The sequence below is a fragment of the Brevibacillus formosus genome (genome assembly GCF_003013405.1).
In the GTDB taxonomy this organism is placed as follows: Bacteria; Bacillota; Bacilli; order Brevibacillales; family Brevibacillaceae; genus Brevibacillus; species Brevibacillus formosus.
In genome coordinates, this window is sequence record NZ_PXZL01000003.1 from 115344 (window position 1) to 173014 (window position 57671).

Annotated in this window: 18 protein-coding genes (2 of these 18 cut by a window edge); all 18 read left to right on the forward strand. The window is 45.7% G+C overall.

What is annotated here, in order from left to right; translation table 11 throughout:
- Positions 1-1257, forward strand: partial view of a beta-sandwich domain-containing protein gene (locus C7R91_RS04315; RefSeq protein ID WP_047067161.1) — the 3' portion only. Its footprint begins 345 nt before the window's first position; 1257 of the gene's 1602 nt are visible here — the last part of the coding sequence; its start codon lies beyond the left edge, outside the window; it ends in the stop codon at positions 1255-1257.
- Positions 1258-1313: 56 nt separating this feature from the next.
- Positions 1314-7916 carry a type I polyketide synthase gene (locus C7R91_RS04320; protein ID WP_047067162.1) on the forward strand — a complete coding sequence of 2201 codons (6603 nt, stop codon included), beginning with the start codon at positions 1314-1316 and terminating at the stop codon, positions 7914-7916.
- A 28-nt stretch (positions 7917-7944) separates the two neighbouring features.
- Positions 7945-10587: a non-ribosomal peptide synthetase gene (locus tag C7R91_RS04325; RefSeq protein ID WP_052773355.1), complete on the forward strand. Its 2643-nt coding sequence runs from the start codon at positions 7945-7947 to the stop codon at positions 10585-10587.
- 7 nt (positions 10588-10594) lie between these two features.
- Positions 10595-21112 carry a non-ribosomal peptide synthetase gene (locus C7R91_RS04330; protein ID WP_047067163.1) on the forward strand — a complete coding sequence of 3506 codons (10518 nt, stop codon included), beginning with the start codon at positions 10595-10597 and terminating at the stop codon, positions 21110-21112.
- On the forward strand, positions 21105-21917 hold the full coding sequence (locus C7R91_RS04335) for a transglutaminase-like domain-containing protein (protein WP_047067164.1): 813 nt from the start codon (positions 21105-21107) through the stop codon (positions 21915-21917). The genes C7R91_RS04330 and C7R91_RS04335 overlap by 8 nt, the downstream gene beginning before the upstream one ends.
- Positions 21918-21951: 34 nt before the next feature.
- A complete protein-coding gene (locus C7R91_RS04340; protein ID WP_236697782.1) occupies positions 21952-29631 on the forward strand; it encodes an SDR family NAD(P)-dependent oxidoreductase in 7680 nt (2559 codons plus the stop codon).
- Entirely contained in the window at positions 29624-36607 is a 6984-nt protein-coding gene (locus tag C7R91_RS04345) for a non-ribosomal peptide synthetase (RefSeq protein WP_047067167.1), read from the forward strand. Before C7R91_RS04340 ends, C7R91_RS04345 begins: the two co-directional genes overlap by 8 nt.
- 29 nt (positions 36608-36636) lie before the next feature.
- Positions 36637-40920 (forward strand): type I polyketide synthase, encoded by a 4284-nt coding sequence (locus C7R91_RS04350; RefSeq protein WP_047067168.1) that lies wholly within the window; start codon positions 36637-36639, stop codon positions 40918-40920.
- 32 nt (positions 40921-40952) lie between these two features.
- Positions 40953-41396, forward strand: coding sequence for a type II 3-dehydroquinate dehydratase (locus C7R91_RS04355; RefSeq protein WP_047067169.1), 444 nt, complete (start codon positions 40953-40955; stop codon positions 41394-41396).
- Between the two features lie 25 nt (positions 41397-41421).
- Entirely contained in the window at positions 41422-43842 is a 2421-nt protein-coding gene (locus tag C7R91_RS04360) for an excinuclease ABC subunit UvrA (RefSeq protein WP_047067171.1), read from the forward strand.
- A gap of 56 nt (positions 43843-43898) precedes the next feature.
- Positions 43899-44933: a hypothetical protein gene (locus tag C7R91_RS04365; protein ID WP_236697783.1), complete on the forward strand. Its 1035-nt coding sequence runs from the start codon at positions 43899-43901 to the stop codon at positions 44931-44933.
- Between the two features lie 43 nt (positions 44934-44976).
- Positions 44977-45270: an acyl carrier protein gene (locus C7R91_RS04370; RefSeq protein ID WP_047067173.1), complete on the forward strand. Its 294-nt coding sequence runs from the start codon at positions 44977-44979 to the stop codon at positions 45268-45270.
- 20 nt (positions 45271-45290) lie between these two features.
- Positions 45291-46256, forward strand: coding sequence for an LLM class flavin-dependent oxidoreductase (locus tag C7R91_RS04375; RefSeq protein ID WP_047067174.1), 966 nt, complete (start codon positions 45291-45293; stop codon positions 46254-46256).
- A gap of 479 nt (positions 46257-46735) precedes the next feature.
- The gene (locus C7R91_RS04380; protein ID WP_052773356.1) at positions 46736-47038 is read left to right on the forward strand and encodes a hypothetical protein; all 303 of its coding nucleotides are present in this window, start codon (positions 46736-46738) and stop codon (positions 47036-47038) included.
- Between the two features lie 401 nt (positions 47039-47439).
- Positions 47440-48159, forward strand: a complete 720-nt coding sequence (locus C7R91_RS04385) for a thioesterase II family protein (RefSeq protein ID WP_236697784.1) — start codon at positions 47440-47442, stop codon at positions 48157-48159.
- Positions 48160-48256: 97 nt separating this feature from the next.
- Entirely contained in the window at positions 48257-56659 is an 8403-nt protein-coding gene (locus C7R91_RS04390; protein ID WP_047067175.1) for a type I polyketide synthase, read from the forward strand.
- 89 nt (positions 56660-56748) lie between these two features.
- The gene (locus C7R91_RS04395; RefSeq protein ID WP_047067176.1) at positions 56749-57405 is read left to right on the forward strand and encodes an HAD family hydrolase; all 657 of its coding nucleotides are present in this window, start codon (positions 56749-56751) and stop codon (positions 57403-57405) included.
- A gap of 21 nt (positions 57406-57426) precedes the next feature.
- On the forward strand, positions 57427-57671 hold the start of the coding sequence (locus C7R91_RS04400) for a type I polyketide synthase (protein ID WP_052773358.1). 4099 nt of this gene lie beyond the right edge of the window; only the first 245 of its 4344 coding nucleotides appear in the window; it begins with the start codon at positions 57427-57429; the stop codon falls past the right edge of the window.

Sequence of the window (57671 nt, forward strand, 5' to 3'; positions counted from 1 at the left end):
CAGTGGAGTCATGGTTACCAGAAATACCATTCCATTCATACGGGTTTAATCGTAGGGGTGGATCCGGAGAATCATTGCTATACGCTAGTAGATTGCTTTTATGAAAAGAAAAATGTAACGATTCCGATTGAACATTGTTTTAAGCATGAATACAGAGGGATTGCGTTATTCCGAAAACTTCCAAATGCTATCGAAGGCGTTGAATGGAAACAACTCATCATACAAGCATTGAGCCGGACACTCTTTCAGAATCAGGAAACGAATTCATTTGATATGATGAGAAGTTTTGCCGAAGTTTTGGAGTACTTGCCTACTGTCGAGGACGAGTTTAACGGATCAAAAGAGGTATGGATGTCTCCCTTGTTAACCGTATTGTACTCGATCAGTAACGGCAGAAAACATTTTTCAACCGCATTGCAGTATGTGAAAACAAAGTACCAGGTAGATGACTTAGCTCCATTGATCAATGATCTAGCATATGCTGCTGCACAGTGGAGCACTATCTTATCGATGATTACCAAAGCATATTATCAATCGAGTGACAGCCAATTAATACAGCGAGCTGCTAGTAAAATACGAATGGTAGCAGAACTGGAAGAAACGATTGCCGTAAAGCTACGATCCATTTGTGAAGAAAGACCACAGAATAATCAGGTAGATGAAAAAGCAGAGCATGGGAGAACGGCTACTGAGCACAGAAAGATGAAATACATGGATATCTCGGATTATTGCAATAATAAAGGGTTCAGTCAGTTGGTTTCCCCTGCTTGTAGAGCAGATTTGACTCTGATGGGCGAGTATTTTTTGATCGATCAACCGCCGGATCAGACGATATGGGACGTAGAAGGGATGAAATTTTCTCTTTCTGCGTTTGGCGAGAATATAAACGATAATATCTCTTGTGCTGGGCAAGACATGAAGGTTCCTGAAGGCTATTATTCGAGCATTATGCTCTTAGGATGTTCAGAGTGCGGAAGTTACGCGGAGAGAATTGAGATCTTGTATGAAGACAACGAAGTTAGCTACATTCCAATCCAATTTACCGATTGGTATTTGGAGCCGATATTCGGTGAAACAACAGCATGGGTAGGAAAAGGCGCGCAACGTAAAGGGGGAGAGGTCAAAATTCTGGAGTTCCCCGTGAGGCTGTTGGTACAAAAATACGAACTGAATCAGCGAAAAAAAATATTGCGTATAAAGTTGCCCGATTGTCCAAATATACATATCTTTGCCATGACCATGATGGCAGAGGAATAAGCATGCCCGGAAAAGCTGCTGCTTAGATATGAAACCAAGAGAAAAGGAGGGTAACCATGAATGAGGACACACGAACAGGGTTAGAGGTCGCCATCATTGGAATGTCGGGTGCTTTTCCGGGGGCCAAAGACCTTGAGCAGTTTTTTCAAAACGTCAAGAATGGCGTAGAGAGTATCTCTTTTTTTTCAAATAAAGAATTAGAAGAGGCCGGAGTTCTAGCAGAAGTGTACAAAAGGAAGGACTTCGTGAAAGCAAAAGGATATCTTGACGAGAGTGATTATTTCGATCATAACTTTTTCGGATATACGCCAAATGAAGCGCAATATATGGACCCACAGACCCGATTGTTGCATGAGCATACATGGAAAGCACTCGAAGATGCGGGCTATCCTCCAGGAGTGACAAATGACTCCATTGGTGTATATGTGGGGGGGCGTCCCCACTTTCGTTGGGAGGCGCTATCGATATCGGCAGGCTCTCACAACGGAGCCGAGGAGTTTGAAATCGCCCACTTGAATGACAAAGATTTAATGAGCACAAGAGTATCCTATAAACTGCATTTGACCGGACCCAGCTATACCTTGTTTACTGCGTGTTCCACGTCATTGGTTGCTGTTCACGTAGCTTGTCAAGGGGTGGTCAGTGGTGAATGCGACCTCGCAGTAGCAGGCGGAGTATCCATCACTACCCCCAGCAAATATGGATATATCTATCAGGATGGGATGATTTTGTCATCAGACGGTCATTGTCGAGCTTTTGATGCCAACTCCACGGGAACAGTAGTGGGCAATGGAATCGGATTGGTGATTTTAAAGCGCTTGGAAGATGCCTTGCGCGATAAGGACCATATTTATGCGGTCATTAAAGGGACTGCAATCAATAACGATGGCAATCGCAAAGTCGGATACACCGCTCCAAGCGTAGACGGACAAGTAGAAGTCATTCGGGCTGCTCATCGTGTGGCCGCCGTGGACCCGACCACGATCAGTTACATCGAGGCACACGGAACCGGGACAGCGTTAGGTGATCCGATTGAAGTCAAAGCACTGACCAAAGCTTTTCAAACGGGCAGAAAAAATTACTGTGGGCTTGGCTCAGTCAAAACGAATATCGGTCACCTCGACAGCGCAGCCGGGATTGCCGGGTTGATCAAGACAGTATTGGCGATCGACAAAAAGTGTTTGCTGCCTACCTTGCACTTTTCCAAGCCGAATCAAAATCTTGAGCTGGAAAATACCCCTTTTTATCTGGTAGACCAAGCAACAGAATGGGTTAATTCAACGGGACCTCTACGAGCGGGTGTCAGTTCTTTTGGAGTGGGTGGAACGAATGCGCACGTTGTGTTGGAAGAAGCACCATCCCCGCGGAGCGTTCAGCCAGAAGCGGACCAGAGCAAGCTTTTGGTATTCTCCGCAAAGACAGTAGAAGAGCTGGATCACGCGATTGATGACTTTGTCAAATATGCTAAAGGAAATCCAGGTGCAGACCTTTCCGCCATCGCGTATACCTTGCAAATGGGACGGGCGCATTTTTCCTATCGCCGGCATGTGGCTTGCGCAACTATTCAAGATGCATGCGTTGCACTGCGCTCGAAAAGTATGCAAGCCATTGGCACGGAAACGAAGAAGGCAGTCCCGCAAACATATTTTGTATTTTCCGAAATAGATCCCAAAAGAGCAGCTACTCTTTATCAAGCGGGTTTACGTAACACGTATTGCCATGAAGATTTTGAAGCACTCTTGCTTCAAACATGCGAGATACTGGGAATCACAAAAACGACTTTGTTCGATGTGAAAAGTCAGGCTCAACACGAGCAGATTCTGCCCTTTCTCTTCCAACTGGCATTATCCAAATGGTTGAGCCGAATCGGAGTACAACCTACAGTTGTTATGGGAGTGGGAATCGGAGAGTATGTCGCAAGTTGTCTCGCCGATGTTTTCTCGCTAGAAGATGCATTGATGTTGGTAGAAAAAAGAGGGCAGCTCCTGGATGAACTGAGGGGGAACGAAGACGATCTGTTTTTGCTGGAGGCACTCCAGGCGGAGCTGTTTGAAGCATTTCACTTTACACACCTCTCTCAGCCTTCCATACCTGTGATGTCTTACGATACGGGGAAAACGATTTCCCACGAAGTGATCCTGCCAGACTACTGGGTGAACCGTTTAGGAGAGAGCGTTAACCGACAAGGCTCACTTGTAGCATGGCAGGAAACGGGCGCCAAAGCCCAAAAGCTTCTTTTTGGGACAGATGGCGCAGCAATCGAAAACGAAAGCCAGTCTACTTCTCTTTCTCTTTTGCAAGGAAATTCCGGGTTCGAGCATCAGCTTCTTGAATCGATTGGTCACTTATGGTCAAATGGCTGCGCAATAAAATGGGAAGAGATGAACAAGCATCAAAGAAAATCTCGCATTTCTCTGCCGACCTATCCTTTTACGCGGAAAAAATATGGGGTAGAAGCCCAGCAACTCAGAAAACTGACAAATCTGTTGAAGGACCAAGACGATAGCGAGATTGTCAAGAAGAAACCCGAAGATTGGCTGTACATTCCATCGTGGACACGTTCAGATGACAAGGAGACAGCAAAGGAGCTCCCTCCTTGTTTATTTGTTGTTTTCGCTACACAAGATCCCGAAGTAATCGATTGGATCGAACAAATTAAAAATTCAGGCCATACAGTCGTCTGTATCGAAATGGGAGAAGTATTTACACACCATGGGGGAGAGACCTATACAGTAAACCCTGATAGTCAAGACGATCTGGTCAAACTCATAAAGAAGCTGCCTATTCCAGACGACAGGCCTCTGAAGATAGTTCATTTCTGGTGCTTCCAGCATGAGGCTGAGGCTCCCAATCGACAATGGGAAGCGCAAGAATGGAATCGGTTAGGCTACCACACGTTATTGAACCTAGCCCGAGCAATTGGACAGCTTCAGCTACAGCAAACAATTGCCATCGACATCGTGGCTAGCGAAGTTTTTGAAGTCATCGGAGATGAGACTGTCGTACCAGCTAAGGCTACACTGTTAGGTCCAGTTCGCGTCATCCCCAAAGAATATGATCATATCGTTTGCAGGTTGATCGATGCCGACCGCCGCAAAAATCAGCATGTAATCCGAATGTTACTGCAGCAGGTGGACAATCAAGAGGGCGTAAATGATCTGATTGCTATTCGACATGCGTACATCTGGGAGCCTGCGTACAAGCAAATTCATCTGTCGACATCTGTTACTACGACGACTTCTCAACGGCTCAAGCAGGGTGGAGTCTATGTTATTACCGGGGGCCTGGGAGCAATTGGACTACATGTAGCAAAATTTTTGGCCCAAAAATATCAAGCGACGCTGATTTTGATCAACCGTTCGCATTTTTTGCCTGAAACAGAGTGGGATAACTGGCATGAACTTCATGGAGAAGAGGACCCTGTAAGCAAAAAAATTTCAATCCTGCGGGAGCTGAAGGCTTCGGCCAAGAAAGTCCACCTGTATCAAGCAGACATAACGGATGAAAGTCAAATCTCGCAGATTCTTAACGACATTCTGGAGAAAAACAAGGCGATCAACGGTATTATCCATATAGCTGGTGTTCCCGATGGAGCTGTCATTCAGAGAAGAACCAGAGAGATGTGTGAATCCGTGTTTGCGACAAAGGTTTATGGAACCGCGGTCTTGCAAAAAGTGATTGAACAGTTGACACTGCCTATCGACTTCCTTTTGCTCTTTTCCTCATTGAGCTCGGTACTTGCTCCGACAGCACAGGTCGCGTACAGTGCAGCTAATGCCTTTCTGGATGCTTTTTCCAGGGCGAATACTAAAAAGGGTTTCTTCACACAAACAATTAATTGGGATACGTGGGAAGATACCGGAATGGCGAGCCTTTCATCATCATTTCGTCCAGACAGCTCTGTGCTTCCTGGAATTTCGTATAAGGAGATGGAGCACCCATTCTTCCAGTATTTCGTGAAAGAAAATACGGGGCGTACGACTTTCGTTTCTCATTTTCAGACGAACAAAGACTGGGTTTTGGATGAACATCGGGTAGGAGACAAAGCCGTGCTCCCAGGGACTTGTTATGTGGAAATGGCATGCGCCGCCTATGAAGCTTTGAACCCCAACTTAGAAACTGCCATGCACATCCAAGATGTGTTTTTTTTGACGCCACTTGTATTGCAAGACGGCGCCGATATTTATGTCCGAACCGTATTGGTACGAGAAAATAACGGTTATCAGTTTACGATCGAAAGTGATTCGGGCACACAAAACGCTAGCTGGATCACACATGCACGCGGTCATATTGGCGTAGGGCGCATCCATCCACGTGATTATCAACTCACGGCCATCAGCGATGCCTGCGATCAAAACAATTATGGCAAAAACGATTACAATAACCTGCGGGAAAGTAAATTGACGTACGGGCCACGCTGGAACAGCTATTGCTGGGGGAAATTCACTTCACAGCAAGGACTGTCTCTTATCGAGCTGCCACAAGAGTTTGTGGGGGATGTAGTTTCGTATCATTTCCATCCGGCTATCATCGACGTTGCTTTGGTTCATATGGATCATGCCAAAACGAGCGACGGCGAATACGTACCGTTTTCGTTCAAAAGCATCATAATCCACGGAAAAGTTCCGGAAAAAGTGTACAGTCATATTCGTAGCCAGTCAGGGACTCAGCCGACCAACAAAATCGTGGAGTTTGATCTGACGATTATGGATGAACAGGGGAGGGGCATCATTGAAATAGAGGGCTACCAGGTGGCAGCAGTCAGCTCGGATCATCAGACAGACAGCCTGGGCCTGCCGATGGTTAAGACAGTCCCTGACCGCTCGGAAGAAGAAGCGCTATCTAATTCGGTCACGTCGTTGACTCCAGAAGAAGGACTCATGCTTTTTCATACTGCACTCGCTACTGAGTATCACCAACTCATCGTATCAACAGTAGATTTGCCGAAACGCCTCGAAGCATACAAACAGGAGAAAGTCACCCCATTTGATCAAAGCAGCAGCTTGTCTTCTGCGTTCGACAAGACTGTTGCCAACAAACTGAGCCTATCGCTAGAAGAAGTGGAAGGGATCATCACAAGTATTTGGCAGGCTGTGTTGGGCCATGAACATATTTCCGGTGACGCTGACTTTTTTGAGCTTGGGGGAGACTCGCTAAAAGTATTGACGGTTGCCGAGCGACTGTACCAAGCAAGCAACATAAAAATCCCGATCACGGTATTTTTTCATTCAACCACAGTGGAAAAGCTGGCGCGATACATTATGGATACGTATCATATCGCACAGGAATATACGGGGATCAAGAAAACTGCTCCGCAAGCATACTATCCTTTGTCTTCTGCGCAAAAACGGCTGTTTTTCCAGCAGCAGGTTCAACCAGATAACATCGCTTACAACATTCCGGAAATTACCTACATGGAAGGAGATTTTGATCTTGGCAAATTGCAATACGCCTTTGAGCAGGTCATTCAGAGGCACGCCATCTTACGGACAGGCTTTGACGTCATAGATGGCGAAATTGTACAGATCATTGCAGACAAGGTTGAATTACAAGTGGAGTACGTAGTTATGGCGGAAGGGGAATTACAACAGGCGGTTGAACAATTTATGCAGCCTTTTGACTTGCGGAACCCTCCTTTAATGCGTGTAAAAGTGATCCGGTACGAAACACAAAAATATGTATGGCTATTTGATATCCACCATATTGTCGCGGATAATATCTCCGTTTCGATTTTGCAGAACGAGTTGATCCAGTTCTATAATGGTCAGTCCGAGGAGCTGCAAGCCGTCACGTTGAATTATGTCGATTTTGTTGCGTGGCAAAATGAAATGATTAGACGAGGGGAATATGACAAACAAACAGAGTACTGGCTCCAGCAATTATCTGGTAAAGTGCAGGAGGCATTGCTTCCAACCGATTTTCCACGACCGTCTGTACTAAGCTATCGCGGCGATATTTATTCGTTCTATATGGAAGAAGAGTTAACTGCGAAGCTGAAAGAGGGCATGAAGCGAAACACGACAACTTTGTTTATGAACATGCTGGCTATCTTCAACGTATTACTGCAGAAATATACAGGACAAGAAGAGATGATTATGGGAGCGAGCCTCGCCGGAAGAAATCACGTTGATCTGGCACAAATGGTTGGCATGTTTGCCAATGTGCTGCCTTTCTATTCTCGGCTTGAGACAAGCGCCAGCTTTCAGGATTATCTGGTGGAAGTAAAAGAGAAAAGCCTGCAACTCTTTGAGAATCAGGATGTACAGTTTGAAATTTTGGTGGAAAAATTGGGGCTGACTCATCAGTTAAGTACCCATCCATTGTTCACCGTCATGCTCGTGCTGCCAGATTTCAAGCCAGCCGAAATTACGATGAATCAAGTCCGACTCAAGCGTTATCCTTTCCGTAATCCTTCTTCGAAATTCGATTTGACCCTTTGGGTGTACGATTATGAGCATAGAATAGAATTGCGTATGGAATATTCAACAGATTTGTTTACCCGAAAAACGATAAAAACAATGACCGGCCATTTTCTGGACATTGCCAAGCAAGTGGTCGAGAATCCGGACATGTTGGTAAAAGACATCATACTGGATGCAGGTCTTGTGAAAGCAAGGGCAGAGGTACTGCTGCAAGATGGAAACGATTTCGTTTTCTAAGCAATCGAAAGCATAGGGGTGGTAGCGTATGGGAGGTAATTTCTATACGAACGTGTCATATTTAAATGACGTATATAAAAAAGAGTATGAGTATTGGCAGGAAAAGATGGCAGGCACGGTAGAGAAGAGCTGCTTTTTTGACGGCAACAAAGACGCTCAAGGGCCAGAGTCTCGTATGGAATCGATAGACTATTCCCTCCCAGGTGATTATGCCAATCGACTGGTAAAAATAAGCAACCATTCCGATGCTAGATTGCATGTATTGCTGCTGGCGTATACAGCCATATTGCTGATGAAGCATACGGGACAAACAGATATTGTGTTGGGCACAAGCATCTACCGACAACAAGCGGAGGAGGAATTTATCAATACTATACTTCCGATTCGGATAACGGTCACCAATGAAATGAGTCTGGTTGAAGTGATCAGCCAAGTCAAACAAATCGTTTCAGAAGCGATCGAACATCAAAACTATCCAATCGAGTTAATCCTGAAAAACGGCAATCAAGATTTGGACTTTCTGGACGTCTCCGTTATTTTAGAAAACATTCAAGATCCGCAATATCTCGCCAGGGCGTCTTCCAATCTTGTCCTGGTGTTTGACAGGAAGCTGGAAGAACTCAGCGCTCGCATTCATTACAATGCCTCGCTCTACCATAAAGAGATGGTCGAGGTTTTGATGGAGCACTTATTAGTTTTGTTAGAAAATTCTATTAATAACCCGAAAGCACCTCTGAAAGAGCTCACCATCCTCACAAAGAGAGATTGGGAGATACTCACGCAGATCAATGAGACGGCTGCCGATTTTCCGGAAAAGGCGACCATCCCGTCTCTTTTTGAGGAATGTGTCAGAACCTATCCGAACCATACAGCAGTTGTTTTTGAAAAAGAGCAGTTGTCTTATGAACAATTGAATCAAAAAGCGAATCAATTGGCCCATTATTTACGGGAGCGAGGAGTAACCACGGAATCGATCGTTGCTCTTCTCATGCCGCCTTCTTTAGAAATGCTCATAGGTATCTTAGCCATAGGAAAAGCGGGGGGCGCTTACTTGCCGATCGACCCGGACCTTCCAGCACACAGAATGGAATATATGTTAAAAGACAGCCAGGCTGCACATATCCTTACACAAACATCACAGGAGCTCGTCAGCCATTTTAGCGGTGAAGTGATGTTTGTTGACGATAACAAGCTGCTTCTTTATCCCGATACCAATCTTGAGCCCGTTCATGATCCGAATCATCTGGCCTACATTATTTATACTTCCGGAACAACAGGTAACCCCAAAGGAGTCATGGTTGAGCACAGAAATGTGGTTCGTTTGTTTTTCCATGAAAATAACAGGTTTGATTTTACCTGTCACGATACTTGGGTGCTGTTTCACTCGTTCGGTTTCGATTTTTCTGTTTGGGAGATTTTCGGGGCATTGCTTCATGGAGGCAAGTTGGTGGTGCTCCCCCATTTGCAAAAAAGAGATTACCGGCAATTGGTACAGCGATTAAGAGAAGAAAAGGTAACGATTTGGAACCAGACTCCCTCTTCCTTTTACCAGTTTATCGAGGAAGAGCTGAAAACGCCTGACAAAGGACTCTGCTTGCGGTATGTCATTTTTGGCGGGGAGGCTCTGCTGCCTGCGAAGCTTGCTGCCTGGTATGACAAATATCCCGAAACCAAACTGATCAATATGTACGGCATTACGGAAACGACCGTCCATACGACCTATAAAGAAGTGACCTCACAACAGATTCAAGAGAATAAAAAGCTGATCGGCGTCCCTTTTTCTACTGTCCAATTGTATGTATGTAACCGACAAGGCGAAACGGTGCCAATCGGAGTCGTCGGGGAAATGTGGATTGGCGGCGAAGGGGTCGCTCGTGGCTATTTAAACAAACCTGAATTGACGAAGGAACGGTTTCAGCTTCGCCAGATTGGAGACCGGATGGAACGCCTCTATTGCTCCGGCGATTTGGGCAGGTATTTGCCCAATGGGGAAGTAGAATACATCGGGCGCCGTGACAAACAGGTAAAAATCCGAGGATTTCGGATCGAACTGGATGAAGTGCGTTCTCATCTTTTAACCATGGAGGCTATTCAAGAGGCAGTGGTGATGGCGCGGGAAATCGAAGAAGATACCAAAATTCTTTGTGCCTATGTGGTAATGAAAGAGAAGAAGGAAGACCGCTTCGATCCGGTGGAAATCAGGCAATATCTGCAAACGCGGGTCGCCGATTATATGATTCCGTCCTTCATCCTTCAGCTCGAAAGCATACCATTAACGATTAATGGAAAAGTGGATAATACCCAACTCCGCCAAATGGAATTCAAGCAGAGCGGAAAGCATGAATTCGTTCAACCGAACACAGATATGGAAAAAAAGATAGCCGAGGTGTGGAGCAAGGTTCTCAGAACGGATCCAATCGGCATTCATTCTACGATCTTTGATTTAGGTGGAACTTCTTTTGATGTGATTAAAATCAGCAAGGAATTGACTGAGCAGTTAGGACAAGAGATATCAGTCGTTACGCTGTTCACTTACCCCACTGTCAGCATGCTAGCAAAGGTATTGGAAGCTGAGGTCACGGTCCAGAAGTTGCAAGTCGACGCCCGACTCGATTCTATCGAAGAAGGGAAAAGAACGAGATTGCAAAAATTACGTCTGTTAAAAAAGTAGGGATGATATGGGACACCAATACAATGGTTTGGAAATTGCAGTAATCGGCCTGTCGGGGAGATTTCCAGGAGCGAACACGATTGCGGCGTACTGGGAAAACTTGAAAAATGGGGTTCATTCCATCCAAACATTTTCGGAAGCCGAGCTAATCGAGGCTGGCGTAGATCCGAAAGCAATCAATAGTGAAGAATACGTCAAGGCAAAGGGGTATCTGGAGAGCGGGAATCGCTTCGATGCCCATTTTTTTGATTATACGCCACTGGAAGCGGAGCTCATGGACCCCCAAATGAAAGTCTTTCATGAGTGCATCTGGGAAGCACTGGAGGATGCCGGCTATGCTGCCGAGGTTGACCAAAAGCTGATTGGTCTATTCGCAGGAGCTTCCCCGAACCATATGTGGGAAGGGCTTATGAGCCTGTCAGGAAAAAGTGAAGCTATCGGCCACTGGGCAGCCACCCAGCTCGTGGATAAAGACTATTTGAGCTTGCGGATCGCTCACAAATTAAATCTCAAAGGGCCTGCCTTGACGATTTATACCGCTTGCTCGACTTCGCTAGTTGCTGTTCATATGGCGGCTCAATCACTCCTGAACGGCGAATGCGATATGGCTTTGGCTGGCGGGGTTACTGTCACTCTGCCTGGAAAAAGCGGGTATGTTTATCAGGAAGGGATGATCTTATCTCCAGACGGCAAATGCAAGGCGTTTGATGCGAACGGAAAGGGCATCGTTGGCGGAGATGGAGCAGGGGTTGTCGTATTAAAGAGATTGCAAGATGCCATAGACGATCGTGATCAGATATATGCAGTGATCAAAGGCTCCGCTATCAACAATGATGGTTTGCAAAAAAGCGGGTTTACAGCGCCGAGCACCCTCGGACAAGCGGAAGTAATCCGAACCGCTCTCAAAGTCGCGGAAGTGACGCCAGAGAGCGTTGATTACATTGAATGCCATGGTACAGGGACACCGCTTGGCGATCCCATTGAGCTCGAAGCCCTGGAGCTCGCCTATCAACCTTCTCAGAAGCATTCGTGCGCACTTGGCTCGGTAAAGGCAAACGTTGGACATTTGGATAGCGCAGCCGGAATCGCTTCCTTCATCAAAACAGTGCTGTCTATCAAGCATCGCATGCTTCCGCCTTCCCTTCATTTTCAAACCCCGAATCCTCATTTAAACGTGATTGAAAAGGGGTTTTACATCAACGATAAGCTGACAGAATGGAAGAAAACGCACGAGCCTATCCGGGCGGGGATCAGCGCTTTTGGAATCGGGGGGACAAATGCTCATGTGATTATCGAGGAAGCCCCAGCCTCGCCAGAATCATCTTCTGGACGGAAATGGCAGCTGATTCTGCTCTCTGCAAAAACAGAGCAAGCCCTGGAGCGATATAAGCAAAATGTTGAGGACTATATGCATGCAAATCCGGATGTGCGTCTTGAAGATATTGCCTATTCGCTACAGGTGGGCCGGAAGCATTTTCCGTTTCGAGATGTAGCACTTTGCAACCCGACAGTAGCGGAACCGGTCCGCTTCTCAGCGGGCAAGTGTAAGGCGGGTCTAACAAAGCTGAATCTTCCTGTCATTTTCGTGTACCCTGATTTTTCCGATGACAACTGGGGAGATAGTGAATTTGAAGAAATCGTTCAATTATGTCAAGAAGAGCCTACGGTCAAACGAATCATAGAGCAAGCGCTGCTCCTCCTGAATCGGCAAGCATCAGACCGAGCGGATACGCTAACAACGGAGCACCTGCGTGAGGAAAAGTATGGCGACGTTGTGCGCTTTATTCTCTACTATGCCATTACGATGTTGTTCAGAGAATGGGGCATCAAGTCGGAGGGCACGCTTGGATACGGAAAGGGCAAACTGCTGGTCGATTGCTTGACTGGCGGTCTTTCCTTCGAAGAGGCTATCTTCACACTGGTAGATAAACCGGCGCTTGACACCTTTGTCCACTCGGAGAACAATCGTGACATTTCCAATCCAGAAGCCATTTATATGTTCTTTGGTTCAACCAAAGATGAGCACACGAGCAGTAAGAAAATGGAAACCGATACGATACATATTTGGCTGGAGAAGATGAATTCGTATACCATCCTGAATGCCTTAGGGACCATGTGGCTGTATGGCAACGAAATAGATTGGAATGAATTTTATAAACACGAGCAGCGAAATCGCGTCTCCTTGCCCACCTATTCATTTGAACCCCAGGAATTCCCGGTAGAGAGAGACCTGTTCCAATTTGAGCAGTTCACCAGTCGTCATCTGAACAGCGAGAGCAATACGGCCAAAAGAAGGGAAGACATCCGCAAGTGGTTTTATGTACCTGCTTGGGAGAGCTCCCATCTGCCAAGCTATGCGGAGGGAACCTATTCTCATGGCGCGACCTGGCTTATTTTCAATGACAAGACAGGTTTGGGAGAAACGTTGTCCAACGAGTTAAGGGAACATGACGTTAAGTATATCCTTGTCGATCAAGCGGAGCACTTCCAAAAAGTAGCGACGGACCATTACATGGTAAATCCGCAAAATCCGAAAGAATTAGACCGCTTGTTGGAAAATCTAGAGGTAGTACCGGAGTACATCTGCTATCTTTGGGCGGTGACTCCTCCGATCGAGCCAGAGTTGGCAGTCGTTGACTCCAGTCAGCAGTTGTTTCTCTACAACCTCTTACAGATTGCCCAATACATAGGAAGCAAGGCAGGCAACAAAGATACTCGGTTACAAATCGTGACAAACGGGTTGTATTCCGTTACCCAAGAAGAACAGATATGCCCGATGAAGGCGGTATTGCTGGGGGCAAGTAAAATCATTCCTTACGAGTACCCTGGTAGCAAGGTTTGCACTGTCGATATCGAGCTTTCAGAAGGAAACAACTTGAAAAATAGTTACATGGCTTCAAATTTGATTCGGGAATTTCATTTTGATTTTCCGCACAAGCAAGTGGCTTATCGTGGCAAAAGCAGGTGGATTGAATCGGTTCGAGAGCCTATCCTAGTGAAACACCCCGGAAAGCTGGCACTCCTTAAGGAGAACCTTGTCTGCTTGATCACAGGCGGATTAGGAGGAATGGGCTTTGCCATGGCAGAGTATTTGGCCAGACAATATAAGGCCCGGCTGGTTTTAGTGGGACGTTCCCCTTTTCCTCCTAGACAGGAATGGGAGCAATGGCTGAAGGAAAAACCTGATCATAGGCTATCAAACACCATTCGTACGATCCTGTCATTGGAACAGGCAGGGGCAATGATCAACGTATACAGCGTGGACATCTCTGATTACTCGTCCATGCAAAAAGTCATTCACGAAGCAGAAGCGCAGTTTGGGCCAATTACTGGTATCTTGCACACAGCGGGAGTCCCGGATTATGCAGGTGTCATTCAAAGAAGAACAAAAGAAATGACGGACCCAATCCTACTCCCCAAAGTACAGGGAACTATCGTGTTGGATACGCTTTTTATGGGGCGAACGCTCGATTTCTTTCTATTGTTTTCGTCGATCGGCAACTACATTTACGGACGCAAATTCGGCCAAGTGGGATATAACGCAGCAAATGAATTTTTAGATGCGTTCGTCGCTTATCGCTTGCAGAATCGACCTGGCTTTACGGCGTCCATCAACTGGAACGATTGGGCGCAAGTAGGGATGTCTGTCACGGCCATGGAAAAAAATCGCGGCATGAACAGACAAGTCAACGAGCAGCAGTTTGAGGAAGAAGCGATTACACCGCAAAACGGTGTAGAAGTGCTGCAATATATTCTGGAAAACCAATTCACCCGGGCCATCGTCTCTGTCCTTGATCTTCCTGCCTTGATGGAGGAAAGCAATCAGCTTCGCGAAGAATCCATCCTGGAAAAAGAAGCGGCAGTAGCTGCCCAAACAGAACTGATTCCTGCCAAAATCAGCAGTGCAATGCTGTCCGAAGCAGAGCTGGAGCAGACCATAGCGGACATATGGCGTAGTGTATTGGGAACTACATCGATTGGCAGTGATGAAGACTTCTTTAGCCTGGGAGGGGATTCGCTTAAAGCCATTACGATTATTGCCCTTCTCTATAAAAAACTGGATGTAAAACTCCCACTGCCGACTTTTTTCAACAAGCCTACAATTGGAGACATCGCTCGTTTTATTCGCGAGGCAGATCGAACGGATTTTTCACAGATTAAAAAGGCAGTGATAAAACCGGGATATCCTTTGACTTCCGGGCAAAAAAGGCTTTATTTTCTCAGTCAAATGGAAGTTGAGAACAAGCAGTACAACAATATTATTGCATTGCGTGTTAAGGGGCCGCTGTCCTACGAAAAATTGGAAAAAAGCTTGAATGAGCTCATTCGCAGGCATGAAAGCTTGCGCACTTCGTTCCGACGAATCGATGGGGAACTGTTACAGGTTATCCATGAACCTTTCTTATTTACCCCTGATTACAGGGAAATCAATGAACCAATAAACGACGCACACATCGAAGCGTGGATACAATCCTTTGATTTAGAGGTTGCTCCTGCATGGAAGGTGGGGATTTTTAAAGAGAGCGAGCAAAGTCATCTTCTTGTCTTTAATATCCACCATATCATCACAGATGGCACATCCAATGCGATCCTGATCGAAGAATTTACTGCTCTTTACCAAAATGATGTACAGTCGGCAGGATTGGCTGCCTTATCAATTCAGTACAAGGATTATGCTGAATGGCAAAAGGAAAAAACAACACTAGAAAGCCATCAAGCTGACCAGAAGTATTGGACAGACATGTTTACTGGAGAAATTCCGTTGCTCGATTTACCGACAGATTTTTCTCGTCCAGCATTCAAAACCTACCGCGGAAGCATGGAGATGTTTTCTATACCGCAAAATCAGGCAGAAGAAATAAAGAAAATCGCTGCCGCTCATGAAGTGACGCTTTATATGGTGTTGCTTGCTGCTTGGAAAGTTCTTTTGGCAAAGCTGAGCGATCAGGAAGATATAATCGTAGGAATTCCTACTTCGGGCAGAAATCACAGCGATATCCAAAATGTCGTGGGCATGTTTGTTCAGACGCTGCCAGTCAGAAGTTCTGTAAACAAAGAAATGAGCTTTGCAGAACTGCTAAGTGAGCTCAAAATGAATATGTCCCATGCGCTGGAGCATCAAGATTATCCATTCGAAGAGCTCGTCAGCCAGGTGGAGCTTTCTCGGGATTTTGGCCGAAATCCTCTGTTTGATGTGATGTTTACCTTTCAAAACGCCCGTCATCAGGCGAGTAGCGCGCACGTCCCGTTTGAGGGAGTGCAAATAGAGCCGTATTCATTTAAAGCAAACTCATCTCGGTTTGATTTGACATTGGATGGCGAGGAACGGGAGGGCGAGCTGTTTTTTACTGTAGAGTATTCTACTAATTTGTTTACAAAAGAAACTGTCTCCCGGTTTATTCGCTATTTCCAAAAGATCATGCAAGAGGTGCTCGCCCAGCCAAAGCAAAAAATTAGCCAAATTCATTTGGTAGATGCCCAAGAGCTGGAGCTATTGTTGGCTGGGTTTAATCAGACATCGGGTGAATATCCAGAGCATCTTGTGGTGCACCAGCTTTTTGAGACGATGGCTGAAAAGTATCCCGACAAGCCAGCAGTAACGTTCCAAAATCAAACGATGACGTACCGTGAGCTAAACGGAAGGGCCAATCAAGTGGCCTATACGCTAAAATCGCATGGTGTCGGTCCAAATAAGTTGGTTGCTCTCATTACCACCCGTTCGTTCGATATGATGGTTGGAATCTTGGCTATTAGCAAAGCGGGTGGGGCGTATTTGCCTGTCGATCCGAGCCTGCCACATAACAGAATTGCTTACATGCTTCAAGACGGCCACGTGCAAGTTATTTTGACCAATACAACTGTGGAGACAACAGACGATCGCAAGGTTATAGACATGCGCGATCCAAAAATTCATATGAACCCTCTTGATTCGCTGCCGATTGAGAATAACAGCAGGGATGTAGCGTATTGCATGTATACCTCGGGAACAACCGGCTTTCCCAAAGGGATTTTAATCGAGCATCGGGCGTTAATGAATTTCCTGCACGGAATCACGGATGTACTGACCTTGCGGGAAACTGAGCGGTTTTTATCGTTAACAACAGTTTCTTTCGATATTTTCTGGTTAGAGAGTATCCTGCCGCTTTTAACCGGTCATCATGTAGTCATTGCCGATGAAGAAAGTCAGCGAGATATTCGTTCGTTAGCCAGCCTAGTCAGAAGCGAGGAAATTACGGTGATGCAAACCACACCGTCACGGTTAAAACTGTTGCTGGCTGAGCCGGATTTAGCGGAGCAGTTGAGTCGCTTACGTTACTTGCTGATCGGGGGAGAAGCTTTGCCGCTTTCAGTGGCAAATCAAGCGCTGAGATTGTTGAGAAATGGACGCGTCTACAACCTTTATGGCCCTACAGAAACGACGATTTGGTCCACGATTGAGGAAGTGACGGAAGATCGTCCGATCACGATCGGCAGACCGCTCAAGAATACCCAAGTCTATATCCTCAACCAGGAGATGGTCCCGCAGCCAATCGGGGTTCCTGGCATGCTGTTTATCGGTGGACACGGTTTAGCACGGGGTTATCAGAACAAACCGGAGCTGTCCCATGAGAAATTTACGGAAAACCCGTTTCGGCCAGGCGAAAAAATTTATGGTACTGGTGACATGGCAAGATGGACGGCGAACGGCTTGATCGAATATTTGGGAAGAAAAGATTTTCAGGTAAAAATACGGGGCTATCGAATTGAAATGAGTGAAATAGAAAAGCTGCTTGATGCCCATCCTTCTATTGAAAAAGCAGTCGTCCATGTACAACAAGATGCTCATCACGAGCAAATGCTTATCGCCTATTTCACATCTGCCCATGCTGAATCTAGCTATGAACTCCGCGAGTATTTGCGTAAACTTGTCCCAGAATATATGATTCCTCAATCCTTCACGAGGATAGAGAAGATTCCCCTTACGATCAACGGCAAGATTGACTGGAAGTCGCTTCCGTCGGTAACTGGGGTAGTGGAGGAGCAAAAGGACCTTGTCGGACCGAGAGACGAGGTGGAAGCGAAGCTATATGAGATTTGGCAGAAAGTGTTGCGAATCGAAAACTTTGGAGTTCGGGAAAGATTTTTTGAATTGGGCGGAAATTCCATCCAAATCATGCAGCTTGTATATGAAATTAATAATTGTTTCTCTGGTTCCTTACAGTTTAAACACTTTATCGAACTACAAACCATCGAGGCGATTGCCCGTTTTATCCGAGAATCGATTCAGGAAGAGCGGGAATCAGAATTGCCCGTACTGATACCTGACCCTAGTCAAATGCATGAACCGTTTCCTTTAACGAATGTCCAAATGGCCTATTATTTGGGCAGGAGCAGCAGGTTTGAGTTAGGCGGAATTTCTACACATGCGTATCAAGAGGTCGTAACGACGCTCGATATTCATCGACTAAACCATTGCTTGAATATTTTGATCCGCAGGCATCCCGCGCTTCGGACGATCTTTTTGGAAGACGCCCGTCAGCAGATTATGGCAGAAGTACCCGAATACTGCATAGACATACGCGATCTGCAGGCTTGCGGAAATGTTGAAAAAACCGAGATGATCAAGAAAGAAAGAGAACGGATGTCCCACGCTATTTTCCGTCCGGATCAATGGCCTCTATTTGAAATCAAAGCGTTTCGCTTGTCTGAGCAAGAGAGTCTTTTATGCCTCAGTTTTGATTTGCTCATCATGGATGCCTATAGTCTGGAGATCTTAGGAAAAGAATTACAAGAGCTTTATCAGGACGATGCAGCGAAGCTCGATGATTTGTCTATTTCCTTCCGGGATTATATGATCGGTTATCAACAATTAAAAAACAGCAAGTGGTACTCGCAAGACAAGGAGTACTGGATGGCCAAGCTGCCCGATTTCCCACTAGCTCCAGAAATTCCGTTACGGGTCCAACCCATGCACGTTAAAAATCCGTATTTTCAAAGAAAATCAAAACGATATACGGAGAAGAGCTGGCAGCAGTTAAAGAAAGTGGCCCAGAAGCACAATTTGACCCCTTCGACTGTTTTGTGCACGGCGTATACAGAGGTCCTGGCGAATTGGAGCAATCAAGTGGCATTCAGCCTCAATTTGACGTTGTTTAATCGACTCCCGATGCACCCGGATGTGGACAAACTCATCGGAGATTTTACTTCCGTGATTGTAGTTGACGTGCATTTGAATCCGAACGATTCGTTCTGGGAGAAAGCAGGCAAAGTTCAAAAAACGCTGATGGAGGCGCTCGCTCATCGCCATTTTGATGGAATTGATCTGATGCGGGAAATCAGTAAGCAAAGAGAAATGAGCAACAAAGCCCTTATGCCGGTCGTTTTTACTAGTGCTTTGTTTGAAAATGGAGACAGCGACCAGCAAGCTGATGGTCTTGTGGAGAATTCATCCGAAAGGGAGAACCAAACAAACGGAATTACACAAACATCTCAAGTCTATCTGGATAATCAGGTGGCGCTCATCAATGGAAACATGGTAATCAACTGGGACTATATCAGTGAATTGTTTGATCCTTTGGTGATCGATACCATGTTTGAACAGTATCTGGCCAGAATCGATGCCATTTTGAACGATGAAGCCGAAAAACAGCTGGCCTGGGTATCCGAGACCGACAAAGAAGCAATTTTCACATACAACGATACTGCCACTCCTATTCCGAGAAAAACGTTGCACGGGCTGTTTGAAGAAACGGTTGCACAAACTCCCTATGCGGTGGCGATAGAAGATGCACAGGAGAGCATCACTTACCTAGACCTTGACGAGCAAGCAAACAAAGTGGCTAATTACTTGCAGCAAATCGGCGTAGGCGCGGGAGACCTCATTGGCGTTATTGCCAAACGGGAAATAGTCACCTTTGCACATCTGTTAGGCGTCCTAAAAAGCGGTGCCGCCTATGTGCCTATTGACCCTGACTACCCGTTAGAGCGCGTAGATTACATTCAGAGACACAGTCAATGCAAACTCGTGTTGGAACCTGATTTTTACGTGAAGAACGAGCTCGATCGCTATCCAAAGAACCATCAATCATTCGCCGAACAGCCGGAGCACCTGGCATACGTTATTTACACATCGGGAAGCACGGGGAATCCCAAAGGGGTCATGATCAGACACGAAGCTGCAGCCAATACCGTTCTGGATATCAATCAAAAGTTTGAGGTTGCGACCCACGATCGTATTCTAGGTGTGTCTTCCCTCTGCTTTGATTTGTCCGTCTATGATATTTTTGGAGCATTCGCAGCAGGAGCTACGCTCGTGCTGGTGAAAGATCAGAAGAACATGACACAGCTTGCCGACACCCTAACAGACAAAAAAATAACGATATGGAATTCTGTCCCTGCCATTATGGATCGGGTGGTAGCGGAGAAAAAGGACCGTGGCAGCGAAGATAGTGATGGACAGCTTCGTCTTGTGATGCTGAGCGGCGACTGGATTCCTCTTACATTGCCGACAACGATCAATAAAACGTTCCCTTCTGCGAAAGTAGTCAGTCTAGGTGGAGCTACAGAGGCTTCCATTTGGTCGATTTATTATCCAATCGACGAGGTAGATCCCCAATGGAAGAGCATCTATTATGGAAAACCGTTAGCCAACCAGCAGTTCTATGTACTCAATTCGCAGATGCAGCTTTGCCCGATTGCAGTGCCGGGTGAACTTTACATTGGGGGGAAAGGGGTTGCGGACGGTTATCTTCATGATGCGGAAAAGACAATTCAATCCTTTATTCATCACCCAGAATTCGGATATGTCTATAAAACGGGAGATTATGGAGTATTGCACCGCAATGGGCTGATCGAATTTTTGGGAAGAAAGGATCAGCAGGTAAAAATTGGCGGTTATAGAATAGAATTAGGAGAAATCGAATCACGGTTGCTAAGTATAGAATCGGTGAGAAATGCGGTTGTTTTGGTGGCGGGGGAGGCAGACAAACGGTTGTATGCGTATCTCGTGCCAGAAACAGCGCCGCAGGACCAAGAAACATTTATGAATGAGATCAGGACAAGCTTGGCTAAAGCCTTGCCGGATTACATGATACCGTATCACTTTATTATCGTGGAACAATTGCCGCTGACCGCTAATGGGAAAGTAGATATGCAAACTCTCCTGAAGCTGAAGCCAACCAGCACAAGCAACGGGACAGCATACGTAGCTCCTCGGAACGTAGCGGAAGAGAAGATTGTCAACGTGATTCAAGAGGTTTTGGAAACTGATCATGTAGGCGTGCTCGACAACTTTTTTGAGATGGGTATGAATTCCATCCAGATCGGAATGATCAACAGCAAGCTGAAACAGGTATTTGAAAGGGAAATCCCAATCCTTACCATGTTTGAGTACGCAAATATTAACGCGCTTGCCTCTTATTTGACAGAAGAAAGTCACGACCAACAGGATGAAGAGCAGGACGAAACCATGATTGCCCGGAACCAAGGAAGAGAACGGATCAAACAAAGAAACGCCAAAAGAAGGAGGAGCCCTGAAAGTGATTAAAGCCGAACTGCTGCAATATTATACGAAGTTTACTCCTAACACGGATCCCGGCGAATATGGCTATCTCTTTCATGAGTTGCCCCGGGGCTTACCAGAACTATGCCGCCTCATCAAATGCCAATTGATTCACCCCACAATGATAAAAAAGGTCAGACATTCGCTTACCCATTTTACAAAAAATGAAGATGAGAAGTTTTACCAGGTAACAGAAATGCTTGAGGCTCTGGTAGAACGCAACGCAGATGGCATTACGTTTGACCGATTGCCTAGTGAGAGATTACTTATTTCTTGCCGATTCCATTCTTTGCTCCTGATTTCTATGCTTCGCTCCCAAGGGATCCCGGTGCGCTGCCGCGTCGGATTTGCATGCTATCTTTCCGAGAATCACCGAAAATATATTGATCACTGGATTTGCGAAGTGTGGGATGATACCGAGAAACGATGGATCAGGGTAGACCCCGATTTGGAACTCATCGATATTCAAGGCGATGAGTTCCTCATGGCGGGTGATGCCTGGTTGATGGCTCGTGACAAAGAAATCAATCCACAGCTATTTGGGGTCAAGAAATCTTGGGGGATGCACTATATCAGAAACAATCTCTGCTATGACCTGAATGCCATTCTCGGCAACGAATTAAGATACTGGGATTATCCTCCGCTATGCCAAAAAGAGATGGACGAGCTGGACTGGGAAGAGTTGCAATTACTCGATGAGATCGCTCTTTATTTGCAAGACCCCGATGAAAATCACGATCAACTGCAAGCATTGTTTTTGGAGCATGATTTCCTTCATTTCAAGGGATAAGGCAATGGTTCGAAAAAACTCTAAGCGGTGATAGATGATGGATAAATTGAAGAAGTATATTTACGAGCTGGTTGCAGCCAAGAAACTATCGGCCAAAGAAGCAACGGAATACATCGTGAGCCTGCAAAAAGCGAACGAAACATTGAGCGATGAGGTCGCGATTATCGGCATTTCTGGACGATTTCCTAAGGCGAATACAGTGCAGGAATTTTGGGAAAATATTCGCGCGGGAAGAGAATGCCTGGATGACTTTCCTGTCCATCGCTTGGAAGATGGACGGGCCCTATTTTCCGATCAGCGATTTGATCACAAACGCTTTAAAAAAGGCGGCTATTTGGATGAAATCAGTTTCTTCGATGCAGACATGTTTCGCATATCACCGAAGGAAGCTATGTCCATGGAGCCTTATCAACGAATCATGCTGGAACTTGCCTATGAGACCTTACTCAATGCCGGTTATGAGACACGGGATATCATAGGATCAAAGACAGGCGTATTTATCGGGAAAGATCATGTCACTGGGATTGAATACCGCAATTATGTGAGCCCGGATATTTTTAGCTTGACTGGCTCGTGGCCGGGGATATTAGCAAGCAGAATCTCGTATGCTTACAACCTGAAAGGACCGAGCATTGTCTTTGATACGTCGTGTTCATCCGGGTTGGTAGGCGTTCATTTTGCTTGCGAATCTCTGCGTAGAAATGAATGTGAGATGGCATTTGTGGGCGGCATCAGCGGCCTTTTCTATTTTCCTCCAATCAAGGAGGACGGATCACTGGATCAAGTTGAATCCGCCGAAGAAATGATTCGTGCGTTTGACAAAGATGCAAAGGGCACTGTGTGGGGCGAGGGTGGCGGAGGGCTGCTTCTGAAGCCGTTGTCCAAGGCGCTCGCAGACAACGACATGATTTTCGCGATCATAAAAGGCAGCGGAATCAACAACAACGGGCTTTCCAAAGGTATTACGGCTCCAAATGGGGAGGCGCAGGAAGAGCTTCTGAAAAGCGTGTGGAAGCAAGCGCAGATCGATCCTGAGACCATTCGGTACATTGAAGCCCACGGGACAGGTACCGTGTTAGGGGATTCCATCGAATTGCAATCCATTATGAATGCCTTTCAATCCTTTACGTCCAAAAAACAGTTTTGTGGTGTGGGCTCAGTCAAAACGAACGTTGGGCATTTGGTTGGGGCTTCAGGGATTGTCTCTCTGATCAAAGCGGTAATGATGCTGAAACATGGCGAAATCCCGCCTTCGCTTCATTTTCAAACACCCAGCCCTTACATTGACTTGGCAAACTCAGCTTTATTCGTCAATGATGTGCGGACAAAATTGGAGCAAAAGGATTATCCAACACGGATCGGCATTAACTCGTTTGGATTTAGTGGGACCAATTGCCATATTCTGATCGAGGAACCACAAAGACTCGTACATCAAAGCAACCACGGGCAAGACAGCTATATGCTGGTTTTATCGGCAAGTAGTGAGCAGAAACTGCTGGAGTCGGTCAAGGAGTACCAACAGTTTTTATTGGCAAACCGCAACATACACTTGAGCGATTTGTGCTTTACAGCGAGCATTTCCCGTAATCATTACTCCCACCGTGTAACGATTATTTTCCACAGCTACAAAGATCTGTTGGTGAAATTAAACGGGATGAAAGCAGTAAACAGTGTATCCGAATGGAGTGAAAAACCTGGCATTGGCTACCAGAGGCATGAGGTAGTACCGGACAACAAGCAGGCAGTAGAGACGTGGGAAATCCGGGAAGGTGAGAAAAAGTCTTTAGACAGACAAGCAAACGAAGCAATCAAGGAACTGATCGAGAAGAAAGTGGACGAAAAGCTGATCTGGGGACAGGTTGCACAACTTTACATGAAGGGTGCTAGCATTGACTGGACAAAGCTTTATCGAGGCGGTCATAAGTTGCCTCTGCCTGGAAATATACTGGAGCGGAAAAAATTTTGGCCGGTTGAAGCAAAGCCAAAGAAAATGGAAGAAGACCTCTATTATAAGTCTGTCTGGATGGAAGAAACCCTTCCTACCTCTGACCTCCATCAGGAAACGGATGACAATACGATTTTGCTGATTGTCGATGAGGCGGATACGGCCAAGTGGCACCCGCATTTATTTGAAAAACTGCAAGCAAAGCGATTGATCATGGTAGAGATAGGAACACACTCTTTGCAAGTGACCCATGATCACTTCAAAGTCGCGCGTACGTATGAGGATATAGCGGGATTCTGCGCGCAGCTCGATATTTCGTCACTGGATCAGATTCTCTTTATGGCTCCGACTACCCATGATCTGTCTGAGTCGTGGATAGAATTTCAATCGTCCATGAATCAAACAGCCGGGTCTTTGCTACTTTTTACCAAAGCGCTGCACATGACTGGAAAGCTGACAAAAGAAATAGATGTTGCTTTAATCACGCAGAATGCACAAGCGGTGCAGATGGCCGTTGCGATCTGCAATCCTTTTCACCATATGCTCGTCGGACTGGGAAAATCCATTCGCCAGGAGAACTTCTGCCTGAATATACGCAATATTGATTGCAGCTCTGACAACTTGGAGTTGGATCTCCTGTTAGCCGAAATTCAGCGAAAAAGCACATGTTACTCGGTGGCGTTGAGACAAGGCCGCCGTTATATCGAGGTTATTGAAAAAGCAGATGTCTCAGGTACACAAGAAGATGAAACAACAATCGGAGCAGGCGATGTCTTCTTAATCACCGGTGGGTTGGGCCAACTAGGAACAGAAGTTTGCAAGTATCTGAGCCAAAAAAATAAAGTAAAGCTGATTGTCCTAGGAAGGACAATGCTTCCGGACAAAGAGGCATGGCCAACCATTGTTCGAGAACAGTCGGACAAAGATTTGGTGAATAAAATGAATGCGATACTAGCCGTTGAGGCTTTGGGGTCCGTGCTTGACTATCAATGTGTGGACATATGCAACGAATCAGAAATGAAACGTTTGGTTCAGAACATTCAGGAGACACATGGGCAGCTTAATGGAATTATTCATTGTGCGGGGCTTGGAGTTGGGGACATAGAAGATTTTGGTATGAGCGAGCAAGAATTTGAACGAAGACATGCCGTGAAAACGTATGGAAGCTGGCTGTTATACACGCTCACGAAAGAGATGAACAAAGGCTTTACCATGTTCTTTTCATCTGCTGTTTCTGTCACGGGGGGACGGGGTTCCCTTAGTTATGCCACAGGGAATGCCTTTTTGGACGGATTGGCGGAAGCTATCAAGCGACAAGGAAAAAAAGTCATCTCTATCAACTGGGCTACGTGGGAAACGACTGCCTCCAAGCTCTCCATGCAAGAAGAGAGACACGTTTTCCGTTTTCTGTCTACCCATCAGGCCTTGCAAGCACTCGATCATATTCTCCACAGGCAAATGTTCCGGACAATCGTCGGCAAACTTAATCATGCCAATGAGCTGTTGGAGCTCGAACACGTATGGCCATTCCGTTTGGCAGATGAAGTGAAGCAAGAATTGTTCAAAGAGACTGCAAAACCGGGCCGCGTTATCACTGCCACACCTGTGACACTCAAGGAGAAGGACGGATATACAGCGACCCAAAAAGAGTTGGCGCAATTATGGGCGGAGGTTCTTGGGCTAACCGCTATCAGCTTGTTCGACACTTTCCATCAATTGGGGGGTGATTCGATCCACGCTGCACAACTGTATAAGCAGTGGAACGAGAAATACCCAGGCACGCTTCATGTAGCAGATATCTACATGTACCCAACCATTTATGAAATGGCCAATTACTTGGATAGCAAAAAGACACAGCAGCCTGCTGAGCTAACGATTGAATCCATCCTGGAAGGGTACAAGCAGAGTAGGTACTCGAAGGATGAGACAAAGAGATTATTGGCAGAATGGAATACGTTATCAACGGGGCAGTCTATACAGCCCGGACAAAATGACGAATACGCGATTATCGGATACGCATGTAAATTTCCACAGGCAGAAAATGCAGAGCAATTTTGGACAAATTTAACTTCGGGTATCAATGCTGTACGACCGTTTCCTGCCTCCAGAAGAAAAGATACGGATCAGTATCTAACCGAAGACCAAGCATACTGCCAAGGCGGTTATCTGGAGAATATCGATAGCTTTGATTCAAGCTTTTTCCATATTGCTCCCAAAGAGGCAGAGTTGATGGACCCTGAACAACGCCTCCTTTTGGAGAATGTGTATGAGGCCATTGAGAACAGCGGTCTTGGCGGGAAAAATCTTTTTGGAACCGAAACAGGTGTTTACATCGGCAAGGATACGACCGGACGCAATGAATACAACAACATGATCGACATTCAGCATCCATTGAAAGTAACTTCTGGATCGACTGGCATTCTCGCAAGTCGGATCGCGTACTTCCTGAATTTAAATGGTCCCTGCTTGGTTGTGGATACAGCATGCTCCTCCAGTCTGGCCGCCATGTGCTTGGCCACGCAAGCGTTGAAGCAGGGACAAATTGATGTGGCTATTGTTGCGGGGGTTTCATTGGCGTATCTTCCTACACAGCACAATCCCCTGATTGATTCTGCAGACGAAACAATTCGTCCTTTTGATGCCGGAGCAAACGGAACAATGTGGGGAGAAGGAGTAGGTACCATCGTGCTGAAGCGCTTGGACCAGGCTGTAGAGGATAAGCACGTGATACATGCTGTTGTCAAAGGCTCCGCCATGAATAATAACGGAGCATCAAACGGAATCACTGCACCAAATGCGGACGCGCAGGAAAAAGCATTGGTAGAGGCATGGAGGACAGCCAATATTGATCCCGAAACGATTTCGTATATCGAAGCGCATGCCACTGGAACCAAATTGGGTGACCCGATTGAAATGAAGGGTATTTCCAATGCCTTCCGTAGATTTACGAATAAAAAGCAATTTTGCGGTGTAGGCACGGTAAAAGCCAACATCGGTCACTTGGTGGGGGCCTCGGGGATGGCTTCCGTCATAAAGATGATTCTGGCATTTAAATATAAGCAATTGCCCCCGGTAGCACACTTTAAGCATCCGAATCCGTTTATCGAATTTGCGGATTCTCCTATTTTTGTCAATGACAAGCTACAGGAGTGGAACGTATCAGGCACACCGCGCAGATGCGGAATCAGTTCCTTTGGGTTCAGTGGGACGAATTGCCATATTCTGTTGGAAGAACCCCCTCCCTCTGCTGTGGAGAACGTAGGCAATCAAGGCTGGAACCTTCTGACTTTGTCGGCAAAAACGAAATCAGCTTTACGTGCACTGATCAGCCGCTACACCAAATATCTCAACACGACGAAGGCCGTCGATTCCCAAAATCTATGCTATACAGCCAACACAACTCGTGGACACTATGAGCACCGGGTGGCCATCCTCTTTAAGCATCAGGCCGAACTCCGGGAAAAATGCAGATCCTTGGATGGGAAAGGGCTTGAAAATACGAACGGAGCAGAGGAAGGAATCTATTACAAGGTGAGCCAAGTCATCCTAGACCAAAATGACCAGTGTGAAAACGGGTTGCTAGAGGAAGAAAAATTAAGACGGAACGCGATTGCGGAAAGAACCATTCAGCAGTATATAGCAAATGACTCTGCTTTCACACTTCAAAGCCTGCAAAACATCGCCGTGATGTACACAGATGGGGCAGATATCAACTGGCATAGCCTTTATCCGAGAGAGCAGCATCAAATCATCGAATTGCCAGCTTATTCGTATGATTCGGTTCGTCATTGGATTGGGACACAGAAACAAGAAAGCTCTAAGCAAAAGGACACCTATTATCACTTACGGTGGATACGTGACGACAAAGAGCCATTGAAGCAAGTAGGCAAAAGCAACGGAACATGGCTGTTTTTGGGAGGAACTGGGCAATGGAGTCAGTCAATGCTCCAAGAGATAAGAGAGCGTAAAATCGATCTTATCGAGGTTAGTTCTGGTCCAGCCTTTCAGAAATTCAGCGATCATCACTACCAGATCGGCTCGAAAGAAGATTATCCAGTCTTGCTGAAAGAACTGATGAACCGAAACATCCGAAACATTATCCACTGCATGAGCGTGGTAGATGAGGAGATTGAGTGTGCAGAAGACTTGCATGCACGAGAGAACAAGGGAGTTTACAGCTTCTATCATCTTGTATGTGAAATGCTGAACCAGTCGTACAATCAGCAAATCAATCTTTATGTCATTGGCGACCATACTTTCTCGCTGACCAAGCATGAATCGATCCTGAAGCCCCATCACGCTGTACTGTTTGGAATGGCGAAAGTAATACCGCAGGAGTATTCACAGTTGAAATGCCGATGTATCGATATCGATAGCGATACTTCCCCAGCGACTGTCTGGAAAGAAATTTGTGCAGACAAAGAAGACTTCCAGGTGGCGTATCGGCATAATGTCCGGTACATCGAACATTTGGAAGAACAGATGCTGGGCAATTCAGAGCTCCAGGACATAGCCATCAAGGAGAACGGCGTCTATCTGGTTACGGGTGGACTCGGCGATATTGGACTGAAGGTTGCTCAATATCTCAGTACGAAAAAATCGGTTCACTTATGCTTGCTCGGAAGAAATGTATTGCCTCCGCGAGAGCAATGGACTGACATTGTCCGAGATCAGTCCGATTCCATAGTGGCTAGCCAAATAGATATGATCCGCAGAATAGAGAAAAATGGGTCCAGTGTAGAAGTATATGCGGTTGATATTGCCAATGAGAGCAAGTTGGCAGATGTTTTGGAAACCATCCGCCATCAGCACGGAGCTATCCATGGTCTATTCCATTGCGCCGGGGTAGCAGGCGAAGGTTTACTGATCAACAAAGAACATGCACAGATGAAGCAAGTGCTAGATCCAAAAGTCATCGGTACCTGGTTGCTGGACCGTTACACTGAGAGAGATCATCTCGACTTTTTCGTTTTGTTTTCATCTGTCACTAGTCTGTTGGGCGGGATCGGACAGGCTGATTATACGGCTGCCAATGCCTATTTGGACGTTTTTAGTGAGTACAGGCAAGCCAAAGGTCAAAGAAGCGTAACCATCAATTGGCCTGCATGGAACGATACTGGCATGGCGGCAAAATATCGTATCAAGAAAGAGGCTGCTCCGTTTCATGGCATCCATCCGGATCAAGCGATCGACATTTTGGATTCGATTTTAGCGCGAAAGGTCTCTCGCGTCATCGTCGGTGAAATGAACGAAGCGCATTTCCGGACGCACAGCTATCACTTGCCTTTTATCATTTCACCAGGAATCAGGAGAATGGTCACACAGCCTGTTGCATTCGAGGCAATTGAAGAACAGCAGATTGTACCCATTCTGAAAGGCAGAAATAATCACAGATACAGCGATATCGAGACCCAACTAGCCTCTATTTGGCAAAAAGTATTGGGAATACCGGAAGCGAATGTGTACCAGTCTTTTCAAGAGGCAGGAGGAAACTCCATTCTGGCGACAAGTCTCGTAAAAGAAATCGATCAGTTGTACCCTGGCCGCATCAACATTGCAACGTTGTTTGCCTATCCTTCCATTGCGAAAATGGCTGAATATCTCGAGAACAAACCGAGTCAATACGAACCGTCCCAGAAAAATGGCGGGGTCCAGAGCGAGAACATCCCCTTGCAGGACAAGCTGGCCGACTTTATCAAGGGTGATATTTCAATGGAGAATATATTGGACTACTTAGACAAGAAAGAGTGGGGAGAAGAAGATGAGTAGCCGAAAAGAGATGAATGACAGCATTTTGCAGCTACTGAAATCTGGACATCTCAATCAGGATATGGCACTTTCCATTCTGGAAAAGCTGAATCGCAATCCAGAGCGAAAGTATCAGCAGGATATTGCTGTGATTGGAATGGCCTGCCGCTTCCCCGGAGCAAACAACCCCCAGCAGTTTTGGGACAATCTAGTCCAAGGGGTTAACAGCATAGGGTATTTTCCAGAAGAACGATTGCAGGATTTGTCTGGCTTTATTCCAGACTTGGAAGAGTTGCTAGCGAGCTCCAATCATCAAGCTGGCTACCTCGATCAAATTTCCCGATTCGATCACCCTTTCTTCCATATCGGACATAAAGAAGCGATGGCAATGGAACCGTATCAGCGACTTTTTCTGGAGACCGCCTATCATGCAATCGAGGACGCAGGATACGGGGGAGCCAAACTGAAACATTCCAATACGGGAGTATTTGTGGGACTGGAGACCGCCTATCAATCCCATTATCGTTCCCTGTTGCAAAACGAGGATATTTCTTCGCTCGTCGGTTCCTTGGTAGGACTTTTGGCCAATCGAATCTCTTATTTTCTAGACTTACGCGGGCCTGCTTTCGTTCTCAATACGGCATGCTCATCGGGCCTTGTGGCCTTACACCAGGCATGCACGGCATTGGCGAATAAGGAATGCGAAATGGCGCTGGTCGGTGGCGTGAATATGATGGTGATTCCACAGGTTACCGGGAAGCTGAATGATTTGGAGACTTCTGATGGTAGAGTGAAGGCGTTTGACAAAAATGCGGACGGAACGATTTGGAGTGAGGGAATGACGGCTCTGATGCTCAAACCGTTAGGGAGGGCAATGGAGGATCGTGACCCGATCTATGCGGTGATCAAGGGAAGCGGTGTCAATGCAGATGGCGCTTCCAACGGATTAACTGCTCCCAATCCAGAAGCCGAGACCCAATTGTTTATCCGTACGTGGGAAAAAGCGAAAATTGATCCGTTGTCCATCTCCTATGTTGAAGCGCATGGTACAGGTACTTTATTGGGGGATTCCATTGAATTGCAGGCGATCAACGATGCTTTTCGAAAATATACGTCGGAAACGCACGTTTGCGGGATTGGGTCTGTCAAGACAAACATTGGACATACCGTTGCGGCATCAGGGTTAGCGTCGCTGATAAAGGTCGTGCTTGCTCTCAAACATAAGAAAATCCCTGCTACCCTGCATTATCAGTCTCCGAATCCTTTTGTCGATCCCGAAAACTCGGCAGTCGAGATCGTTACCGAGCTGAGAGACTGGAAGCGGGAGGATAGCTTGCTGCGAGCGGGTGTCAACTCTTTTGGTTTCAGTGGTACTAATTGCCACGTCATTCTAGAAGAGGCTCCCGAACTAGACCGGGCAGAGACGGAGCTTTTGCCGCCTTTTCATCTCTTAACGATTTCAGCCAATAGCCTAAACTCACTCGATGCGTTGATTAAAGCCTACAATTCCTATCTGCAAGCACATGAATCCATTGATCTTGAAGACCTTTGCTACACAGCGAACACTGGCAGAGGCCAATATGAGAACAGACTCGCGCTGGTGTTCAGTTCAAGAGACGAACTGATTCAGCAATTGCTACAAGTAGATTTATCGAGACAAGACTTGGCGAAGGAAAAGGGAATCTATATTCACGTAGGCGCAAAAGTCAACCGTGACGTCAGCTCTCGTACAAACCTTTCTGCTATTGGAGACTTAACTGAGATTGGAAGAGAGAATTTCCAGACAAGAGCATCGCTTGCAAGGCTGGCAGAGCAATACGTTCACGGAATGTCGATCCCTTGGGAGATCCTGTACCGTGAGCAGCGGCAAAAGCTGAACTTGCCTGTTTATCCATTTGATCCAATCAAAGTCTGGCCGGTAGTGGATAAGAAAGCGAGTGTCGGCTTACCGTTAGAATCAGGCAAAGCGGATACGAACGAAGCGTTATCGGCAGGAGATCATGCCCTCTATCACAGCATTCAGTGGCTGCCAATGGCCCCATTGTCTTCACAAGCGGAAAAGAAGGAAAATGTGCTGGTCATTACGGATTCTACCGATTGGGGTAACGATTTAGCCGAGATCATCGCTTCGCAGAGTATGCATATGGTGCATGCCCGATTGACGACAGCCTACAGCAGGGTGAACGCCTCACAGTATGGTCTTACCGTTACCGAAGTGGATTTTGACCAGCTTATCCGTGATACAGGCCAGCTAGCACTGAGCAAAGTCGTCTTTGCCGCCGGGAATGCACCCGTCTCCGAAAGTGCTGGGGACAGCCTGCATGCGTTGTTTTATCTGACAAAGGCACTGGTGAAAAATCAATCTAACCCCCTTGAGATTGTACTGGTAGGAAAAAACGCCCAGCGGGTTCTGCCCGTCGATCAAGCAGTCCATCCGCATTTTGCAGCCCTATTCGGATTGGGAAAAGTCATTCGGGAAGAGTATAGCGGGCTTCATTGCAAGTGTATCGACTTTGATGAGGGAACACTTGTCAGCGATGTCGTGTCAGAAGCACTAGGAAATGCCGAGCATTATCAAATCGCGCTTCGTTCGGGAGACAGATACCATCCCCAACTCACGCCATTGGACTTGCCGGCAGTTGATGAAGGTGGCATTCGCTTCAAGGATCAAGGGGTGTATGTCATTACAGGTGGCACCGGGGGAATTGGTCTGGAGCTTGCAAAGAATATTGCTCTGCAATACAAAGTAAAGCTGATCCTACTCAGCCGTACAAAATTACCCCAGCGCGCATCGTGGGACGAGTTCAGCCAGCAAGATCAAGTAGGAAGTCTACTTCACCATCTGAAAAGCTTGGAGAGCAATGGTTCTGAGGTATATACATACAGCGCTGATGTAGCCAACCTGGACGAAATTGCCCCGGTCATCCGCGACATTTATCGTATCCATGGCAAAATTGACGGCATCATCCATGCAGCAGGCTTACCGGGAAGCGGCATGCTGATTGAAAAGGATGGAACAGCTTTTTCTGCTGGGGTCTCGGCCAAAATCAGCGGTACTCAAAATCTATATATGCTAACCCTCGAGAATCCGCCCGATTTTCTCGTTTTGTTCTCTTCGATCGCATCTGTGGTCGGAGGAATTTACTTAGGGGATTATGTGGCGGCTAATTCCTACTTGGATGCTTTTTCAGGGATATCGAGCTCGCCTACACGGATCATGACCATCAATTGGACAACCTGGATGAATACTGGTATGGCGAAAAATGCAGGTACCAACCTCGATGTTGCTTTTCGCTCCCTCACATCTCGTCGAGCCATCAAGGCATTCGAGCAGGTCATCCAAAAAAATCTGTCCAACGTCGTGGTTGGGGAAATCAACACGGACAATGACATGTTCTGGAACAATTCGCTGCCGATAGCATTAGCGCCTTCGATTCGAGAGAGAATCAAGTCGCCAGAAGTTGAAATAAAAGTACAGCTGACGGGAAGAACGAATGACGCTTATACCGATATCGAAAATCAGATTGCGCATATTTGGGGAAACATCTTCCGGCTGCCAACCATTGATATTCACGATCAGTTCTATGATTTAGGTGGCACCTCTATCATGGGCATCAAGATCGCCAACCGGATCAATGAAGAGTGCCAAGTAACCTTGACGGTTCAGGATGTGTTTACGTATTTGACCATTCCGGCATTGGCCGAGTTTGTGCAACAAAAGCAACAGGAAAAGAGCGGTGGGGGAGCTCAGCTAAGAAGGGAGGCCTCCATAGAAAAAAGCGTCATGCCGCTGTCGCATGCCCAAAGACGAATATGGTTTTTGCAAAAGATGAATCCCGATCTCGTTGCCTACAACTTACCCTTTATCCGCACCTACGACATGGCGATTGATGTTGCGCTTTTAGAGCGGGCTGTCTCGTACCTGGCTGCAAGGCACCTGTTATTGCGCACAAGATTTACACTCCAAGACGGAATTCCGGTTCAGGTTGCGCTACCTGAGTATCACCCTACTATCCAGGTTATTGACTTATCCGAACAGACGGATCAAGAGCTTTTACTGGAAAAAAACATCTATACCCAAAAAATGAAGCCGTTCGATTTAGAATCTCCTCCTTACCGCATCTATCTCTACCAGCTTGGCAAGGAGAGGTTTTGCCTCTACGTCAATTTCCACCATATTTTAACAGACGGCTGGAGCATTGATATTTTTTACCGGGAACTGTTCGGCATTTACCAATCGTTCTTGCATCAGCAACCCCCAAGACTGACCGAAGCGAAGCACGATTATTTTGATTGGATCATGGAACAAAAAGAATGGGAGAACAGCAAGGAGTTTGTCGAGCACGAAAATTACTGGCTAAGAGAGCTGGCCAAGCCATTGCCGACTTTGCATTTGCCCACTGACAAAAAACGACCGTCCGTCCAAACATACAACGGCAGCTATCATAAATTCGAGATTAGCGGGGAGCTTTATGAAAAGCTCAAAAAACACGTCGAGAATCAGCAGATTACGTATAACAATTTCTTACTAAGCGCTTACTTCCTGTTGTTGCACAAGCTGTCTCAGGACCAGGACATTATTGTCGGTGTGCCTACTGCTGGAAGAAATCAAAAGAAATGGGAAGAGGTAGTAGGGATCTTTATCAACACCTTGTGTATTCGTGTACAGTTTCATGAGATCTCCAGTTTTTCTCAGTTACAAAATACTGTGAAGCAAAAAATTTGGTCAGCGATCGACAAAGCACAATACCCATTTGATTTGCTAGTAGAAAAGGTAAATCCGGAGCGGGATTTATCCAGAAATCCCATCTACAATGTGCTGTTCCAATTCTTTGATAAATTGCATTTGGAAAATGACGGGATCAGTCAATTTGAATTGAGCTGCCTCGCAAAAGAAACCGATCAACGTATCGAGATTTCGTTTGAGTACAATTCGGACTTGTATTCTGAAAGCACAATCCGACAGTTTGCACACTTTTTCCTACATATTCTCGCACAAGTTGTGGAACGCCCTGAAATTTCCATTAAAGAGATTACTTTGCTGACAGATCCAGAGCAAGTCGAGCTGCTACACCATTTCCACGGCGGTCAAATAGACTGGCAAGATCTACTGCCGGTTCACAAGCAATTTGAAGTCCAGGCGCAAAAAACACCGAATGCCATCGCGTTAGTATTCGAAGACCAGCAAATGACGTATAAAACGTTAAACGAAAAGGCCAACCAGCTCGCTTGGCTACTGATGAACAAGGGTGTCGGTACCAATGTGCCAGTTGGTATTTTCGTGGACAGAGGCTTCCAGGCAGTGGTTGGCATCTTGGCGATTTTGAAAGCCGGAGGCGCTTATGTGCCACTCGACCCGAGTTATCCGGAAGAGAGAATCAGTTATATTCTCGCAAACAGTGGAGCCAAACTGTTGTTGTCAGAAAACAGCTTGATGGAAAAGCTTGGACGGACCGAACTGGACCAACAGATTGATATCATCAATCTGAGCACGACCATTGAGCGAAGTGCTGTGAAACAGACTTATCTTGTTGATTGGGAGCAGGAACTGTCCATCCTAAATCCACCGACTGAAAGCCATGAATCTGATTGGATGTATATCATGTACACCTCTGGCTCAACCGGCAAGCCAAAAGGCGTACTGGTTACCCATTCCAACGTTCATAATTTTCTTGCCTGGGGCATCGAGCAATTCCAATTGAAAACAGATGATGTCTTCATGCTGGTCACTTCTATCAGTTTTGATATATCAGTCTTTGAAATATTCGGCGCATTACTGAGTGGGGGTCGACTTTGCATCGTTTCCCAAGACAGTATGAAGGATATGGACCGATTACTCGCGTATATGGAGGCCAACCATGTTTCGATCTGGCATTCTGTCCCGAGCTTAATGGTGCAGCTTTCCACTTTTCTGACATACAACAAAGAACAGTACGATCATCTTTCCGTTTTTCATCGACTCAGATACTTGATGCTGGGTGGAGAAGCGTGGAGCTCTACATTGGCTAAACAGGTACAGGAACTTTTTCCGCGTGCTGAAATCCACAACATGTATGGTCCGACAGAGACGACGATCTGGATTTCCAGTTACAAGGTGAAGCCAGGAACGGACTCTCCATATGGTGCCGTACTTATTGGCAAACCGATCACCAATAATCAAATCTTCATCTTGGATCCATACGACAATCTTTGCCCACCTGGTGTGATCGGCGAAATCTACATAGCTGGTCTAAATGTGACAAAGGGCTACTTCCGGGATGAAGAAAAAACAAGACAAGCCTTTATCCCGCAAGCCAACGGCCAACTTTGCTACAAGACTGGCGATCTGGGTAGATACCTGCCAGATGGCAACATCGATTTTATAGGCAGAAGAGATCAGTTGGTAAAAGTAAGGGGTTATCGAATTGAGCTCGGTGAGATCGAGCTTGCACTCAAGGACATAGGGGCTCTGCAACAAATTGCCGTGACGACCGTAAAAGACGGCGAAACGAGCAAAATTGTTTGCTACTATACGGCTAAGAAGCCTCTACCGATGGGGCAGTTAAAGGAATACGCGAGAAAGAAACTGCCTGAATACATGATTCCCGCACAATTTTTCCATGTGGATCATTTTTTATTGACCCCGAACGGCAAGATGGACTGGAAATCAATGGCGCTGTATTGCCAAAATACGGATGTCAGCCCAGCTCCTTCGGAAGTTCGAGATGAAGTTGATAAAAAGCTGGTAGAGATATGGAGACAACTGCTTGGTTCCCCAAAAATCGGGATTCATGAAAACTTCTTTGATATTGGCGGAAATTCTTTACTAATCGTTCAATTACAAGAGATGATCAAAGCGGAACTATCACATGAGATGTCGATTGTGGACCTTTTCCAATATACGACGATTGAAAAGCTGGCGAACCACATCAACGAAAATACTGTAAACAGATCAAGCGTTGAAACTGGACAAAAAAGAGCAGAACTGCGGAAAAGACTAAGAACCATGCGAAGCTAACGATCATCTTTTGTGAAAGGAAAATCGGAATGGAAAATGATCATGTTCTGAGTTCGAAAATTGCCATCATCGGAATGGCCGGAAAATTTCCACGAGCAGAAAATATTCAGCAATACTGGAACAACTTGATCGACGGCGTGGAAGGAATTCAATTTTTCACAAAAGAGGAATTGCTGGAGTCGGGAGTAGACGCAGCACTGATCGATAGGCCAGATTATGTACGAGCTAGTGGCCGATTACAAGATATTGAATGGTTTGACGCAACCTTTTTCCAATATACACCGAGAGAAACCGAAATTATTGATCCTCAGCAACGCTTGTTCCTGGAATACGCATGGAATGCTATGGAAGATGCTGGGCACAGCCCATCACAATTCGATGGAGCGGTTGGCGTTTTCGCTGGGATCGGGGCCAATAAATATTTGACCCATGTGGTGAGTCGTACCGACTTGCTCCGCATTTTAGACCATCGACAAATCGAAGTGGCAAATGATAAGGATTTCTTGACTACACGGGTCTCTTACAAATTGAATTTGACGGGACCCAGTCTTTCCATTCAGACTGCTTGCTCTTCTTCGTTGGTAAGTGTGCACTTGGCCTGCCAAAGCTTGCTAAACGGGGAGTGCGATATGGCTTTAGCAGGAGGCGTATCCATTCAGTTTCTGAGCAAGCATGGCTACCTGTACAAGCAGGGAGGCATCGAGTCTCCGGATGGACACTGCCGCTGTTTCGATGAAAAAGCAGAAGGAACGGTATTCGGTGATGGCGTTGGTGTGATTGTGCTCAAAAGGCTGGAAGAAGCGATTCAAGACAAGGATCATATCTACGCAGTCATTAGCGGTTCAGCGATTAACAATGACGGGGCAGGAAAAGTGGGATATACCGCTCCTGGATTTGAAGGGCAAATTCAAGTGATTTCCGAAGCGATGGAAGTAGCGGGCGTGACCCCCCACGATATCGGTTATGTGGAAGCGCATGGCACAGGGACGAAGTTGGGGGATCGGGTAGAGATTGCCGCACTCAAGGAAGTTTTCAAAGATCGAGACCTGGACGATCCATGCTATATAGGGTCTGTCAAAGCGAATATTGGACATTTGAACACGGCTTCCGGCATCGCAGGCTTAATCAAGGCAGTTCTCGCTATCAAACACGAGACGATCCCGCCATTGCTTCATCTTCAAAATCCTAATCCGCAGCTCGAATTGGAAAGAAGTCCGTTTCAGTTGAATAAGAGCCCGGTGAGATGGAACGCGGTTATCAGGAAAAAAGTGGCAGGCGTCAGTTCTTTTGGGATCGGAGGGACAAATGCTCATGTGATTGTCGAAGAAGCTCCTGAGACTCGGTCCCAAGAAGAGAAGAAAGAGTGGAATTTACTTACGATTTCGGGGAAAACGAGTCAAGCCAGACAGCGAAACTACGAGAATATTTTGGCTTATCTCAAAGAAAATCCGGAAGCGGACGTATCTCAAGTAGCTTACACACTTCAGGCAGGCAGAGAGCACTTCGAGTTTCGCGGGATTGTGCTTTGCAATCATCTGGTGCAGAGGCCCAATACGATTGAGCTTCCGCTAGTTCTAACGGGGAAGGAAGAAGAACAGGAAGAAAAATCGGTCGTCTTCGTATTTTCCGCTCAAGGGACCGAGTATGTTAAAATGGCTCGTGACTTGTATCAACTGATCCCCTTCTTTCGGGAAACGATGGATCGAGGCTTTCGACTGGTCGAGCGACTGTTTCATCTAGATATAAAAAAGAAGATGTACCCGGATCATCATAATCGGGATCAAGCGGAAATGATTCAGCATGATCCACTCAATGGAACAATTGCGCTATTCCTTCTTGAATACGCATTAGCGCAATTATGGCGGCATTGGGGAGTGGTACCAAAAGCAATGGCAGGGGATTGGCTAGGAGAATACGTGAGTGCGTGTCTGGCAAGCGTCTTTGCTTGGGAAGACGCTTTGAAGCTGTTATTTTTCCGAGGGGATATTCACGAAGAAATGGTCCTACGCAAACCGACCATCCCGTTTCTGTCGAATAGAAGCAACACGTGGATAACCGAGGAACAAGCGACATCCCTCGACTATTGGCGAGAGCTGATCAACTTCCCTGATCAATTGTCCGCAGGCTTGCCCACATTAGCCAAAGTGAGAAAGCCTGTCTTTTTAGAAATTGGTCCAGGGAAAAAACGCTGTGAATGGCTGGCCGAGCATGAACACTTCCAATCAGAGCCGTTACTGCATTCCTTTCTTGCTGAAAAAGATAGCGAAAGCGCCTATAAAACGATGCTTAACTCATTAGGGCGGCTGTGGCTGTATAAAACAAACGTCAACTGGAAAAATTTCCATACGTCACAGCACCCAAGACGGCTCTCTTTGCCAACCTACTCCTTTGATAAACAATACTATTGGATTGACAGCGCCTTCGATTCCCATGTGGATACGCTTCATCAGGAAAAGCACCGTCCCCCATCCACGCTCTTGATAAAACAAGGGGACCAATTCGTCCAGCATGACGATGCCAGTTATACGCTGAATGCTTTCCAAATGCAACAACTGGAAAACCTATTGGCTAGCTTTTCTCCTGACCCTTCACTCGTTAAATTGGCACCACCCGCAACTGATTATCGAAAAGAGCAGCAGCCGCGCGAACAAAAGTATGAAGACATTGCCTCTGTGTTGTGCAAAATTTTGGAGGAGCTACTAGGGAAAAGCCCGATAGGCATCCAAGATGACTTTTTTGATTTGGGAGGTGATTCGGTGACAGCCATCCAATTTGCTTCCCGTGTCAAAGAACTCCAGATCGAGATTTCCTCTGAATTGCTCTTTGATTACCCGACCATGGAGGAATTGGCGAAGCAGATTCGCATGGAACGCGATAACCCTTCGTCCCCGAAGGTGATGCCGACAGAAGTCCCGGGCATTCAGTATTACTATGTGGACAAAGCTGATCAGGAAATTTTGATGAACGTAGTAGAGGCGACAGAAGTTGAAAGCGTCTATCCGCTTTCCTTCATGCAACTATTGGTCTTAAACCACAATATTATCCATGCACGACAAGGCACCGTCAATTTGCTGTCCTTTCCGATCGCAGAAGAGCTTCGTCTTGATCTTTTCGAGATGGCATGGCAAAAAGTGATCAACCGTCATTCTTTGTTGCGAACAGGTTTTATATGGAGAAGGATTTCGCATCCAGTTCAATTTGTCAAAAGGCATGTAGACGTATCGATAGACGTGCTGGATTGGACGGAGCTTTCCGAGGAGGACCAAAAGCTTGCTTTGACGGAATTCATTGCGATGGAACGACAAAAGAGCTTTAGCGTGGATGCGGTTCCGCAAATGCGTTTTCATCTCATCCAATACGGCAAGGCCGCCTATCAATTTGTATGGTCCTACCAAAATTCTCTTTTTGATGGATGGAGCATGAATATCATTCTGCAAGAAGTATGGGGAAACTATCATCTAGGCGAATCTCTTATCAGCCAACCAGATAGGCCCGCGACTCCGTTCCTGGAATATGTCAAATGGCAAAAAACAAAAGATGATCACGAAGCCAAACAATTTTGGACAGAGGAGCTACAACAGTTCCGTTATCAGGATCAACTTGTGCAGGCTCCCACGAGCAGTCAGAGTACCTTTGTCAGTGCTGTGAAAAGTGTTGATCTTGCACAGGACGAGGTCTATACTGTAAGAGAATTTACCAGAAAAAACCAAATAACGATAAATACGGTAGTCCTAGGAGCATGGGGTTTGGCGCAAGCGCGGCTGTTGGAAAAGCATGATGTGATGATCGGAATGATTACATCGGGAAGAGTACCGGAAATCGATCAAATGGACAAAATGGTCGGATTGTTTACAAATAGCTTGCCAGTCCGGTTGATCTACGACGAGGCAGACCACATCAGAGAGTGGTTTGTGGCATTGCAAAAAAAGCTGGTGAAAATCAGACGGTACGAGCACATTACTTTGCAGCAAATCACCTATTGGTCGCAGATTCCGCTTGATTTTTTACAGACGGTGATCAATACACGAAGCTTGGTTTATACCCAATCTCCTTTTCAGACGAACCAGGCTTCCGAACTTGGGGAGCAAAAGCATTTGCAGGGTGACAGTGTCGGTCAGCTTCACCTTCCGCTGCGTATTTTTGTTAACCCGGGAGAGGAACACTTAACGATCCGAGCGGAATACGACAGTAACCAATTTGCCCACGATGTTATCACGCAACTCCTGCAGGAGGTAAAGCGTCTGGTAGTTACCATCCCAAAAGCTGATGCGATGCAAGATTTGTGGATACCGTCAAAAAATCAATTTTATTAGGGCACATGCCTGGCGGGAGACTGATCAACGATATGAAGATTGCCATTGTAAATGGACCGAATATGAATCTGATCGGGATGCGGGAAACACAATTTTATGGGACAGTCACGTGGAAGCAAATCGAAGACAGGCTACGTGAGCTGGCTGCCGAATTGCAAATCGATGTCCTCTTTTTTCAATCCAACCATGAAGGTGAAATTATAGACTTTATTCAGCAGCATCTACACAACCTTGATGGCGTGGTCTTGAATCCAGCGGGCTATTCCAAAACCGGATACTCCATACTGGATGCTTTGACATCCATCGGTATTCCCTATATTGAGGTGCATATGTCCAACATTTTTGAAAGAGGCGGTTGGCATGCGGAATCGATTTTTTTCGAAAACGCCATAGGACATGTGATCGGCTTGAAGGCCAACGTTTATGAGTTGGGCTTGCGAGGCATCAGCCAGTACGTACAGGAAAAACAAACATAGAACAGCAGGAAGGAATGGGGAACTGGTGCAAATTGAAGTCTACAACGCAAAGCTTCACAACTTAAAAAACATTACAACAACGATTCCCAAACATAAGTTCATCGTAGTCACAGGCGTTAGCGGTTCGGGAAAATCAAGTTTTATTTTCGACACGTTGCATCATGAAGGGCAGCGAATTTATTTGGAGGCGCTGGGCATTGCGCATGATGTCTTGCACTATGATTCTTTTGACATGATTCAAGGGCTAAGCCCCACGATTGCCGTGCAACAGAGGACCGTGAGCAATCTGAATCCGCGATCGGTTGTAGGCTCAGTCACGCGTATTCTTAACTTGCTGGCTATCATTTATGCCCAAGAGGGACAACGAGCGGGCGAAGTCGCAGATCCGCAAAAACCAAGTGAATATGTACCGGGCATCTTTATGTTTAACTCCCCCCATGGTTCCTGCCCAGCATGCGGGGGGAGAGGATACGTTTCGGAGGTAAACATCGAAAAGATTTTGCCGCCTGTCAATGAAACGATTGAACGCTGGCATCAGTTCGCCTACCAATTTCCTCAACCAAAAAAAGAGGAAAAGGAGTACATTTCCAAAAGGCTGGAAAATTTCACGAAACACTTTGGGTTGAGCCCGGATACTCTTTTTATAGAATTATCACATGAAGCCAAGGAAACGTTCTTGCATTATCGGCCAAAGCGAACGCAAAGCAAGGGTCACCTGATCTTTTATGGGGTCAGTGTAGTTATTGAGGAAAAGTTGAAAAAGATCAACACGCAGCAAATAGCAGATCTCCAGACAACACGACCGTGCACCCGGTGCGCGGGGTTTCGGTTAGGAAAGCAAGCACTCTCTATCACCATCGATAACAAGCATATCGGCCAGCTTTGCCAAATGAATGTTGGGGAGTTGACGACATTTTTCCAGCATTATCTGGCAGCGAGGCCACATACCCCCTTTATTACCCATTTGATCAATGAGATCCTCCGTAAACTGAATTGTCTCGAGACAGTAGGCTTGTCCTATTTGAACCTGTACCGAGAAATCCCCACACTGAGCGGAGGGGAGACCCAGAGACTTCACATTATGTCTCATTTATCAGCAAAGGTCGATTCAATCATCTATATTTTTGATGAGCCGACGGCTGGCTTGCACGAAAAGGAAAAAGAAAAGATTATCGAAAGCTTTCATCGATTAAAGCAACAGGGAAATACGGTTATTGTCGTAGAGCATGACGAAAGCGTGATCAAGCATGCCGACTACATTATGGACTTTGGTCCTTTGGCCGGACAACTAGGCGGTTCGATTGTTTATCAAGGAAACTACTCCGACTTTCTTAATTCGACTAATTCGATAACGGCTCAGTATTTGCGCCAGAAAAAGCATCCTCGTAAAGAATATACAAGCCGTGTGGATACACCCGCCTCTACATTGTCCATCAAGAATGCGCGCACGAATAATCTGAAAGACATCGACGTCGCTATTCCGTTACATGCCATCGTGGGTGTAAGTGGCTTATCAGGTAGTGGCAAAAGCTCCTTGGTTATTGATACGCTCATTCCCAAACTTCAGGCATCCTTGAAAGCAAAAGCGACCAAACAAAAGCGAGTAATGGAAGATGAAGCGGAGCACGAACCCGATTTCGTCCATACGCATGCCGATGCCAAATTGGAAGGCGCCGAAAATATTGATGGATGCATTGTGGTCACACAAAAGCTGGCACGACGTCATGAGAATTCTTGTGTAGCAACGTTCTTAGGTGTGTGGGATCATATTCGGCATATTTTTTCCACACAGGAGGAGGCAATCGCCCTTCAGTTCACGCGCAGCTCTTTTTCATTTAACTCGACAGGCTCATGCACAGTTTGCAATGGTCACGGCTACATAAAAAGATCGCTGGGTCAACTTGTGTTTAGCGACCAATGTCCAGCTTGCCAAGGGAAAAGATTCAAGCCTGAAGTGATGAAGGTACGGTACAAAGAACGCACGATTTCCGACATATTAGAGATGTCTATCTCTGAAGCGCACGAATTTTTCCGCGACCACGCTAAAATTAGCAAGATGCTGGGCACGATTGAAGAGCTGGGTATGGGATATATCCTCATTGGGCAGAGCCTCACTACGTTAAGCGGGGGAGAAGCACAGCGATTAAAATTGGCTAGAGAGCTGGGAAAAGGCAGCAAGGGAAGCTACCTATACATTTTGGATGAACCGACTGTTGGACTCAGTTATTATGACACCGAAAAGTTACTGGTCATTTTGGGCAAATTGGTAGAGAACGGGCATTCAGTCTTGCTTATTGAGCACGATCCTTACGTACTCGCTTATTGCGACTATCTCATAGAACTTGGCCCCGGTGCAGGAAACAAAGGGGGAGAGGTGATCGCGAAAGGATCGCCTGAGGAGATCAAACAGCTAACTTGCTCCATGATCGGTCCTTTTTTGGAATAGAAAGAAAAGTTTTTTCGTGTAGGTTTGGCGATCCCTATTCGATACGAAAAGAGGAGATGCTTGTGGAGAGTGTAATTCTGCCAGTTGTGCAACCGCCCATTTTCGGCTATCAATTTTTTGCCTTTCCTCTGTGTATTGTATTAAAGGACGAAAGAAGCCTGCCTTGGTTATATAGCAATTTCATCCAGGTTTGCTTCGACAAGCGCCCGAATCCACCTGTCCCGTTTACTTTTTACATCCATGACTACAAGTTGAATCCATGGCTTCACGTTGAACATTTTGAGAGAGGCACGATGAGCATCGTCCAAAGGAATATCGTTGATTTTGTTCGCGATTGTCTTTTGGACGGCTACTATGTTTACCTCAATGTGGATGAGTATTACATCCCAGAGCGCAAAGTCTATCAAAAAAGTAATCTCTCTCACGATGTACTCATACATGGGGTCGATCTTCAGGAGAATACCTTTCAATTGCTTGGTTTTACGGATAAAGAGACGTTTGCTTCGACGAGTGTGTCCTTCCGAAACTTTGAGCTGGCTTACGACAGCATTGACCAGATTGATCACCAGACGGTTTGCAATCGTATTTATTTGTATAAATACAAGGAATCGGGAGAGTATGATTTTGATCTGACATTGGTTCAGGAAACGCTAGAAGAGTATCTGAATTCAAAAAATACCTCAACACGATTTCGCATGATTTCCAAGCCTTGGAACCATTGTGCCTACGGCTTGGAAACATATCAGTGCCTGCAAGACTATTACCAGCGCCTGCTCGAGGGAAAGACCCATTTTGATGTTCGTCACGTTCACACCTTGTGGGAGCACAAAAGATTGATGGTGTCCCGCCTTAAATATATGGAGGAGAACACTAGCTACCTGAATTCGTCCCATCAGATTTATGAGGCGTATTCAGAAATAGAGCGTAAAGCGCGAAACGCGCGCAATCTTATGCTGAAATTTTATATGCAGCAGGAAGAAGAAACCCTTCATAAAATCATGAGATACCTTGATGAAATAGCCGCTCAGGAAGCAATGGTGATGGAAAAGCTTTTGACGTTGTTGCGCAGACACGAACCGAAGTTGCTTTAAACCTTCGCGTTTCTTCAAACTTTTTATAAAGGAGGATACTTGTATGGTAACCAAAAACGAAATCGAAGAAAAATTGGTGAGTATTTACATGAAACAGATGCAAGAGCTTCAAATTAGTCCGGATAACTTGCAACAAAGCGGGATTGATTTCTCGTCCCAAGAAATCCGCTTACAAGATGTCGGAATTAACTCGCTTGGATTTATTCGACTGGTGGTTGCGGTTGAAAATGAATTTGGATTTCAGTTTGAAGATGACATGCTGAATGTCGAACTTTTTCAAACAATCCAAGAATTGATTACTTATATAGAGGGGAAAGTAAAGCAGGTGTCTATTTAATTTGAAAGGTGGGAATGTATATGAAGTTTTATGCAGATTTACCGATGTGGCTTCATTATAATGACAAGAATCAACTCCACCTCATTCACGAATCCGCAAAATTATTAGAGGAGAATGGGTTTGCAGGGTCCCTGCTTTTTTATCAACATACTACGCTTGATCCATGGATCGTTGCCACTGGCACCTTACAAGCCACAAACAATCATCTGCCGATCATCGCATTGCAGCCAAATACAATTCCTCCGTTCACCGCAGCCAAAATGATACATTCGCTAGTCCACTTGTACGGGCGCAAAGTAGCCCTAAATTTAATACCTGGTCAATCGCCATCCGAGCTTAGCCAAGTCAATGATACTGTACCGGCCGAGGAACGCTTCGATCGCTTAGTGGAATACATAGAGATATTGCGGTCATTACTTCAGTCAAATGACCCTTTAACATACAGAGGCAAATACTACACGTACAATGAGTTGCAAGTCTTTGCGCAAGTGGATGAAGATTTGAGACCGATTATTTTTATGCCAGGGGCCTCCTCCTTATTCCAAAAAGCTGCCCTCCAGTCGGTTGATGTAGCTATTCAATTAGCAAGTCCCATCTCTCAGCTTGTCAACAGCTTTGACATTCTTTATGACTCGCATCTGGAATTATGTTGTCGACTTGGCATTATCGCACGTCCAACGTCTCAGGAAGCCATCGAAGTGGCAAAAGAGGAAGTCCCCATGCGATTTATGCAAATTGTGAAGAAGCAGGGAAGAGCGTCAGGATTTTATACAGAAGAAGAAGAGCGTATCTATTTTCCTACCGAACAAGGCAAGGCTTTTCGCGGGCCATTATTGGTTGGCTCCTACGATGAGGTGGCAAGTTATTTTCGTAGGTACAAGGACCTCGGGATTAAACATATCATTTTTAGTTGCATTCGTTCGGTTGAAGATTTGCAGCACGTGAAAGAGGTATTAAATCGAGCAGAGATGGTCAAGATGAACTAGCCTACAAAACGGCAATAGAAACGGGATTCCATCGTAGATATACCATGAAGAAGAGGGATTTCGCTTCTCATGGTTTAGGAACGATACGCCAATTTGCTACCACAAAGAAGATACAAGAGAAAATGACATCGTGGTATTCTCCGAGTTCAGCGTTCCATCCCTTCCACAAAAATTTCAAGTCAGAAAAAAGTGATTTTTAACCAAGGTTGTTACCACACGTTCAATAATCTTCCGCTTCCAGTCGTATTATTAAGAAATAAACTAGCGTCCTTTCATGTGCACCAATAACCCTCACGACATTCGACAGATTATCTATATGCTGAAAATCAGAGATCCTTTAAAAGGGTGGGAACTTACCCCTATTTACGAGCAGCCTCAAAAAGAAGTAGCGAGAATCCTCAGAGAAGGCTCCATTTTCTTAAGCATCGTAACGCAAGAAGGGCTTGCCTGCGCCTGAAGCTATGGCGTGTGGCTGTATCATGATTGGGTACAATGGCTTGGCTGGTAGAGAGTATTTTCAACCAGATTTTAGTTACACCATATCGAATGGGGATGTTTTGCAGTTCGCACTTGTAGTCGAACGGGCTATCGAGCAGTTTAATAAATTCAACGATATTTTTATGGAAAAGTCAATCAATGCTAGCAACTATATTCAAAAGAACTACTCACTCGATATAGAAGAAAAGAGTATAGTAGAAGCTTGGAATCAGATTATTTCATTAAATAGCGTACATGATTTGTATGCACATTCGTACTCACATCCTTCATCCCCATTTCAATAATGTTGCTATTATGAGAGAAATGGAAACAGTCCGTCAATTGCATTGACAAGGGTGGAAGCGTGGGGTAGTATATTTGTAAGCTTTCCAGATAAAAGAAATTTTGTTATTTTGAGATAGATAAGATGCGCGGAGATTTTAGAAAGGTAATTTTATTCGGTAAAGTTATCTTTCTAAAATTTGTTTGTCATGAAACCTTTCCTGCCAGAAGGAATGCATGGGAAAGTTTTTTTATCCTCCTTAATAACAACCTGATGCATTTTATTGAAGCTTAGGCACATTAGAATAAGTCAGGGGTCATACGACATGGAGTAGTGTATACGCCTTCGATACACGAAATGGCGAAGCTATGCCCTTCAAGACGTTTTACTATTACGAGTGGTTTGAATAAAGGGGAAAACGCAGTGGAAAACAATAACAGCTCTGATTACATGAAGTTATTTTGCTTGCCCTACGCAGGTGGTTCGGCCACTGTTTTTAGTAAGTGGAGACGTGAGCTGGACCCAAGAATTGAGCTGCTTCCGGTAGAGTTGGCGGGGAGAGGAAGGCGTTTTAAAGAACCGTTTTACCCTTCTTTGCCCGACGGTGTAAAAGACGTTTCCTCCTACATAATGGAGCAGATTGGAGACAGCGAGTATTCGTTGTTTGGGCACAGTATGGGGTCTCTTTACATCTGTGAGATTATGAAACAAATCCGAAAAAATGGCTGGAGAAAGCCGCGGCATCTATTTTTATCTGGCATGTATCCTCCACATATTCGGGACAAAAAAAAGATCCATCATTTGCCGGATGAAGAATTCATACAGGAAATCATACAGCTTGGCGGTACCCCCAAAGAAGTAGCAGAGAACAAAGAGCTTATGGAAATTTTCACTCCCGTCCTGAGGGGTGATTATAAAAATGTAGAAGAGTATTTTTTGGTGGCAGATCAAGAAACGTGGGATATCGATATGACTGTCCTGACGGGAGATGATGATAACCTCGTAACATTGGATGATATTAACCAGTGGAGAAAATATACGAGCCAATCATGTACGATCGTGACTCTTCAGGGTGGACACTTCTTTATCAATGAGGAAGAAGAAAAGGTTATCGATATTATTAATAAAACGCTAATTGCATAAGACGTGCGTTGTAAGTAGCTAACCCTTGCCAATAATTGGTGGAGAGTTAGCTTTTTTCTGCTGTATACAAATTTGAAAAGGGAAATGGGAGTTTATCATGGGGTATAAATATGACGATCAGACGTATACAGGGTTAGAGATTGCTGTCATTGGCATGGATTGTAAATTTCCAAAAGCCGAGGATGTCCACCAATTTTGGGACAATCTCAAGAATGGAGTCGAAGGGGTATCTTTCTTTTCAGATGAGGAAATGATTCAATCCGGAATCGATCCAGCTCTATGCAACGATCCGAATTATGTGAAAGCAAAAGGGTATCTGGAAGGGATAGACTATTTTGATTCTACCTTCTTTGATTATACTCCCCGTGAAGCAACCGTACTGGACCCGCAAATTAGAGTTTTTCACGAAGTGGTAATGAACGCCTTGGAAAATGCGGGCTATAATCCTGAAACGTACAAGGGACAAATCGGTCTGTACGCAGGAAGTACCGAAAATGTGAATTGGCTGCTGAGACAGTTGCTGGTTGATGAGAACCCCACTTTCAATTTAAGCTTTCGCGAGTATTTATGTACGTCCATTTCCTACAAATTAAAGTTGAAGGGTCCAAGCGTCTCCGTACTAAGCGCATGCTCAACGTCATTGGTTGCGGTTCATCTCGCCAGCCAGGCATTATTAAACGGCGAATGCAGCATAGCGATTGCGGGCGGCGTACACATTTCCCTTCCGTCCAAAAAAGGCTATTACTATTCCGATGATCTCATTTACTCGCCCGATGGTCATTGTCGGGCGTTTGATGTCTCTTCGACAGGAACGCTCGTTAGTGACGGAGCAGGAGTCGTCGTCTTGAAAACATTGCAGGACGCGATAAAAGACCAGGACCATATTTATGCCATTATAAAAGGATCGGCGATCAATAACGACGGGCATCGGAAAGCGGGTTTTTCCGCGCCTAGTATTCAGGGACAAAAAGAAGTCATCGAGGCAGCTCTCCATATGGCGGAGGTAGATGCTGAATCAATCACGATGCTGGAAGCCCACGGGACAGGGACCAAGATCGGTGATGCCATCGAAGTGGAAGCTCTCAAAAGGGCGTATCAAACGAATAAAAGAGCATACTGCGCCATCGGTTCGGTTAAATCAAGTATTGGGCATCTGAATGAAGCGGCTGGTATTGCAGGCTTGATCAAAACGATTCTTTCGTTGGCAAACAGGCAAATTCCGCCGTCTCTTCATGTTTTGAACCCGAATCCCAAAATAGAGTTTGAGAATACTCCTTTTTTTGTTAATCATTCTTTGAAGGATTGGCATACGACAGATCATCCTCGACGAGCAGCAGTCAGCTCCTTTGGAATTGGCGGAACAAATGCACATGTAATCCTTGAGGAAGCGCCAATGCTTGAAAAGCAAGCGGCCACGGATGAACCTCAATTGTTTGTCTTTTCTGCCAAAACAGAAACCGCTTTGCAGCAGCAGATCAACCGCTTCAAAAATCACTTGAAACAACAGCCTGATATTGACCTGCGCGATGCGGCTTATACGCTTCAGGTAGGGAGAATGGCTTTGTCAAATCGCTTTTATTTGATAGCCGAAAGCTTCCAGGAGCTTTTCCATCAGTTAGATACGAAAAATCTTTGGGTCAGAACACCGGAAAAAGGGGGAAAATCTATCCTCTACCTCATACCGGAAATTTCCGGAGATCTACAAAGCGTTCAATTGGCCCTCTCGTTATACCAAAAGCATCGGCTGTTTCGAGAGGAAGTCACGCAATGCCTCAACAAAATAGGTACGAACAGTAAGGTGGATTTACGCCAATTGTTCGATCCAGGTGAAAAAGGGAGTCTGCAACTTCAAGCGATTCATTTTCTTTTTGCTTATGCTTTTGCAAAAGTAATGTCTACTTACCATGAGCAACCCTTTGGCATACTTGGCTTCAAGAGTGGAAATTTGGTAGCTGCCACACTAGCCGAAGCCGTGGCTATCGAGCATTCGTTTGCGGCATTCATGGATAATGAGATCACAGCGATTACGGAAAACCAGATTCGCCAGCCTCGGATTCCCATGTTTTCTCCTGTAAATGGCGAAAAGCTTTCCGGAGAACAATTGAAGGACCGAGCTTTTTGGAGTACAGTACTGAATGCTTCGCTTTCCATACCAAAAGGGGTTTCCATTCTCTGCCAAACTCCGAAGATGGTGGTGGCTTTCCTAGGAAATAAGGAAAATGGAATTGGTAATCACACAGATTTGCCCATCCACGAGTGGATTTCTTTATGTACGAGCAGCATGGAAGACAGGCCCTCGGAAGCCTTTGTTTTGAAATGGATCGGGGAATTATGGAGTTCAGGAGTAAGCATCCATTGGGAAGCTTTACATAAAAAGGGTGCTAAAGGACGCATCCCTTTGCCTACTTATCCTTTTGAGCGAAATCGCTACTTTTTGGATGATGACCCGGTACAGATCGGGAAAACCTTCCTGCAACAGGTCAAGGAACAATCATTGGTCCAAAAGGGCGTATCGGATTGGTATTACGTGCCGACATGGAAAAGAGGTGCTCTTTCCAGTTTGCCTACTGGGAAAACGAAACAGCGATCAGCTATCATTTTCCATGATGTAGAACTGAATGCGACGATTTTGGAAGCGTGCAAACGGCATTATAAAGAGCCGTTTTTTGTAGCACGCGGGTGTCCTCCTGTCTCTGAGGCCGATAACGGTTATCTGTTAGGGGAAACGAGTAAAAGAGGCTTCAGCGATATTTTACAAGCATACTACAAGAAAACCAAAAACCAACCGGATGCGATCCTCTACTTTTCCCTTTTCCAGGATGATTTCATTGAAGAGGATCAGATGCAGGCCGAACGTTTACTGGAAGAAACTTATTATAGCTTCCTGCACCTCGTCCAAGCACTAGATGAAATCAAAGGATCTACGGCGATTCAACTCTCTGTGATTGCGAATCGTCTTTTTGACGTGCTTGGCGATGAAGAGATTAACCCTTGGAAAGCAACATTGCTGGGTTTAGTCCGTGGCATTCCATTGGAATTTCCTGATAGGAACTGCCAGTTGATTGATATTTCTGGCCAGGAGCAGCTAGTCGCCTCTGGAATGATCGAGACGCTTTTGTGCGAAATGGAAGGAAGTCAAGAGGACCTGTTTGCTTTGCGAGGAAAATCAAAATGGCTTCCTCTCTATGAGCGTACATCTTTGGAAACCCATTCAACCCTGAAGCTTATAGACGGGGGCACTTACCTGATTTCTGGGGGTACAGGTGGAATTGGATTGGAGTTGGCCGCTTATATCGCCAGTCACTGTAAGTCCAGTATTATTCTGCTTGGACGATCATTCTTTCCTGCGAAGGATGAGTGGGGAAAATGGCTCCGAGACCACGGAAATCAAGACCCCATCTCAGCCAAGATCAAACGGATTCAGGAGATCGAACGAAGCGGTGCACAAATTTACGTCTACCAGTCGGATGTTTCTGATTTCTCTAATCTTGCCTCGACTCTGTATCGTGCTCAGGAGGAAGTTGGCCCCGTTCAAGGTGTGGTTCATGCGGCAGGACTTCCGGGCAGCGGCCTTATCCAGCAGATAAGCAAGGAGACGATGCACCAGGTCATCATGTCCAAAACAATGGGATGCATCAACTTAAATCGACTTCTGTGGGAAAATAACTTGGACTTTTTCGTGCTGTGCTCGTCTATCAGTACGATATCCCCGATTATCGGGCAGTCTGATTATAATGCCGCCAATTCCTTTTTAGATGCGTATACCGAGTATTGTAACCGGGAAAGGAAGCAGGCAATCACCAATGTGAAATGGGATGTTTGGAAAAATGTGGGAATGGCGGTACAGTCTGGGTTATCGACCGCTCCTAGAAAAGAGCCTGAACATCCGCTCTTTGAATACCGTTTTCAGGCGGGTGACAAAGAACTGTTCTATTCAAAACTAAGTCTGCATCGTCACTGGGTCTTGCAGGATCATCGTACCAATGAACATGGAGTGCTATCAGGAACGACATTGCTTGAAATGGTTCGGGAAGCCGCTGATAACAGTATGCTGAAAAAGCCTTATCTCCTCCGACAAGTGCATTTCCACACGCCGATCACCGTGCGCGAGGAAGAGGTAAAAGAAGTCTTGCTCCTCTTCACTAAAAACAAGGAAAGCTATGACTTTATCATATACAGCCGTTTTCATCATGACGAGCATACGTGGATTCCTCATGTTACCGGCCTAATTGAAGCTACCCAGCAGTCTGCAAGCACGATGGATCTGGAAGCTTTGAAGGAAAGCTGTGGAGACAAGCATGTGCTGTTTACCGAAGCGGATCATCAAAAGCATGGAGGCTATCTGAATTTCGGGAAGAGATGGCGCAATATTCGCGAAGTCATGGCGGGGGTAGATGAAGGGGTAGCCATCATTGAACTGCCAGAAACGTATCAAGCCGATCTGGACGATTATCATTTGCATCCCGGTATGCTGGATACAGCGACAAGCTTTTTACTCGGTTTTCTCGATAAACAAAAGATGTTTATTCCCTTGTCCTACGAATCAATTGCCGTCTATCGCAAAATGCCGCGCCGCATATACAGCTACAGCAAATATTTGGACAGCCGTTTTCCGCAGGAGGACTTGGCGAGTTTCGATATTCAGATCATGGATGAGTTCGGAAATGTGATCATTGATATCCGCAACTATACCGTAATCGCGATATCCGAATCTGTTGCAGACCGGATCAGTGACGGAAAGAAGCAAAGCATACAGATTAATCTAGACAAATGGATGAACGCTGATGCTCACGAGGATGATTCCAGCCCAATCGGAATCTTGCCGGAAGAGGGGCGTGAAATATTTGGAAAAATACTGACGTCTAGTGTTTCCAACCTAATCATTTCCACGATCGACATCGAAACCCGTTTACGGAAAAGCCATGACAGCAGCGCTAATGGATGGAACGGATATGAACAGTCAGCAAGCAAAAAGATTCAGGCAAAACGACCACCATTGTCTGTAGAGTATGTTCCTCCCCAAACGGATATCGAAAAAGCGCTGTGTGCCATTTATGAAAACTATTTAGGAATGGCTCCTATTGGTATCGCAGATGACTTTTTTGAGCTGGGTGGAGATTCTCTCAAGGCAATACATGTTAGCACGAACATCAGAAAACAGTTTGATAGCAATATCACGTTGACGGATTTATTCCAGTATAAAACGATCAAAAACGTAGCTGAATTCATCAAAAACAATAACCAAGTCGGACAATATCAAATAGCACCCGTCGAGGTTCAACCACACTACAAGACATCGCTTGCACAAAGACGCATCTTTTTCTTACAGGGCCTTATGCCAGATACGGTGGGGTACAATGAATCGACTGCCGTTTTACTGGAAGGGCCGATTCATCTCAGAAAAATTGAAGAGATATTTGCCAAAATGATTGAGCGGCACGAAAGCTTACGCACTTCGTTTCAGGTACTGGAAGGTGAGATTGTCCAAATTGTACACCCCCGTATTGACTTCGAAGTGATTTGCTTGGAGTCCGATGAACATTCGGTTGAGCAAGATCTCGAGAAGTTTATTCAACCGTTCGATCTGGCGAGGGCGCCTCTTTTCCGGGTCGGATTAATCAAAATTGGAGAACAAAAGAGTGTTTTGGCAGTGGACATCCATCATATTATTTCGGATGGAACATCCATTAGCTTATTGGTGAAAGATTTTTCTGAATTGTACAGGAACGTTTCGCTTCCTCCATTGAACGTCCAGTATAAGGATTACGCGGAGTGGCAGCACGACTTTGCTCGGTCAACGGCTTATCGGGCACAAGAGGCCTATTGGTTGAATAAGTTGGGGGGAGCATTGCCTGTCCTGCAGCTGCCGACAGACTTCCCTCGCCCGGCATCCCTTAGCTTCCATGGTGATCGGATTAGTCTGGAGCTTGATCAACAATTGAGTGAGGGGATCAAGAAGTTTTCTCAGGAGAATCAGGTCACCTGGTTTATGACGATGTTGGCTGCCTATTATGCATGGCTGGCGAGACTCAGTGGGGACTCGGATATCCTGGTAGGAATTCCGCAAGCAGGACGAAACCATGATGAGCTGAAAGAGATCGTAGGCATGTTTGTCAATTCCCTTGTTCTGCGTAATAAGCCAGAGAGGGAGAAAAGCTTCCTTGAATTGCTTCACGAAGTAAAAGCGAGTTTATTGGAAGCGTTGGAAAATCAGGATTTTCAAATCGAACAAATATTTGATCAACTAGATTTTAAGCGTGACCCAAGCCGTACATTCTTATATGATACGATCTTCAATTACCAGAGCATGAAGAATCAGACGGAAAGTGAAGGAACGTATTACGAGAACATAAAGTTATCGGCCTACCCGGTCACGGTAAAAACAACAAAAGCGGATCTGAATATTCATTTATACGAAACTGCCGCAGGGATTTATCTGGAATGTTACTACAGGACGGACTTGTTCAAGCAGGAGACAGTCCAATACATGTTTACCGAGTACCGTAAATTGCTTGAGTGCATCATCCAAGAACCTAACCTGCAGATTGGCGACTTGCCAATATTGAAACAGAGCGAGGGCTTGCACAGGGAGAATGGTGTTGTGCCGCTTTGCAAGTACCAGCCCTTTTCTTTCAAGGAGTCTACTGCCGCTCTTGTAAAACGGTTTGAAGAGCAGGTTGCCACCTATCCGAATCATATCGCTGTCAAACATAACTTCGATACTTTGGAATATGGACAGCTCAATGCAAAAGTAAATCAGATTGCCCGAAAAATTTTAGAGCACTGCTCTCCAGAAAGCATACAAACACCAGTTGCCCTTTTATTTGGGAACACACTCGAAATGGTAGTTGCCTTGATGGGAGCGTTGAAGGCAGGGGTTCCGTTCGTACCGCTGGATCGAAGTGCTCCAATTGAGCGGTTGGCTTATATGATCGACGATGCGCAATCGAGCATTCTTTTGACCGATTCGGAAAACATAATCTTGGCTGGTGAAGTTGTAAGAAAGATAAACAAGGAAATCCAAACGATCAATTTGACGGACGGAACCAGTAACATTTCAGAAGAGAATTTGGATCTAAGCATAAAAGGCGAAGAAATTGCATTTATCCTCTATACTTCCGGTTCGACAGGAAGACCGAAGGGGGTCATGCAGAGCTATCAAAACGTCTATTACTATCTCTCACAGTTCACCCAGGTATTGAAGGTCCATCAGCGTGATCATATCGCATTGTTGACATCGTACAGTCACGCGATCGGCATCTTGGATATATTGGGAAGCTTGTTAAATGGGGCTACTTTGCATCTCTATGACATCAAGCTGGACGGTAGTATGACGCGATTCGCCAATTGGTTAAATCAGGAACGAATCACATTGTTCCACTCCGTTCCATCGGTGTTCCGCTTTTTTATGAAGAACCTGGATGACAGCATACGGCTTCCTCATATTCGCATGGTTTTATTAGGAGGAGAGGTCGTGTCCGGCACGGATTTTGAGTTGTACAAACAAAAACACGCGGATGACTGCTTGTTTGTCAATTTCCTGGGCTGTTCGGAATTGATGGTCATTTCGTTTTTCATCATGAACAAGGATATGGCAGTCCATCCTGCAAAAATTCCAGCCGGGTATGTCGTCGATGGCATAAATTTGCGCATTCTTAACGAAAACAACCAGGAAGTGAGTATTTACGAAGCCGGGCAACTCTACTATCAAAGCGAGTATCTCTCTCCTGGGTACTGGAACCGAGCAGAAGAAACAGAGAAGGCTTTTGCATACGATTTGCAAACAGGTAAGGGTCGATTGTACCGAAGCGGAGACTACGGCAGATTATTGCCAGATGGTTGCTTGGAATACAACGGCAGAAACGATTCCCAGTTGAAAATCAGAGGCTACAGGGTTGATTTGAATGAAGTAGAAAGTGTCATCGACGGATTGGATTGTATGGTAAAGAGTATTGTCAAATCAACCGAGGATGCGAACAACGAACCGGTCATCGTTTCTTACTACGTATTGAAGGAACACGTATCAGAGAAAGAGATCATCGGTATGGTGAAGGAATTATTACCGAGCTACCTTGTTCCGCAATATTGGATGGAATTGCAATCGTTTGCCATGGTCGGACCGAATAAAATCGACCGCAGTGCTTTGCCAGCCTTTAATGTCAACACGCCAAAGAGCTCCCGTATGGCTCCACCGCAAAATCGCATTGAAGAACTGCTCCTAAAAATATGGCAAGAAACATTAGGAAAAGAGCAGATCGGAGTAGACGATGGATTTTTTGAGGTTGGTGGTCACTCGTTGATGTTGATGCAAGTTCAAAACAATCTGGAGAAGGAACTGCAAACAACGATTGAGATGGCCGATTTGTTCAAATATCCAACCATACGTTCGTTGGCTTTGTTTTTACAAGACAAGCAGCAGAACAAAAATGATTATTTGCAGCAAAGCATGCAGCGGGGCGAGCTTAGAAAAAGCCTGCGCCAGCAACGGGGAAAACGGTAAAAGGCCATCGGGGAGACAGGAAATCGGGGCGCCTCGCGCTCCGGGTGACTCCTCCTGCTTTGGACATTTGAAGGGTAAAGGAGAAGGGTATGCAAAAAAGTGTCGTGTTTGACTTCGATGGAGTGATTATTGATTCGCTAGAAGTACAGCGTAAGGCATTCTTTGATAGCTTTCAGCTCGTTTCCAATGGTCCGCTTCCCTCTTTTGAGGAGTTTCTGGGGCACAGTGGGGATTCCATTCCCAACATTTTCAGTAAAATGAACCTGCCACTTAGCATGGTTGAACATTATCGGAGAATAGCCAGCTCCAATATCCACCTGATTGAGATTGTGGAGGGGATGGAGGAGATTTTACGCTTCATCCAAAACGAAGGATGGAAATGCGGATTATGTACGGGAAAAGATCGCAAGCGAACCATCCACATCCTGAAAGAATTCGAGCTGATTGATTATTTTGACACAGTAGTCTGTTCGGATGATGTAACCCATCCGAAGCCGCATCCGGAAAGCCTTCTGCTCGCCATTGAGCAACTGCACTCCAATGCTGATCACTCTGTATTTGTTGGAGACGGAAAAAACGATCTCATCTGTGCCAGAGAGGCGGAGGTCAAAAGCATTGCGGTCGCATGGGGCCATAATTCAGTAGAAGTACTCCAGCAAGAATCGCCTAGCTATTTTGCCTATAGCGTCGATGAACTCAGACATGCGTTGCAAACCCTTTTTCATCATCCAAGAGTTTCATTATGAAAAGCGGGAGTGATGTGAGTGATGGATGAAGATGTAATCCATTCAAAAATTGCCATCATTGGCATGGCCTGCCGTGTTCCCGATGCCGACACCCCTTTGGCTTTTTGGCGAAATATCGTCAACGGTGTGGAATCCATCAAGACGTTTACAGATGAGGAGTTAAGGGATGCAGGTATTCCGGTCAATCTCCTCAACGACCCTCAGTATGTAAAGAGGGGAGCTATCCTCAAAGATACAGAGTATTTCGATGCAGGCTTTTTCCGTTA

What these genes read in the sequence shown, in the direction of transcription:
- C7R91_RS04375 (WP_047067174.1), top strand. Translation starts at nt 45,291, where the DNA reads ATGAAGTTTTATGCAGATTTACCGATGTGGCTTCATTATAATGACAAG.
- C7R91_RS04325 (WP_052773355.1), top strand. Translation starts at nt 7,945, where the DNA reads ATGGGAGGTAATTTCTATACGAACGTGTCATATTTAAATGACGTATAT.
- C7R91_RS04370 (WP_047067173.1), top strand. Translation starts at nt 44,977, where the DNA reads ATGGTAACCAAAAACGAAATCGAAGAAAAATTGGTGAGTATTTACATG.
- C7R91_RS04355 (WP_047067169.1), top strand. Translation starts at nt 40,953, where the DNA reads ATGAAGATTGCCATTGTAAATGGACCGAATATGAATCTGATCGGGATG.
- C7R91_RS04320 (WP_047067162.1), top strand. Translation starts at nt 1,314, where the DNA reads ATGAATGAGGACACACGAACAGGGTTAGAGGTCGCCATCATTGGAATG.
- C7R91_RS04330 (WP_047067163.1), top strand. Translation starts at nt 10,595, where the DNA reads ATGGGACACCAATACAATGGTTTGGAAATTGCAGTAATCGGCCTGTCG.
- C7R91_RS04390 (WP_047067175.1), top strand. Translation starts at nt 48,257, where the DNA reads ATGGGGTATAAATATGACGATCAGACGTATACAGGGTTAGAGATTGCT.
- C7R91_RS04380 (WP_052773356.1), top strand. Translation starts at nt 46,736, where the DNA reads ATGATTGGGTACAATGGCTTGGCTGGTAGAGAGTATTTTCAACCAGAT.
- C7R91_RS04350 (WP_047067168.1), top strand. Translation starts at nt 36,637, where the DNA reads ATGGAAAATGATCATGTTCTGAGTTCGAAAATTGCCATCATCGGAATG.
- C7R91_RS04340 (WP_236697782.1), top strand. Translation starts at nt 21,952, where the DNA reads ATGATGGATAAATTGAAGAAGTATATTTACGAGCTGGTTGCAGCCAAG.
- C7R91_RS04345 (WP_047067167.1), top strand. Translation starts at nt 29,624, where the DNA reads ATGAGTAGCCGAAAAGAGATGAATGACAGCATTTTGCAGCTACTGAAA.
- C7R91_RS04365 (WP_236697783.1), top strand. Translation starts at nt 43,899, where the DNA reads ATGCTTGTGGAGAGTGTAATTCTGCCAGTTGTGCAACCGCCCATTTTC.
- C7R91_RS04395 (WP_047067176.1), top strand. Translation starts at nt 56,749, where the DNA reads ATGCAAAAAAGTGTCGTGTTTGACTTCGATGGAGTGATTATTGATTCG.